Below are 57671 nucleotides of genomic sequence, written 5' to 3' on the forward strand. Positions count from 1 at the left end.
CTTATGAGGCTGGAGATACTCCTGGTGAAGCTTTCAACTTTATTACTTCAAAATTTTTAGATGGGATGCCCTGCGACCACTCTCTTATGATTGTAAAAAATGATGAAGATGAATTTGTTTTTGAAGTTGTAAGAGACCTTCACAGAGATATTTGGGCGAATTATGTAAATCCAGATTTGTATTGGGACCTAAGAGATGCTTTTATAGGTGGAAGTTTAGAGAATTCTGGATTAAAATATGAAAAGATAAATGAAACTTATGTAATTAGGAAGTGATTAAATGGATACTTTAAAATTTACGATTGAATACTTGGAAGATGAGCACGAAGAAATTTTAGCTTTTTGCAATAGAATGGAAGAAAAGTGTTTGGAAATTCTTAAGGGACAAGTAGATGTAGAATTTTTTAGGAAGGCTATAAGTTTTATAAGATTATATGCCGATGGACTTCACCACAAGAAGGAAGAGGATATTTTATTTAAGGCAATGCTTGATAATCTTGGACCTCTTGCAGAAAAAGTTGTGCGTGGTGGTATGCTTGTGGAACATCAAATGGCAAGGGGTTATGTAATGGAGCTAGAAAATAACTTGAATTTATTTGAAGAAACTTCAGATGATCTTGCTAAGTTACACATAATAACTAATGCCATGTCTTATGTTGAGCTACTTAGAAATCATGCAGAAAAGGAAAACAAAACAGTTTATCCCTTTGCAGATAAGAGTCTTCCAGAAGATGTGAAAGAAGAAGTTGCTAGGGAAATGGAAGATAGAGTTAAGGAAGAAGAAAAAAATCTTGAAGACAAAAAGAATTTAATGAAGTCTTTGGGAATTTGATTTAAAATTGTTCTCAGTTTTTATAAATTCACTTTCATCTATTAGTATAAAGATTACAAATTGATTACAAAGGCTTCATAAGCAAGACTTTTACTAGACTTTTTGATAATATAATTCTTCGAGGTGAAAGAATGAAAAGAATACTTATATTGATGATAATTTTAATTGCAGCACCTCTTGGTGTTTTTGCATCTAAAGAAGCAGCCATGCCTTTAAATGTAAGTGCAATTAAGGAAAGTGATGTTTATAATTTTGAAATTAAAAATGCCAAGGCTAAAGACGAAATAGAAATTGAAGTTAAGAGCGAGGGAAATGAATCTAAGGGATTATTTAAGAAGAATATTATCACTAAGGACGATAAAAATTTCGTTTCTATTAGGCAAAAGGAATTAGATTCAGCTGTTGGACCTTCAAGTGGTTATGCCTTTAGACTTAGATTTGCCAATAAGGACAAGTCTTCAGGATTTTCCAATGAACTTCACCTAGGCAAGGCTCCTGTTTTTAGAAATTACAGCAACTGGGCCTATAAAGATTTATTGAAGGCAGAAGAGTTAAAACTTTTTTCTAAAGAAGTTGCAACTGATACAAGAGCAAAAATTACTAGGGAAGAATTTGCAGAAATTGCAGTTAAGGCCTACAAGATAAAATACAAGAGATCTTCTCAAGGATCTGTTAAGCACTTCAAGGACACAGACAACCAATATGTTAACATGGCTTACGACCTTGGAATTATGAGTGGAAAGGGAGAAGGAACTTTTGCTCCAAAGGCTCATATGACTAGGGAAGACTATGCAGTTGTTATTGCAAATATTTTTGGGCTAAATAACAGCAAAAATGTTAGTATGAAGGATAGGAAGAAGATTGCAAATTATGCAAGAGAATCTGTTAACAAGGCACTTAATGCAAAGTATTTGACTTTGGATGAAAAGAAAAACTTTAATCCAAAGAAGGAAATGAATAGGGAAGAAGTTATTTCTTCTATAGTACGTCATATTTAATGAAAAGTTTACAAAAAATTTATTTAAATTATAAAATTAAATAATTTATGATATAATACTTCCAGGTGAGATAATGAAAAAAGTAATTTTTGACATTAGTCCACTTGGAAGTTTTCAATTTTCTTGTGAGACTTACATAATTTATTATAGGGAAAAATATGGAAAAGATATTTTTTTCTACACTAGAAAAGATGGAAAGTATATTAAGGTAGAGGATAGGGAAGAACTTAAGAATTTAAATAATAGGGTCATTGTTCACAGAGACTTGGGACCTGTTGTTGAAATGATTCCTCACGACTTAGACACAAGAGTCTTGCCCCTAGACGAAGAGCAAGAAGAAGATGAAATTTTAATTGGTATTGTAGAGAGATTGGGAGAGAGAGCAAGCTGGAAAAATTCTAATATCCAGGTTGTTGAAGTTTAAAATTAATAGGCAAATAAAAAAGAGATTCAATTGCGAATCTCTTATTTTTTTACAAATTTTATTTTTTTATGTCTGCTGGGAAGTCCACAAGAATTTTTTCAATTCTGTTTTTTGTCTTTTTGACAATAGTAAATTTAAGATCGCCAATTGTTATGACTTCATTGAGTTTAGGGAACCTGTCAATATTTTCGATTATATAACCACCAAGGGAATCAAACTCTTGGCACTCAAGTTCTGTTCCAAAGATTTGATTTATCTCGTCAATATTTATTGCAGCTTCAATAATATATTTGTTTGGACCAACTTGTAGGATTTCTTCATCTTCTTCTTTGTCGTACTCGTCAGAAATTTGTCCAACGATTTTCTCGAAGATGTCTTCAAAGGTAATCATACCTTCGGTTCCACCATACTCGTCTGTAACTATGGCAACGGATAATTTTTTTTGTCTCATTTCAGAAAAGAGGGTTCCTGTTGGTTTGTACTCAAAAGTGAAGAAGGCTTTCTTGAAAAACTCTTTGTTTTCTGAAAGTGACTTAGTCCTATCCATGTGGAAAATGTCCTTAACATTTAAGATGCCAACAATATTGTCGAGATTATCTTCATAGACTGGCATTCTTGAATAAGAATATTCAGAAATTTTTTCTATTATTTCATCAAAGCTTTCCTCGATGTCTATGGCAATTATGTCAGTCCTTGGTGTCATAATGTCCTTGGCGTAGTTGTCCTTAAAGTCAATTACATTTTGGATCATCCTTGACTCATTTTTATTTATAATTCCTTCTTCCATACCAAGGTCCATGGCATCAATTAGGTCTTCTTCTGTTATTATTGGTGCCTTGTAGTCCTTGTCCTTGATCACAATTTTTATTATAGATTGGGACAAGAAGTTTATGAACATTGAAAAAGGTCTCAAAATTGTAATTAAAAAATTTAAAAATTTTGCATACTTTGGAACAATTTTTTTGTAGTTATTTTTGCCCAAGTTCCTTGGCAAACTTTCTCCAAAAATTATTATTATAATCGTAGAGAGTATTATTCCTATGACAAGTCCAAGTATATCGAAATAATCGTAGAAGAATAGAGAGGTAAAGATAATTGAAAGTGAATTAGAAAAATAATCCAAAATTAAAGTTGTGGAATAAATATTTTCTTTCTTCACAAGTTTTTTTATCACTGAGATATTTTTTACTTCTAAGTCTTCAAGCCTAGATAATTTTACAGACCCAAGAGCCAAGTAGGCATTCTCGATTAGGGTAAATAAATAGGAAAAATATATTGCCACAAGGGCTAAGATTAGGTATATGTAATAAGTCATAAAATTCAACTCCATTTTGTTTTTTATACCCAAATAAATTTAATCTAAAAAAGCTGCCCTCAGGCAGCCTTTTGATTATTCAACAGTTACTGATTTTGCTAAGTTTCTAGGTTTGTCTACGTCATTGCCAAGTAATACTGAAGTGTAATAAGCAATTAGTTGTTCAGGTATTACTGCAAGAAGTGGTGTCAAGAGATCAATAGTTTTTGGAATTTCTATCATTTCATCTGAAGAATCTTTTACAAATTCATTTCCTTCTTCTGATATTGAAATAACTTTTGCTCCTCTTGCAATAAGCTCTTGGTTATTTGAAACAGTTTTATCAAGAATCTTGCTATAAAGTGCAACCGAGATAACAGGTGTGCCTTCTTCTATAAGGGCAATTGAGCCGTGTTTAAGTTCTCCAGAAGGGAAGGCTTCTGTGTGAATGTAAGAAATTTCTTTTAACTTTAAGGCTCCTTCTTTTGCTGTTATATAGTCAAGAGATCTACCAGTGTAGAAAATTGATTTAGCATTTTTAATTGAGTCTGCAATTTCTTTAAATTCTTCCTTGTGCTTTAAGATTTCTTCAATTTGTGATGGAAGTTTTTCCATATTTTCAATTATATTTTTAACTTCATCTTGAGAAATTTTATTTAACTTAAGAGCAATGTCCATAGCCAAGAAGTAAAGTGAAATAACCTGTGTTGTGTAGGCCTTTGTTGAGGCAACAGAAATTTCTGGTCCTGCATAACAATAGATAACCTTGTCTGCTTCTCTAGAGATAGAAGAGCCAACAACATTTGTAACAGCAAGAGTCTTTGCTCCGATTTTTTTAGCTTCTCTAAGAGCTGCTAGGGTATCTGCTGTTTCTCCAGATTGAGATACAAAGATTACAAGAGACCTGTCGTCTAAGAACATATTCTTGTATCTAAATTCAGATGCAATTTCTGATATCACTGGTATGCCACAAAGATTTTCTATTGCATACTTGCCAGCTTCTCCTGCGTGGAAGGCAGTGCCACAAGCAGTTACATATATTTTGTCAATATTCTCTAGTTCTTCAAGAGATAAGCTTCCTTCTGCTGGTAGATTAATCTTGTAGTCCTTGTGTTTAATTGAAATAACTTCTTTTAGGATGGAAGGTTGCTCATGAATTTCCTTAATAAGGAAGTGGTCATAACCTTCCTTTGATGCATCTGATGCAGAAATCTCAACTTCAGTAATTTCTCTTTCTACTTTCTTATGGTCCTTGTCATAAATTGTGTAAGAGTCTTCTCTCATGTCAACTACATCGCCATCTTCAAGATAAATAATCTTATTAGTGTGTTCAATAACAGATGTAATATCACTTGCTACAAAGTATCCATCATCACAGATAGCAAAGAGAAGAGGTGAAGAGTTCCTAACAGCTATTAGTCTATTAGGTTCATTCTCATCAATGATTCCAAGACTGTAGGCTCCCTTTAAGATGTCAGTTGATTTAAAGACAGCTTCCAAGATGTCGCCATCATATTCTTCTGATATCAAGTTAGGAATAACTTCTGTATCTGTTTGTGAAAGGAAAGTGTGTCCCTTTTCTACTAACATATTTCTAAGTTCTAAGTAGTTTTCTACGATTCCGTTGTGAACAACAGAAACTTTTTTGTCAGAACTTAGGTGAGGGTGAGCGTTAATTTCATTTGGCTCTCCGTGAGTTGCCCATCTTGTGTGACCAATACAAACATTAGAAGGGTACTTATCAATGTCAAAGGATTCTTCAAGAGCCTTTATACGACCCTTTTTCTTAAATGTTACTAATTTATCATCTTTTATAAAAGAAAGTCCTGCAGAGTCATAACCCCTGTATTCTAATTTTTTGAGACCTTCTAGTACTAATTTCGTTGCATTATTTTTTCCAATATATCCAACTATTCCGCACATATTTCTACCTCCAATTTGTTAGAGACTCACTACATTTATTTTGTTATAAAATTACTTTTATTTTTTGTAAAATGTTTAGGCTGTGAAACCTTTGAGGCATCCGCCGATTTTCGATAACCTCATACCTCGTCAGCCACTAGGGCTCAGGCGCTTCATAAATTTTTGTCTCTTTCTGTAAATTTTACCATAAGGTATATTTAAAGTAAACTTAATAAGCTTGCAAGCTCTCTTGTACCTATGAATTAGTAAAGTTATGTTAAAATAAATTTGGAGGTTCTTATGAAAATTTTTTGTAAAGAATATGAAGTTATGAATTTTTTATCAAGTGATGGAGACCTAAAGCTCAATCATCTTGTAAGTTACTTAATAGAAGCGTCAAACTATCAGTCAATAAATCTTGGACTTAGCAATGAAAAGTTATTAGACATGGGTTACACATGGATGATTTATAAGTGGAAAATAAAAATTAATAGGTACCCAAGAAGTCATGAGAAAATAAAAATTAAAACTTGGGCAAGTGGATTTAAAAACATAAATGCCTTTCGTGAGTTTGAAGTTTACTGCCAAGGCGAAAAAATTATTGAAGCTTCAGCTATATTTTTGTTAATTGATGTTGAGAAGAGAAAAGCAATAAAAATTCCTGAGGATCTTGCAGAAATTTATGGAAACAATGGAAATAGAATTTTCAAAAGCATTGAAAGGGTTAATGAGCCAAGTGAGCTTGAGATAGCAAATAGATTTTCTTATAAAATTTTAAGACGTGACTTAGATTTTAATAATCACGTCAACAATTCCGTTTATCTTGAACTTATTTATGAAGCTGTAACTGATGAGTACACTCATGTAAAGTTTAAAGACATCAATGTCAACTATATTAATGAATTGAAGTTAGGCGATGAGATTGTAATTGATTTTTATAGGGAAGAGGATGAGTTTTATTTCTTCTTCAAGAGCAAAGATCAAAGTCAAATTTATGCAAGGATTTGTGGCGTCTCTGAGACCCCAATAAGTTGAAAAAATATTTTTCAAATGTTAACATATTCATAGAAAAGATAATAAATTAGAAAGAAAATTACGGAGGTAATAATGGATAAAGATAAAGTTTTAGCAGAAGTAAATGGTAAAAAAATCACAGGAGTGGACTACAATTTATTTATTGATTCACTTAACCCACAATTAAAACAATATTTTGGTGGAGAAGAATTAAATAAGGACGTAGTAAATGAATTAGTTTACCAAGCTCTTTTATACGAAGATGCAATGGAAAAGGGCATGGACAAGGAAGATGAATTCATCCAAGTTGTTGAAAAGACAAAGGAAAGTATGCTAAAGACATATGCACTTGGAAAGCTTCTTGCTACTGCTGAAGTTAAAGATGAAGACATCAAAAAGTTCTATGAAGAAAACAAAGATGCCTTTAAGCAAGGAGAATCTGCTGATGCTTCTCACATCTTAGTTGAAGAAGAAGACAAGGCGAGAGAAATCTATGAAAAAATTAAAAATGGCGGAGACTTTGAAGAACTTGCAAAGGAATATTCAACTTGCCCATCAAAGGAAAAGGGTGGAAATCTTGGAAGTTTCACTAAGGGACAAATGGTAAAAGAATTTGAAGATGCAGTTTTTGAAAACGAAGTTGGAACTATTACTGAACCAGTTAAAACTCAATTTGGTTACCACATTATAAAAATCAACCAAAAGAATGATGCAAGGGAACTTTCTTTTGACGAAGTTAAAGATAGAATTGTGGAACAAGTTAGAAGACAAAAGGAACAAGAAATTTACAACAAAAAAATCACAGAATTAAAAGACAAATACGAAGTGAAAATGAACATCTAGGTGGATTATGAAACTTGAGCTTTTTAATTACATCGATGATGTAATGGATCTTTTTGATTACCATAAAATTGAACTTGCGGGAGTTAATAAAGAGCTTAAAAAGTATTTTACAGATTTATTTTTAGATGATGATAGACTTACAAATATCACTACAAGAATAAAAACTCAGGAATCCTTACGAGAAAAACTCATCAGGAGAAATTTTTTCATGAGGTTTCCTGATCCTGTTAGTGGATTTAAGTACATTCAAGATTTAGTTGGAATTAGAGTTGAATGCCGTTTCATCAAGGACGAAGAAGACCTTTATAAAAAAATTATCAAGGACTTCACAATAAAGTCCGACAGGGGTTATTATAGGTCTAATAAAAATAGAAAGATTAGACTTAAGCTAGATGACCCCCAACCTCAAACTCTTGCAAATGGTTTCACAATGTTTAAACTTGATGGTGAATATGATACTGGGTCTTTTATCTATTGTTTTGAGCTTCAGATAAAGTCCTTTGTAAATGTATTTTGGGGAGAAATTGACCACAAGCTACTTTACAAAAATTACAACTACATTGTTACCGAAGGCTTCTTTAGGGAAATTATGAATTCCATTAATGACAACCTAAAGATGATTGACAAGCAGCTTATGATACTTTACAACCATGTAAAGAAGCAGGATGCTTCAGAGACAATTTCTGCAGAGTTACAATTAAAGAAACTTTTGTCAAAGATCCTTCACGATGTATTCACTACGAAAATTCATGAAGAGCTAGGAATATATTTAAACATAAAAATTATAACAGACATAGTTGTAGATTTTCTATTTATGAAGTCTTCTAGAAATAAGGACTTAAGTTATGGAGAAAATTTCATAAATTTAATTAACAAGGTGAATTCTGTTTCTGGAAATGAAATGGACTTTGAAGAGTACATTGTTTTTAAAAACACGCCAAAATATTATGACAACTTTTCTAAGGGACTAATAGAAGTTTTTAGCAAGGTATTAAACAGTGACCTAGATTGGAATATTTTCTTTAAAATCTTACAGAGATTGTTACAAGAATCTTATAGCGACATATTGACTGAGTTTATTATTTTTGTGAGATATGAGTATACTTGTAGCTTAAGAAAACTCTGTGAAGATAAGGAACTTTCAAAAGAGAAGTCGCAAGAATTTGAAAAGGAAGTTTTATCTCTTGTTTTAGATGAGTTTAAAAAGACGCCTTCTCTTGAATTTTTAATGGATAAATCTCTTAATAAGTTTAGAAATGTGCTTTGCGAAATAGAAAAGTCTGATACCAAATCAAGGGACAGAATGCTTAAAATATTTAAAGACAATTATACTTTTTAATATGTAATTATTAACACTTCTTATGTATAATAGACCTAGGAGGTTTAAATGAAAAATAAAGATACCTTATTAGAGAACAGAACATTTTATTATTTTGATAAATTGACAAAAATTCCAAGATGTTCCTTTGAAGAAGAAAAAATAAGAGACTACTTAATTTCTTTTGCAAAAGATCACGACTTGGAATACAGAACTGATACAATTGGAAACGTTGTAATAGTTAAAGAAGCAACAGAAGGCTATGAAGATGTAGACAGTATTATCTTACAAGGTCACATGGACATGGTTTGTGAGAAGACTCCAGAATGTACAATTGACTTTTCTAAAGATCCAATAAAGTATGAGATTGATGGAGACTTAATTATTGCACGTGAAACAACACTTGGTGCAGACAATGGCATTGCTGTGGCAATGACACTTGCTCTATTAGAATCTGATGAATACAAACATCCTAAGATTGAAGCCCTCTTCACTGTTAATGAAGAAAGTGGAATGACAGGTGCTGGAAATCTTGAAAAAGGAATGGTTACATCTAAGAGACTACTAAACATTGACTCTGAAACTGAAGGGGTTGGATGTATCTCTTGTGCAGGTGCAGAAAGAGACCTTTTAAAACTTAAAAAGGAATTTAAAGATTTAGATGGGGACAAGGCTATTTATGAAGTTATAGTTAATGGATTAAAGGGTGGTCACTCCGGACAAGAAATTCAAGTTGGTCTTGGCAACGCAGTTAAAATTTTAGGAAGAAGTCTTTATAGCTTATTCCAAAAGGTTGACGGAGACTTAATTGAAATCGAAGGTGGAGCAAAGCCAAATGCTATTCCTAGATATGCAAGAGCTCTCGTAGCAGTAAAAGATGAAAACATAAAGAAAGTTCAAGATGTAATTGTGGAATTAAATTCAGAATTTGTTACTGAGCTTGGAAAAGTTGATCCAGATGTAAGACTTAACTTTGAAAAGTCAAAGGAAACTTGCGACAAGGCCTTTACAGATGATTTAAAGAATAGGATAGTTGATCTTCTTAACCTACTACCTAATGGTGTTATTGCAATGAGCAAGAACATAGAAGGACTAGTAGAAACTTCTGTAAATGTTGGAGTAATTGAAAATCATGAAGATGAAGTTCACATTATTTCAAATATAAGATCTTCTGTATCATCTGCTAAGGAATACATTGGAAGTGTAAACAAAATTGCTGCAAAAAATCTTGGAGCAGAAGTAGAAATTATAACAAAATACCCTGCATGGGAATATAAAGAAGTTTCACCTCTTAGAGAAGTGGCTAAGGAAGCTTACAAGGAAGTAAGTGGAAAAGAATTTAAACTTGAAGCAATTCACGCTGGCCTAGAATGTGGTATTTTTGTTGAAACAATTGGAGATATAGATATGCTTTCTATTGGTCCAAATATGAAGGGAGTACACGCACCTGGCGAACACCTTTCTATTTCATCAACTGAAAGAGTATTTGATTTCTTAATAAAAATATTAGAAAAATTAAAATAAATTTGGAGGAAATATGAATAACGAAGAAAAAAACCTACACCAACACGACGAAGATTGTGGATGCGACTGTGGCTGCGGACACGACCACGAACACGACCATGAAGACGGCTACCAAACTATCACTCTTACACTAGAAGATGACAGTGAAATGGTATGTATAGTTCTTGGCATTTTTGAATGTGAAGATCAAGAATATATTGCCCTACTTCCTGAAGATGAAGAAGATGGGGAAGATGTATTTATTTACAAGTACAAGGAAATCAACGAAGAAGAAGTAGAACTTGATACTATTGAATCTGAAGAAGAATTTGAAAAAGTTTCAAAGACTTTCGAAGAAATTTTTGACGACGAAGACGAAGAATAATTTTCTATATGGCTTATAGAAAATACTCAGACTTTTTAAGAGACAAGTTTGGCGAAAAAGTTTATAAGCTTCCAGTCAAACTTGACTTAACTTGTCCCAATAGGGATGGAACTTGTGGAAGAGGTGGATGTATTTTTTGTGGTGAAGAAGGTGGCTCTTTCGAAAACAGTGAAGGATCTGTAAGAGAGCAACTTTTAAAAAATATGGACCACATAAAAAAGAAATACAAGGCTAAAAAATTTATAGCCTATTTTCAAAATTTTACAAACACCTACATGCCCTTTGAAGATTTTAAGAGGGTAATTGAGGAGTCCCTTATTGAAGATGTAGTAGGACTTAGTATATCAACTAGACCTGATTACCTTCCCAAAAGACACCTAGACTACTTAGAAGAATTAAACAAGAAATACTTCGTAACTCTTGAGATTGGTCTTCAAACTGCAAATTATCACAGCTTGAAGAAATTAAATAGGGGCCACGGTCTCGCTGAATTTATCGATGCAGCTATTAAGCTAAAAAAAAGGAATTTAAATATTTGTACCCATATGATTGTTGGTCTCCCTTGGGATGACGACTTAGACATTGTAGAAGGTGCAAAGATATTAAATGCCCTTAGCATCGATGAAGTTAAGCTTCACGCTCTTTATATCTTAAAAGGCACAGCCCTAGGCAAGATGTATGAAAGGGGCGAGATAGAACCTATTTCTTTAGAGGACTACAAGAAAAAAGTTATACTCTTTTTAAGAAATCTTAAAGATGATATAATAGTTGAAAGAATAATTGGAAGAGCACCTTATGAAGATTCTCTCTTCTGCAATTGGAATACTTCCTGGTGGAAAATTAGAGATGACATTGTTAATGAGATGCAAGAAAATGGATACACCCAAGGTGATCTAGTGAAAGGAGAATTACTATGATAAAGTATATTTTAGGAAGCAAAGGCTCTGGAAAAACAAGATGGTTAATCGACAACGCTAATGAAGATATGAAACAAGGCGATGGAAATATTGCTTTTGTAGAAGTTGATGACGATCATATTTTTAGTCTTGATTATAATGTAAGACTTATTAATGCTACTGAATACAGATTGAACTCAATTGACAGTTTTTACGGTTTTATCTGTGGACTTCTTGCAATGGATTATGACCTACACAAGATTTATGTTGATGGAATTTATAAAGTTCTTAAACTTAACGTTGAAGACCTAGAACACCTTTACAACAAGGTTGCTAAAATTCCTGATGCTGCAAACAAAGAAATTTTTATTAACGTTGATTACTTAAAGGAAGACATGCCTGAATCATTAAAGGATAAATGTCTAGAAGTTACTAGCAAATAAGGTGTTATAAGTGGATAGAAAAACAATGGTTAGAATTATTGCGATCCTTCTCGTTTTAGCAATGGTAATCCCAATATTTCTAAGTGTGATTAATGGTGTTGCGTGGATTTAAAGAAAAAAAGAGGAGTATTTGAAGATTTTTTTGAACACAGGTCCTTTCTCATAAGCCAGTACACAAATGGCGAACTCACCAAGAGGGAATTTTTGCAAAAGAATTTTGATTATTTTGCCTTGAGAAATGCAAGACCCTATATAAAGGTTGACTCCTATGAAAAGGGGATGTACAACTACCAATACTATAATGTTATGGCAAAGTATTATAAATCTCTTTCAAAGGACGTAAGAAATACAAAAAAACATTCAAAGTACTACAACTATTATCTGAATTTAACAAATAAATACTACGAGCTTAAGGACAAGGCTGTCTTAAATATTTTAAAAATTCAAGACTTTAGAAATATGAAGGCTTATTATATAAAGTGCCAATCAAAGGCTTTGAGAAATGAGCTTTATGAAATAGTTCTAGAGGACAAGAAAGAGGCAATCTTTCATTCAAAGGCTGACTGGCTTTTGAAAGTCCTTCAAGAAGAAAAAATTTTTGACGACGGGATTAAGACTTCCATCATAGATCACTATATCAATGAAAAATATTATTAAATAGAAAGACTGAAACAGAAAATTCTGAATCAGTCTTTTTTTATTTGCATATTTATTTTTATAAAGTTTTTATTAAGAAGTAGTAAGTTATTTTAAATATCTCACAGCCCTTAAGGGTTGATAACCCCATGAATAAACCTTTGACTCAGACTCATTTACAAGTCCATCTGCTAGAGTTGCGTGAACTATAATTTTTCTTCCACCATTGACTCCTAGATAAATTGCAGCATGATTGTAGCCATAAGTCCACTTTGGATTTTTGTAGAACAATACATCGCCAGGATATAAAGTTTCATTTCTATTTACATAAATGCCTCCAAATTCTTCTGCACGAGTGTATTGGGCCTTAACCATTTGGTAACCCTTGTCGGCGTACATATTACAATGATTATCAACTCCGCTTAATAAAAAATTATAGAGTCATTTTTTACATAATGAATTGCAAATAAAATTTACAAAGACCTAAGGTGTTTTGTTAGCTATATTTATTTTTAAAGTTTTTTAGTTAATTATAGTTTTTACGGTTTAACTAGCCTATAAGTATTGATTTTTTCATAGATCCAATTAAAAGAGGACTGTGGGATAAAGCTCCCTCAGTCCTTTTTGATATTTAAAAGATCTTGGATTATGTTTTTTAAAGCATCTAAATCCTTAGAATTTTTAATAAAGTAGGTCATATCATTAAATTTAAAAATACCAGAATAAAAAACATTTTTGCCTCTTGATTCTTTAATTATAGAGATATTTATCGAATTTATATCATAGTTTTCGATAATTTCGCTTCCGCCCATTAATTCTACTGAATATGGTGCTTCATTTGGATTGTTTTTCCACGATATTTCTAAAATTAAACTTCTATCATTTCCCAAATTTCTAACACCAAAATAATAAGGATTTATATCTTCTTTAAATAAATATATTTTAGAAAAATAATCATCATTAAAATAAATAGTGTCGTAATCAGATTGATTAAAAAAACTGGAATGAAGAAAATTTAATCTTAAATCTTTTTCTAGTTCATCTAAAGAATTATAAGTTTTTGATACCTTTTCCGTAAGATTTTTTGATGTTACAAAATCAACAGATTGAATATATGTAGATATAGGTTTAGTTTTATAAAACTCATCTAAATTCACAGTCATATTGTCAGATTTTCTTGTTTGAGAGTTACAAGATGTTAGTATTATCATTGAGAAAATAAAAATTAAAAACTTTTTCATATTTTACCTCCATAAATTGAACGCTTTACTTTTAGATGATATTATTGTACAATAATTATGTACAGAAGTAAAGTAATAAAAGGAGGTAAAAATGTTTAAAAAAATTAAAATATTAGCTGTTTTGCTTTTTGCAATTACATTAATTTGTCCAATAAGTGCATTTGCAGAAGAAGAAGAAGAAAATTCTAATTATATTAAAGACATAAGTTACTATTCCGCATCACAAAAATTAGAGAATTTAATAAAAGAAGATAGAGTTGAAAAAATTGATTACTATAATCCTGAAACGGGAGAATATTTTGCTTGGTTGAAAACAGATTATACTACGAGAAGTTTTAAACCAGCGAAAAATTTTAGTTTTCATATTAGAAATTATGTAAGTTCAGACAAATTCTGGATTGGATCAGCTTCAATAAGAGTTTATTCACAAGCTCGACTTGTAGATGTATATGGAAATGAAATATCTGGAGTTAGTTTTCCATATGAGGTTAAAATAAGTTCTAAATTATGGGATATTGAAAAGTTTCAATTTGAAACAAACGGTGGACAAACTGAATATGGAAGAGTAAAAGGAAACAGGTATTATACAGTTTCTATTTCTACAGGTGATAATCCAGATTATTATGGAAATGGACCATATCTTGATGGAAGTGGGACTGTTTATCATGATATCTAAATACTTAACTATTCATAAGAATATCTAATTGTAATTTACTTTTGTACATAATGTTTTTGAATTAAAATATAGCTCACATTAAACATAAAATTATTTAATGTGAGCTATATTTATTTTGCTTCTCTTCTTATTTCGATTAAGAAGGATTCCATGATTCTTGTTAAGTCTTCTTCTCTGCATTGGATATCTAGGGTGTACATGTTGCCTGTCCCTGTGAAAGTTAAGTGGTCTTTTAATTTTCCAAAAATCTTCTTGAGGTCAAAGTTTAGATTTTGTGACCTAAGTATTAAAATTTTTGATTTGGATCCATTTTTAAGTCCGTAAATTTGTATGAAGTCATCTTCTTTTAGGATATAATTTGAAATTTCACGAAGTTCTTTTAAGTTTATATCTTGAAGGACCTTATAGATATAATTTAGGCCAGAAAATTCAGTGGAAAAGTTTTTAAAGCTATCTACTGCTTGGTAGAAGAGGGAAGTCCTCTCTTCATCTTCTTTCTCATTAAGTTTTATAGAAGATGCATTTTTTTCTTTTGAATTTTTATTATTTGACTCTTCTTCCTTCAATGACTCTTTCCCAGAGTTTTCATCTTTATTAGCATTTGAAAATTTATTTAGGTCCTTAAAGGATTCAAGTTTATATTTATCGTGGAAGAATTTTGCATCGTACTTTTCTTCCTTTTTAACTTCAGTGTTTATTTTATCTTTATCCCTAAATTCTTTTTTATTAGTTTCTATGGATTCTTTATCATCATTTGAAGTTTTGAATTTATTTAGGTCCTTAAAGGATTCAAGTTTATATTTTCCGTGGAAAAAGTCTGCATCGTAGATTTCTTCTTTTTTAACTTGATTATTTATTTCTTCTTTATCACTAATCTCTTTTTTATTAGTTTCTATGGATTCTTTATCATCATTTGAAGTTTTGAATTTATTTAAATCCTTAAAGGATTCAAGTTTATATTTTTCGTGGAAGAAGTCTGCATCGTATTTTTCTTTTTGTTTGAAGTCTTCTATTTCTTTAGGCGTTTCTTTTTTTTCTTCAAGCAAGTCTTTTTCTTCTAAGTTTTTATTTGCGACTTTGCTTGCAGAACTTTCACTATCACCTAAATCATCCTTAACTCCATCAATGTTTTTATAATCAATAGTTTCTGCTACTTTAATAGGGTTAACAGCCTTGTCTTCTTTTAGGACTTTATCAAAATCTCCAACTTTTTCGTATTCTGCATTTTTTTGAGGATTTCTTGATGAAGTAATCTTAGATTTTAACTTTTTTACATCAGAAAAGACTGAGTTAATGCTATCGCTATTTAGATACATCTTCATGTTGTCTAAGATGTTTAAAGAGTTACGGGCTAACTTATAGGCATTTTCTCCTGATGTGACCCTAAGCCTGATTATTGAATTTAGCTTCTCGACAGAAGAAATAAAAATCATTCCAATTTCACCAGTTCTAGATAGGGCTGGACCTTCATAAGGGATGTCAGCAAGTCTTTCAATAGAAATGTGGTCGCCAAAACTTTCAATGGCAAGGTTGGAAAAGACTGCGTAGTTTGCAAGAGACTCAATATTTTTTGCAGTCATAAACTTAAAATCTTTTGCAGACACGTCAATATAGGATGAAGAGTTCTCGACCTTGTAGCCAATAATATCTATGTTTGTGTTGGACTTTAAAAAATGTCTCACTATGGCGTTGCCAAGATTTTCTTGCATGAGAAGGAGTCTGTTTTTCCATCCAATTTCAATTTCTACATTCTTTGTGCCTTCATCAATTTTAAAATAGGACTTGTTGGCTGACAAAAACTTAGGCTCTTCTCCATTTATTTTAATTTGGTCAGCTGAAACTCTTTCACTACCTAAAAAATAGGGAGGATTTTCAAGCTTCCCATAAGTAATTCCGTCGCGATTTATTTTATCAATTATTTCTAATTTGTACTTTGTCTTGTAAGGGTTTTTGTAAACTGAATTCATAATTACCTCCTCTAATATATTAACATATTTCATGGTCCATGACCTCAAAAAGATATATAATGAAGAGGGGTGCCTATGTACTTATTCGCAGGAGTAATCTTCGGAATTATACTTTCAATTTACATAAAATCCTATCTTCTTGTGGGAATAATTTTACTTATTACTACCTCTTATATTTTATCTCTTAAAGATAGATATAAATTTTTATACTTACCTCTTGTAATCCTCTTTGTTTTTATAAATTTTAACTTCAGGGATTACAGCTTAAAGGCCTTTGATGGTCAAGTGGTGGGCAAGGCTGTCTTATCTAATGAAAATAAATCCATTATTAAGACAGAGTCTCTTAATCGAAAAAAATTTAAGACTAGGGTCTTAGTTTATGAAAAACTAGAAAGGGGAGGAAGGTATAAAGTTCAGGGGAAATTTTATCCACCTCTTCCTGCCATGAACAAGGGGACCTTTGACTATGAGAAGAACAATAAGTCTCAGGGGATTTATCTTCTTGGAAAGATAAATAGTTGTGAAAAAATTTCCGACCCCAGGGGTCTTTACAAATTTTCAAACTTATTCATTGATAGGGCAAAATATTTTTTTAATAAATATTTAAACGAAAGAAATGCTGGCTTAATGGGATCACTTATCTTAGCTGATAAATCTTTAGTTGACTCTATGGAAAGAGACAGGTTTAACTCTCTTGGCATGAGTCACATCCTAGCGGTGTCTGGACTTCACATTGGAGTTCTAGCTCTCTTTTTAGAATTTATAATCAAAAAGCTGAGCAAGAATAAAAAGTTTACGGACTTTAGCTTGTTTGTTATTTTATCTTTTTACATAATGGCAATTGGATTTCCAATTTCAGGTCTGCGTGCCTTCTTGTTTTACATCTTGTACAAGGGCAACACTTACTTAGAAGAGGACATAGACAATAAGGATATCTTTTTCTTAAGTCTATCAATAATACTTTTAATAAATCCCATGGCAATTTATTCCATCTCACTTTTACTTTCCTATGGGGCAATTTTTGGCTTGATTTTTGTCTATCCAAACCTCATTGAAAGAGTTTCAAGTAGGAGCCTAATTAGCAAGTCATTTGTTGGGACCTTGTCAGTAATAATTTCAGGTTTCCCATTAATAAATTATTATTTTTCAGGTTTTTCCATTTTAGTTTTTCTTGCAAACTTAATAATAGTTCCAATTTATTCTCTTATCATATCCTTAGGTTTTCTCATGGGCCTTGGAATTTTCCCATGTTTGCTTGGAAGATTTCTAAACCTGTTAATGAATGCTACTTATGGACTTGAAAGTCTCCTGCTTTCTAAGGGGTCAATATTTTTAACATTAAAAGCCTTTAAGTTCGAATATATTTTTATCTACTACATCTTGCTTCTTGTAATTTTAAATAGGAGAAAGCTAGATGAAATCATTAGGCCTAACTTAAAAATAATAGAAATTTATGGGGTACTTGTATTTTTATTAATGGGCTTTGGAATATACAGAGACCTTATGACCTTTGAGATAAGTCAGCTCTATATAGACCAGGGAGACTGTGCTTTAATTTCTTATAAGGGAAGGAATTATCTCATTGATACTGGTGGGGCAAGGTTTGAAAATAAAATTGCAGAAAAATATTTATTTCCAAGTCTAAAGCTAAGGGGTGTTTCTACAATAGATGGAATTTTTATTTCTCATTTTGATGAGGATCACTTTGGCAACTTAAATAAAATATTAGAAAACTACAAGGTAAAAAATATTTTTATAAATCATCTTCCAGAAGACCCAAGTATCTTAGAAGAAGGAGAAAAATATTCAAAAATTATCAAGCTCTCTAAGGGAGATAGGATAAAACTTTTTAAGGACACAAGAATGGAAGTTTTGCTAGACAATGAAAAGAAGGAAGAAGAAAATGACAAGTCCATGGTCTTGCTCTTAGATCACAAGAGTTTTAAGACTCTTTTCACAGGAGATATATCAGCAGATATTGAGAGGGAAATTAATTCAAAGGTTGATTTGTTAAAAGTTGCTCATCATGGATCTAGGACTTCAACATGTGACGAATTTTTAGAAAAGACAAGACCAAAGCTTGCAGTGATTTCAGCAGGTTATGAAAATTCTTATGGTCATCCTCACAAAGAGAGTCTGGAGAATTTGGAAAAACATGGTATCATATACTATGTTACTTCAAGAGACGGAGAAGTTGATTTTAAAATCTTGGGAAATCAGCTTAGGATTGATGTGAAAAATAAGAATCAAGACTATAAATTTGAAATAATTTTAATTATTTTAAACACAAGCTTATTATATATTGTGGCGAGGAAAAATTATGAACTACAAAAAAATTTACAGAGACAGTGACCACTCTGGAGCCTACTTATTTTTTGGACCAGAAAAATATTTAATGGAAAATGCAGTGGGCTACTTAATAAATAAATATGTAAAGGGGACTGAAGCCTTTAACTACACCAAGTTCAAGGGAAGCGAAGTTAAGCCAGAGGATCTTATCTCAGCTTGCGAGACTTATCCGGTAATGAATGACAAGAAAGTCGTTCTTGTTCGGGATGTAGTTGACTTCTTAGGGGAAAATGACTTAAAAGATTCCTTCTATGAATTTTTAGACAACTTATCTGACTTTGTAGTTTTAATTTTTTGGGATACTGCAAACATCAAAAAAACTACAAAATTTTACAAGGCCTTTAAGAAAAAGGATAGGGACATGGACTTTGCAAAGTTAAACCCTGTGGACCTAAACAACTTTATAAAAGGCTACTTCATTAGGAAGGGAAAGGAAATAAGTCAAAGTGAAGTTTCACTTTTTATAGGAGAGAGTGGTTACAATTCAAAGAATGAAGATGTAAGCCTCCTAGACCTAAAGACAGAAATGGATAAGATTGCCTCTCATGCCAAAAATAAAAAAATTTCACGAGAAGATATATCTAACACAATAACTGAAAACATAGATACAAATATCTTTAAGTTTTTAGATGCCATGATGGGGAGGAAGAGAGAAGAATCATTAAAGGAACTTCACAATCTCTATAAGTTAGGAGAGCCATCTCTTAAGATTTTTACCATGATAATTAGGCAGGTTAAAAATTTATTATCCTATAAGATTTTATCTACAAAAAACATAAGTCAAAATGATATTATGAACAAGATGGAAGTAAAAAATTTCGAATTTAAAAAAATAAGAGGCTTTGAGAGAAACTTTTCAAAAGAATTTTTAATTAATTTTTATGAAGAATTAATAAAGACTGACGAACTTTTTAAAACTTCCTCCATTGATGAAAAATTAATTATGGAAACTTTAATTGTAAAATATTGCAATAAGAATTAGAATTTGCAAGACTTGTTGAAAATCTCTTGCAATGATTTATAATTCGTGGTAAAATAGCAAAAGTGTTAAATATTGGAGGTGAAATAATGGCAAATATTAAATCAGCTATCAAGAGAATTGATGTTGCTAGAAGAAATTCTGAACAAAACAAACCAATTAGAACTGAAATGAAAAATGCAGTTAAAAATTTTAGAGCAGCTCTTAATGAAGATAGAATTGACGATGCTAAAGAACTTCTTATTGTTGCAGATAAAAAGTTAAAGAAGGCTGCAAATAAAAATATAATCCACAAAAATCAAGCTTCCAGAAAGCTAAGTCGACTAGCTAAGGAACTTAACAGCAAGATCGCTGGTTAAGAGAAATTTTCCCGGGAAAGTTTCTCTTTTTTATTTAAAAGTGGTAAATAAATTCTAATAAAATAAAAAAGTGAATAAAAAAGAGAATGTGAAGAGAGGTAGATAATTTTATCTACCTCTTTTTGTGTGCAAATTTATTTAAAGAAATCTAATTCAACTTGGTTGGAAAGGTCACGTCCCTTTTCTGTAAGCCTTAAATTATTATCTTCTAATAAAATTAAATTTGATTTTAAATTTTTTTCTATTTCTTTATCATAAATTTTTAAAAAGTCTTCATTAAATTTTTTATCGAACTCATCTAAGTCAAAGCCATAGTTGAGCCTTAGGCCCATCATCACAAACTCATTCATTCTGTTAGTTTTACTTAAGTTTTCTGAGAAGCCTATAGGTTTTTCATTCTTATCCAGGGCTTCGTAATAATCATGGAAATTATAAAAATTTGTGTATCTCAAATTTCCAATATTTGATGAAGCAGAAAGTCCAAAGGAAATATAATCTCTTAGCTTCCAATAAGCCATGTTGTGACTACACTCATGGCCTTCTTTGGCAAAGTTAGAAATTTCATATTGCTTGAGACCAATTTTTTTTAGCTCATTAACTACATAGTGATACATCTTCCTGTCCTCATCTTCAGTGGGAAAGGATAGAGGAGACTTCTCATGATCTCTAAAAAGTTTAGTCCCTTCTTCTAAAATAAGTGAGTAATAAGAAATATGTGGAAGATTTAATTCTCTTACTTCCTTTATTGACTCTTCGATGTCAGAAAACTTTTGGCCAGGTAGGGCAAGCATTAAATCTAGATTTATATTTTCAAAACCAGCTGACCTGGCATTTTCTATAGCCCTATAAATATCATCTTTTTTGTGAATTCTTCCAATTCTTTTTAAAATCTCTTCGTTAAATGATTGGGCGCCTATAGAAATCCTATTTATCCCATAAGAAAAGTATTCCTCAGCTTTTTCTCTAGTTAGAGAGTTTGGGTTGGACTCTATACTTATTTCTCTGTTATCGGAAAAATTATAGGCAGATAAGTCATCCATAATTTCTTTTATAAATCTTGAGTCAACTGAAGAGGGTGTTCCACCTCCAATAAAAACAGTGTCAATTATCTTATCTTTTAAAAAGTCTTCGTTTAATTTAATTTCTTTTCTCAAATATTTAAAATATTTTTCTACTTTAGGTTCACTTAAAAGAGAAGAGCAGAAGTCACAATAGTGACATCTACTCTCACAAAAGGGTATATGAATATAAATTGAAATTTTATTTGTCTTCATCATATTTTAAAACAGATAAGAAGGCATCTTGTGGTATGTCTACGCTACCCACAGTACGCATTCTCTTCTTTCCTTCTTTTTGCTTTTCAAGAAGTTTTCTCTTTCTCGAAATATCTCCACCATAACATTTTGCAAGTACGTCCTTTCTAAGGGCACGAATTGTTTCTCTTGCAATGATTTTATTTCCAATTGCAGCTTGGATTGGAACTGCAAATTGGTGTCTTGGGATTACGTCCTTTAATTTTTCACAAACATTTCTTGCACGAGTGTAGGCAGAAGATTCATGAACAATTAGTGAGAAGGCGTCTACAAGTTCTTCATTAATAAGGATATCTAACTTAACAAGATCAGATTTTTCATATCCAATTAATTCATAATCATAAGATGCGTAGCCACGAGTTTTTGATTTTAATGCATCAAAGAAGTCATAAATAACTTCGTTAAGTGGCATGTGGTAGGTAATAAGGGCTCTAGTTTCTTCTAGGTATTCCATATTCTTAAAGACACCACGTCTGTTTTGACAAAGTTCCATAACTTGACCAACGTAATCTGTTGGAGTCATAATCTCTGCCTTGACAATAGGTTCTTCCATGTATTCTATCTCTGTTGGGTCAGGAAGGTTTGATGGATTTTGAATTGAAATCATCTCACCATTTTTTTTCATTACATTGTATATAACTGATGGAGCAGTAGTGACAATATTTAAGTCAAACTCTCTCTCAAGTCTTTCTTGAATTATTTCCATGTGAAGAAGACCTAAGAAGCCACATCTAAAACCAAAGCCAAGAGCAACAGAAGTTTCAGCCTCAAAGTCAAGGGCAGCATCATTTACTTGGAGCTTTTCAAGAGCTTCACGAACGTTGTTGTACTCTTCGCCTTCGCCAGGATAGACACCACAGAAAACCATAGGCACAACTTTTTTATAGCCAGGCATTGGCTCTTGCGTCCTATTGTTCTTAAGAGTTATTGTGTCCCCAACTCTTGCGTCTTTAACATTTTTAATAGAAGCAGTTATGTAGCCAACTTCACCAGCACTTAAAGAGTCAAGAGGTATGTGGCCATTAGAAGTAACACCAACTTCAACAACCTCAAAGGACTTGCCCGTTGCCATCATAGTTATTTCGTCGCCAGGTTTAACTGACCCATCGACAACTCTAACGTCACAGATTACTCCCTTATAAGAATCGTAGAAGGAGTCAAAGATTAAAGCCTTAAGAGGAGCATTATGGTCTCCACTTGGTGCAGGTACCTTATCGATAATTGCGTGAAGGACATCGTCAATGCCAATGCCTTCCTTTGCAGAGATAAGTGGAATTCCGTCAGTATCAATGCCAATAATATCTTCAATTTCTTCTTTAATTTCATCAGGTCTAGCACTTGGTAGGTCAATCTTATTTATTACTGGTACAAGTTCAAGATCTTGGTCAACTGCAAGATAAACATTAGCAAGTGTTTGAGCTTCAACGCCTTGGGCAGCATCAACAACAACTATGGCACCCTCGCATGCTGCAAGAGAACGGGAAACCTCATAGTTAAAGTCTACGTGGCCTGGGGTGTCAATAAGGTTTAAAATATATTCTTGTCCGTCTCTGTCGTCTTTATAGATTAACCTTACTGCCTTTAATTTAATTGTAATTCCTCTCTCACGCTCTAGGTCCATGGAGTCAAGAACTTGTTGTTCCATTTCTCTCTTTGTGAGCATGCCTGTTGATTCGATTAGTCTGTCGGCAAGAGTAGATTTTCCGTGATCAATGTGTGCTATTATTGAAAAATTTCTAATATTTTTCTGATTTCTCAAATTTTTACCTCCGATTTCATGGGGATTATATATTTTAAATTTTTCCTCTATTACTTAGAGGTAAAATCCTATAAACTGCTGCTGATTTTATTCTTTTCTTTTCAATTGGTCCAAAGTATCTGGAGTCAATACTCATGCCAGGAAGTCTGTTGTCTCCCATAACAAAGTACTCATCATCTTTTAACGTAAAACTTTCAACATCAGACTCTGTATAATCTGTTGAAGTATAAGTTTCTTCCAAAACTTTTCCATTTAATATAACTTTTCCATCTTTAAATTCTATTGTGTCGCCAGGCTTTCCAATTAATCTCTTAATATAATTCCTGTTGTCATTAGGTGCATCTATTACCACGATTTCTCCACGAGGCAGGTCAGTGTATCTCTTGTAAGAAAGACAGAGCAATTTATCTCTTTCGTTTAAAGTTGGATGCATGGACTCGCCATTAACTACAGCTATATTAAAAATAAAAGTTCTCACAAAAAGTGCAATTAGAACTGCAGCTACAATTGTAAGAATAAAAGATAGGGTTTCGTTTTTTTTCAATGTGATCATCTCCAATTTCTAATTTTATCATAAATAAGGAAAAGATTGGATAACTATTTATCTTATACAGCATATGTATGTTGGAATAAATTAAAATTACTTAGGTTAAAATTAATTGATTTTTAAATAGAAAGTTGAATTAAATTTTTTTAAATTACAAGTTTATGAAAAAAATTTTTTATAACTTAGTGAAGAAAGATAACTTTAGACACAGAGACTATGAATAATTTAAATTATAACATGTCTCTATGTATCAAGATGATCAAATCAAATTATAGACTTTTAAAACTTCTTATAATTTTATGAGTTAGAGAAAAAAATTATGAGGAAGAGAAGGGCTTAATAAAAAAATTTAAAGTTCTTATCTCTTATGACTTAATAAACTTTTGAAAATAATTTTTAAAACTCTGTAGAAGAAAATAAAAAATAAAGCAAAACAAATTAAGTGTAAGAACTTATAAAACTTTTGTTAATTTAAGATCAGTTAAAAATTAATATCACATAAATTTCCTAAATAAAATAATTAAATAAAAGAAAGTCAAAAAAAGTCAAAATTATTTTTAAATTTCCTTGACAAAGTATAAGGTGTGAAGTATTATATAAATAGATTAGCACTCAGGGTTAATGAGTGCTAACAAAGGAGGAGTTATGGATACTAGAAAAATTAATATTTTAAATGCCATAATTGAGGCGTATATAGATATGCCAACTCCAGTTGGTTCGCGAACACTTTCCAAGGATTACGACCTTGGAGTTAGTTCAGCGACTATAAGAAATGAAATGGCAGATCTTGAAGATCTAGGTTTTTTGAATAAGCCACATCAGTCAGCAGGAAGAATTCCATCAGACAAGGCTTACCGCTTCTATGTTGATGAACTTTTTAAAAACTTTAATAGTTTTCACGATATAGATGCCTCAAGAAAAATCATGGAGAGACTTTTATTGACTTCTAGAAATCACGAAGATTTTTATAAAAATGCAGTCAATCTCCTAGCCAATTTAAGTTCTTGTACGGCTTATCTCATAACACCACAGAAGGCCGATACAAAAATCAAAAGACTTACTCTAGTAAAGCTTGATGACTTTACAGCCCTGTTAGTTCTCATTGGGGACAAGGGAGTTATTGAGAAGTATTTTTTAGAAATAGAAAATATTTCTGATGAAGATTTTCATCTAATAGAGAAGGTCTTAAATGAAAAAATGTCGGGAATAGATTTTAATGAAATTGAGTCACTTAAGATTTCACTTTCAGAGGACATGATAAGACATGGAAAATTTATTTCTGATCTTGTAAAAATTGCTAGTCAATTTAATAAAAAGGTGTCTTCCATTGACATTTATTATGACGGTCTTACAAATATTTTAAACTTTGATGAATATAAGGACCTAGACAAGGCTAGAGATTTTATGAGCTTAGTAGAAGATCGGGACAGCTTATTTCAAATCCTAAAAAATGACACTTTCACCAGTGATGTTGAAGTTATTATTGGATCAGAAAATAGCGCGAGTCTCATGAAGGAAAATACTATTATAAGAGCTCCCTTCGCTAAGGAACATGGAATCTATGGAAGTATTGGAATCATTGGACCAGTTAGAATTGATTACATGAAATTGGTCAAAGTTGTTAAGATTTTTAGCGACGCAGTGAAAAGTGGATTGAAAGAAATGTGAGGGAGTACATGACGAATGAAGATATAAAAAAAGATGATTTACAAAATGATGAAAATATAGATATGAAAGATGAAAATCTTGATATTAATGATGAAGCTGAAGTAGATGCTTCTGATGATGAAAAGTATCAAGATTTAATGGATAAATTTATGAGACTTCAAGCAGACTTCTCCAACTATAAGAGAAGGACTGAGGCACAAAAGTCTGAGTATGTTGAGCTTGGAGTTAAGAAAATTGCAAATGACTTACTTCCTGTCATAGATAACTTTGAGAGAGCTTTGGACTCTATAAAGGACAAGGACTCAACCTATGAAGGAATATTAATGATAAAAAATCAACTTACTGACGTACTTGCTAAAGACGGCATAGTTGAAATGGACGCATTGGGAAAAGAATTTGATCCAATGTATCATCATGCAGTACTCACTGAAGATTCTGATGAATACGACAGTGGTTATGTTATAGAAGTATTGCAAAAGGGTTATTTAATTAATGACAAAACACTAAGACCTGCAATGGTCAAAGTTTCACAATAAGAATTTTAGGAGGAAATATATATGGGAAAAATAATTGGTATTGACTTAGGAACAACTAACTCTGCAGTAGCAGTAATGGAAGGTGGAGAATCTGTAATAATTCCTAACATTGAAGGTAACAGAACTACTCCTTCAGTAGTAGCTTTTACAAAAGATGGGGAAAGATTAGTAGGTGAAACTGCTAAGAGACAAGCAATCACAAACCCTGATAGAACAATCTCTTCTATTAAGAGACATATGGGTTCAGATTTTACTGTAAAGATTGATGACAAAACTTATACTCCACAAGATATTTCAGCTATGATTTTACAAAAATTAAAGGCTGATGCTGAATCTTATCTTGGCGAAAAAATTACAGAAGCTGTTATCACAGTTCCAGCATACTTTACAGATGCTCAAAGACAAGCAACTAAGGATGCAGGAAGAATTGCAGGACTTGATGTAAAGAGAATTGTAAACGAACCAACTGCAGCAGCACTTGCTTATGGAGAAGACAAGGACAAGGACGCACAAACTGTTATGGTTTATGACCTTGGTGGTGGTACATTTGACGTATCTATCCTTGAACTTTCTGATGGTGTATTTGAAGTACACGCAACTCGTGGTAACAACAAACTTGGTGGAGATGACTTCGACAATAGACTAATTGATTATATTGCTGAAGAATTCAAAAAAGAAAATGGAATTGATCTTAAGGCTGACAACATGAGTCTACAAAGACTAAAAGAAGCAGCTGAAAAGGCTAAGAAGGAACTTTCTTCTACTATGTCAACAAATGTCAACCTTCCATTTATCACAGCTTCACAAGCTGGTCCACTTCACTTAAACATGGACATCACTCGTGCTAAGTTCGACGAACTTACAGCAGACCTTGTTAAGATGACTGAAGGACCTGTTAAGGATGCTTTAAAGGATGCAGGACTTTCTGCAAATGAAATAGACAAAGTTCTTTTAGTTGGTGGTTCTACTAGAATTCCAGCTGTTCAAGAATGTATTAAGAAGTTAACTGGAAAAAATCCTCAAAAGGATATTAACCCAGACGAATGTGTAGCTCTTGGTGCAGCTATCCAAGGTGGAGTTCTTTCTGGAGATGTTAAGGACTTACTTCTTCTTGACGTAACACCACTTTCTCTAGGAATTGAAACAATGGGTAACATTACAACAAGACTTATTGAAAGAAATACAACTATCCCAACTAAGAAGTCACAAATATTTACAACTGCAGCAGACAATCAAACTTCTGTAGAAATTCACGTACTTCAAGGTGAAAGACAAATGGCAAAAGACAACGTAACTCTTGGTAGATTTACACTTGATGGTATTGCACCAGCAAGAAGAGGCGTGCCACAAATTGAAGTAACATTTGATATTGATGCAAATGGTATTGTAAATGTAAGTGCTAAGGACATGGGTACTGGTAAAGAACAACACATCACAATTACATCTTCAACTAACTTAAACGAAGAAGAAATCGAAAAGAAAGTTAAGGAAGCAGAAATGTATGCTCAAGAAGATGCTAAGAAGAAAGACTTAATTGAAGCTAGAAACAACGCTGACTCAATGATTTACCAATCTGAAAGCACACTTAAGGATGTTGAAGGAAAGATTTCTGATGCAGATAAGACTAAGATTGAAGAAGCAATCAAGGGACTTAAAGATGTAAAAGATGGTGAAGATCTTGAAGCTATTAAGTCTAAGACTGAAGAATTAACTCAAGCTTTCTACGCAATTTCAGAAGAAATTTATAAACAACAAGCTGGTCAAGGTCAAGCTGATGGATCACAAGCTCACGCTGATGACGATGTAGTTGACGCTGACTATGAAGTTGTAGATGAAGATGAAGAATAATAATTAAATAAAAATGTTGCAGTTTCGGCTGCAACTTTTTTTATGTAGAAAATTATATTTTATTTTATAAATTAATTTTTTACACTCAAATATCTTTTAAAATTTGATTTTAGCTTTATTTTTTCTAGTTTTTATATTAGAATATAGAACTATTGAGGTGGAAGATGAGAAATTTTTATGAAATTCTTGAAGTTGAAAAAAATGTAACTAAAGAAGAGTTAAAGAGATCTTATAAGAAGCTTGCTAAAAAGTATCACCCGGACCTAAATCCAGGAGATGAAGTTGCTGAGGCAAAGTTTAAAGAAATATCCTATGCCTATGAAGTTCTAGCAGATGATGAAAAAAGACAAATCTACGATGTCTATGGTGAAGAAGGACTTAAGGGCAACATGGGTGGATCTGGAGGAAGTGGCTTTGGAGGTTTCTCGGATATCTTTGATGACATATTTGATATTTTTGGCGGCTCAAGATCCAATAGATATGAATACGCAAACAGAAAAGACATGCCAAAGAAGGGACCTGATGCCAGAGTAGACGTAACTCTTGATTTCTTTGAAGCAATATTTGGAGTGGAAAAAGAAATTTCTGTTAAGGTTAGGGAAGAGTGTTCCCATTGCAATGGCAGCAAGATGGAACCAGGAAGTGAAAAGCATACTTGTGAAACTTGTCATGGTTCAGGTCAAGTTACTTCAGAACAAAACACACCTTTTGGAAGGTTTGTGAGGACTTCAGCTTGTGAAGACTGTAATGGAACAGGCGAAGTTATAGAAGAGCCATGTAAAGAATGTGGTGGAAGAGGAAGTAAGGTAAGAACTAAGAAGTTAAAAGTCAACATCCCTAAGGGAGTTGACACTGGAAACATAATTTCACTTAGGAATCAAGGTTCTGTTGGTGAAAATGGTGGCGAAAATGGAGACATCTTCGTCTATATTAGGGTTAGATCAGACGCAGTTTTCAAGAGAGAAGGCAATGACATCTACCTAAATATTCCAATTTCTTATTCAGATGCAGTCCTTGGAGCAAAGATTAAAGTACCAACTCTTGAGAAAATTGTTGACTATGATATTCCTAAAGGGACTACAGGCGGAACAGTTTTTAGACTAAAGGGAGAAGGAGTTCCTTATGTCAATAGAGATAAACAAAGAGGAGACCTCTTCTTTAAAGTTGATATTATTATTCCAAAAAAGGTTAGCGACGAACAAAGAAAACTTCTTGAAGACTTAAGAGAAACTGAGCCAGAAGTTGCAGAAAATAAAAAATCATTTTTAGATAAGTTAAAGAAATTATTTGATTAATGCGGATCATTGATTCGCATTTTTTAAATTGTATAAAGAAATTATCTATAATATAATGAAACAAGGTGATTAGATGAAATACATTGAAATGACAATAAATACTTCAAAGGATAAAAAAGATATCATTGAAGGAATTCTATTTGATTATGGAATTTATACGACAGAAGAAATTTCTAGCGATATAGTGGATGAGCTAGACCAAGATGAAAAGGACTGGGACTTTATTGATTACCCTCTTTTAAACTCAAAGGAAGGTGTCTTTGCTCTTAGGGTTTATCCAGAAAATATGGAAGATGCAAATAATTTAAAGGCTGAGCTAAATGAAAAAAATCTTGGACAATGTCTTTTAGAAGAAAAGGACGACGAAGACTGGGCGAATAATTGGAAAAAATATTACAAGCCACTAGAAATTGGTGAAAAGCTTGCTATTGTTCCTGAGTGGGAAGCTTATGACAATGACAAGAGAATAGTAATTAAAATAAATCCTGGAATGGCTTTTGGAACAGGAACTCATGAATCAACTTATATGTGCCTTGAACTTTTAGAGAGATATGTAAAGAAAGATGACGAGATCTTTGATATAGGTTGCGGTTCAGGGATTCTTGCCATAGCTGCTTTAAAACTTGGAGCAAAGAGAGCCCTTGCTGTTGATATTGATGACAAGTGTATTGATGCTTCACATGAAAATGCAGGTCTTAATAATCTTGAAGACAAGATGGACATCAAAAAGGGAAATCTACTTGATGTTGTAAAGGGAAGAGCCGACTTAATTGTTTCCAACATAATTGCAGAGATAATTGTTGATGAAATTAAAAATCTTAAGAACCACATGGATAAGGGTGGAATTTTTATAACTTCTGGAATTATAAAAGAGAGAAGGCAAATGGTTATTGATGCTTTAAAAGAAAATGGATTCGAAATTATTGACGAGTTAGAAAAAAATAATTGGGTTGCCATTGTAGGAAGATTAAATGTATAGATTTTTTGAAGATAGAGAGTTTCAAGGCAATACTAATTTAAAAGAAGAAACTCTTCACCACTTAAAAAATGTAATAAGGATAAAGGACGGGGAAGCCTTTCAAGTTGTTTTTGAGGATGGTATTTTTTCCTTTGCTTATGAAGGTGAAAAAATAAAAAATCTTGGGGAAGTACTAGAATCTAATGAATCTAAGGTTAGACTCTCCCTATTTTTTGGAATCCTAAAAAACAATAAGTCTGAAGATGTCTTAAGACATGCTACAGAAATTGGAGTTAGCGATTTTTACCCTGTCATAATGGACAGGTCTATCTCAGATATTTCCAAGAAAAAAGAAAAGAAATTAGAAAGATTTCAAAAAATTGTGGAATCAGCTGCAAAGCAATCAAAACGAGATATCATACCTATGGTTCATGACATAATAAAGACAGATGATATTTTAAATTTTTCTGGCGATTTAGTTTTATGTTATGAAGATGAAAACAAGACACAATTGGGCGAGGTAACAAAGGCTCTTAGCAAAAACATAGGACTTGTTATTGGACCTGAGGGAGGTATATCAGAAAGAGAACTTGAATTATTAAGTGAAGCTAAAAAAGTAGGGCTTGGAAGGAGAATTCTCCGAGCAGAGACTGCAGCTATAACAGCTTCTTTTTATATAATACACGCAAAGGAGTGTGAGTAATGGAAAAAACTTTTTCAATTTTAACTCTTGGCTGCAAGGTTAACCAATACGAATCAGAAGCCATGAGCGAACTCTTTGAAAGTAGGGGATACAGACAAGTTGAAAATGATGACTTTAGTGATGTTTATATAGTTAATACTTGCACAGTTACAAATTTATCAGATAGAAAATCAAGACAATTTATTAGAAAATCTAAGAAGAATAATCCAAACTCTGTTGTTGCAGTTGTGGGTTGTTATTCACAAGTTTCTCCCGAAGAAGTAAAAAGCATTGAGGGAGTTGATGTTGTCGTTGGAACAACAGAAAGAAATAGAATTGTAGATTTAATAGAAGAGTCCAAGAAAAACAATGAAAAGATAAATATTGTTAAGGAATTAAAAAATGTTCGTGAATTTGCCAACACGACAAATTTTGATAGTAACAATAGGACACGTGCCTACATGAAGGTACAAGATGGGTGCAACAGATTTTGTACCTATTGCATCATTCCTTTTGCAAGGGGACCTATTAGGTCTAGGACAATTGAAGACTCAGTTAGAGAAGCAAGGACACTTGCCGATAGGGGATTCAAGGAAATTGTATTAACAGGAATTCACATTGGTTCCTTTGGAATGGACCTTGGAGATATGAGATTAATTGATCTAATAGAAGCCATTGCAGAAGTTGATGGAATTGAGAGAATAAGACTTTCATCTGTTGAGCCAATTATAATAACAGATGACTTTATGGAAAGGGCAGTTAAGACTGGAAAGTTATGTGACCACTTCCATCTTTCTCTTCAAAGTGGATCAAACAATATCCTCAAAGCCATGAATAGACGATACACTCGTGAAGATTACATTGAAAAGGCAAATATTATTAGAAAGTATATGCCTCACGCAGGACTTACAACAGATATAATTGTTGGCTTCCCTGGAGAAAGCCAAGAGGACTTTGAAGATTCAATGAAGATTGTAAAAGAAGTTGGCTTCTCAAGGATTCACGTATTCAAATACTCTAAGAGAAAAAATACAAAGGCAGCTGTCATGAAAAATCAAATTGACGGAAATGTTAAGAAGGAAAGATCTGAAAAATTAATTGCTCTTGGTGAAGAATATCAAGAGATTTTTGAGAGAGAAAACATGAAGACGACACAGTCGGTTTTATTTGAAGAAGAACATGATGGAGTATATTATGGTTACACAACTAACTACATCAGGGTCAAGGCTAAGTCTAATGAAGACCTTACAAATAAAATAAAAAAAGTAAAAATCTTAGATACAGGCGAAATTGCAAATTGTGAAGTTCTTGGTGATTAAATGTTAAAGATAAGAGCTCATCACCTCTTGTGCACAGAAAACTTTGTAGGCGAGGGATATAGTGATGACTTTTCAAAAAATATGACAAGAGTTTTAAAGGAACTAAAAGAGAACCCAGAGGTTAAACTACTAGCTGATCTTGATGATATTTGTGGCCCTTGTCCAGAAAACCTTGGACATAATTGCAAGAATGACGACTTAGTTAAGTCTTACGACAAAAGAGTTTTAGAGTTTTTAAATCTATCTCAAGATGAAATTTATTCATGGGAGGACATAAAAAAGCTTGCCTGTGATATAATATTTTCAAAGAATAGGCGAGAAGAAATTTGTGGAGAATGTCAGTGGAATGAACTCTGCAAAGATGTTGAAGCCAAAAGGAGGTAAGGATGGACTGTTTATTTTGTAAAATAATCAAGGGAGAAATTCCTTCAACAAAACTTTATGAAGATGAACTTGTGTATGCTTTTAGAGACATAGACCCACAAGCTCCAACTCATTTTTTAATCGTTCCAAAGGAACACATATCATCAGCAGATGATCTAGATGAAAACCACAAAGAACTTATAGGTCACATCTTCTTAGTTGCAAAGAAACTTTGTGCTGATGAAGGTCTCACTAAGGGTTACAGGATCGTAAACAATTGCAAAGAAGACGGAGGTCAAACTGTAGATCACCTTCACTTCCATGTACTTGGAGGAAGAAGTTTAAATTGGCCACCAGGTTGATAAAAATTTTTACTAAAGCCGGGATTAATCTCCTGGCTTTTTTTATTTTATCTATTGACTTAAGACAAGGAAATTTGATTTATTAAAAATGTAACACTTTTAAACTTTTAGTTATATCAATAATTGAAAATATTTAATATAATTAATTTAAGAATACATTATGGGAAAATAGACTCTAAAGAAGGAAGATGATTTATGAAATTAGGATTTGTTGATGTTGGTGGAGGAACACGTGGGATTTATGGGGCAGGAGTTTTTGATCATTTAATGGAAGAGGGCATAAGCGGTGACTACTTTATTGGAGTGTCTGCTGGAGCTGCTAATGGTGCATCATTTCTTGCCAAGCAACCAAGAAGGAATTTTGTTTTTTATAATAATTATGCATTTAGAAAAGAATACATGAGCCTACATAATTATTTTAAAACAGGTTCTTATATTAATTTAGATTATATTTATTCGGACTTAAGTGCATCAAATGGAGAAAATCCACTTGACTATAAAACTATGATGGAAAATCCAATGGAATTTGAAATAGTTGCAACAGATGCAAGGACAGGTAAAGCAAAATACTTTAGCAAGAAAGACCTTGTCATTGACCAGTACGACCCTATAAAAGCATCATGTTGTGTTCCAGTTCTGTGTCAGCCTTACGTCATAAATAAGGTTCCCTATTTTGATGGAGGTCTGTCAGACCCAATACCTTTTAAAAGAGCCTTTGAAGCAGGTTGTGATAAGGTGATTCTTATACTTACAAGACCTAAGGATTACTTTAGGGAAAAGAGAAGAGACAAAAAGTTTGTTAGAATACTGAGGAGAAACTACCCAAGACTTTCAAAAACTTTTGCAAAAAGATATGAAGTTTACAACCAAAGTCTCAGGGAAGCCATTGAACTTGAAAAAGAAAACAAAATAATAATTGTTGCACCAAGTGACATAGGAAATTTAAAAACTCTTAGTCAAGACCATGAGCAGTTAGAGAATTTATATGAAATGGGGAGAAGGGACGCAAAAAAAGTCTTAAGCTTGGAAAATATAAATAAGAGTTGATGAAATGAAAATCATAAAAGAAAAATTAAAAAAATTTGAAGATGAAGAAAATATAGACTTAAGTGAAAATGAAAAAAACGTAAAAAATAGATTCAGAAAGATTCAGATTGTTGCCCTGATTTCTTTTTTGTCCATAATTATACTTTTGATTTTTAATCGAAGCGGAAATATGTCCATTGATTCTATAGTAGAAAGTGCTAGTGGAAATCCTATAAAATCTATAATTTCTCTTTTGAGCCTTTTTGCAGTAAAGAGTCTTACAATAATAGTCCCAATAGGGTCTCTTTATCTTGCAAGTGGAATTATCTTTGAACCACTAAAGGCAGTATTAATAAATTATCTTGGTCTATCAATTACACTTACAATACCTTTTATATTGGGAAGATGGTCTGGGACAGAGGAGATGGATTATTTAAGGAAAAAATATCCAAAGCTTAAACAGCTAATAGAAATGCAAAAGAAAAATGAATTTCTAGCAAGCTTTCTAATAAGACTTATTGGATGGTTTCCCTGCGATATTCTTAGCTTCTACTTTGGTGCCTGTAAGACTAACTACATAAAGTATATAACTTCATCACTATTAGGAGCATCAATTGGAGTTATTATTAGTACCATTTTGGGAGATGTAATTTTAAATCCACTTTCTTGGCAATTTATGGGCTTAATACTAATAAAGATTTTAATTTCTGCTTCTGTTATAGGTATAACTTATAGGGTGAATAAAGATAAGTAAAATAAAAATAATGAGCCTAAAAATCTTACTGATGAAGGCATATAACTTTAACTAAAACTGAAAACTTTTCATAGGAATAATTAAAGATCAAAATAGAAAAATATTATTGAAGTTTTGGGATTTATAGAGTATAATAAACCTAAATTGGCCGCGAGGCCATACTCTTTTCTACGAGAGGAGGTTAAAAAATGTCCGAAATCAGGGTTGGTGAAAATGAATCTTTAGACAATGCTCTAAAAAGATTCAAAAGACAATGTGCCACTAGTGGAGTTCTCAAAGAAGTAAGAAAAAGAGAACATTACGAAAAACCAAGTGTTAGAAGGAAGAAAAAATCCGAAGAGGCACGCAGAAAAAAACACAGATATTAAAGAGGGTGTTCTTATGTCTCTAAAAGAGAGACTCATGGCAGACCTAAAGGATGCTATGAAAAATAAAGATAAACTTCGAAAAGATGTTATCACCATGGTTCGTGCAGCTATAAAACAAAAAGAAGTAGATGAACGAGTTGAGCTTGATGACAGTGATATTGAAAATATCATTGGCAAACAGCTAAAAGAAAAAAAATCGTCAATTGAGGAATTTAAAAAGGGTAATAGAGAAGACTTGGTTGAACATACAAACCAAGAAATTGAAATATTACTTGATTACTTACCTGAGCAATTATCAGATGAAGAATTAAAAGGAATCATACAAAAAGTAATTGACGAAAATGAAATAACATCAATGAAGGATATTGGAAAATTAATGAAAAATGTCATGCCATTAATTAAGGGCAAGGCAGATGGTAAGCAAGTTAATGCTATTGCCAAAGAATTATTAAATTAAAACTCGGGGAATTTCCCTGGGTTTTTTTTTACAATTTTTTTGATTTTCAAAGTTAAACTTTAAAATATTAGAAATTTAATTTTTATATTTTACTAGTAAGGAGACATTTATGAGTGATAGAGATTATTTAAGAAAACATAAGGAAGAACTTCCTGTCATTGCTATATGCTATGATTTTGATAAGACCCTGACACCTAATGAGATGCAGGCTCAAGGATATATTCAATCTTTAGGTTATGAAGTAGAAGAATTCTGGAATAAATCAAATGGGATGGCAGCAGACAATGATATGGATGAGAACTTGTCTTATATGTATATGATGGTAAACGAGTTTAAAGATCATCATAAGTTAGATAGAAAAACTTTGGAGGCTTATGGAGCTGAAGTTCAATTGTTTTCAGGAGTTAATGATTGGTTTAAACGTATAAGAGATTATGGGTTAAAGAGAGGAGTTCTTGTAGAGCATTATATAATATCCTCTGGAATTAAAGAGATGATTGAAGGGACAGAAATTGCAAAAAATGGTGAGTTTGAAAAAATTTATGCAAGCTCCTTTTACTTTGATGACAAGGGTATAGCGAGATGGCCAGCTCAAGTAGTTAACTACACAAACAAAACTCAGTTTCTTTTTAGAATTCAGAAGGGAACTTTAGATATTAACGATCCAGGTATAAATGATTATTTTCCACCTGATGAGATTAGGGTTCCCTTTAGAAATATAATTTATATTGGAGATAGCGACACTGATATTCCATGCATGAAGTTAGTAAACACTTATGGTGGATTTTCTGTAGGAGTTTATAATCCCGACCACTCTAAAGAGAAAGTTTATAGGATGATTAAGGACAACAGAATAAAATATTTTGCACCTGCCGACTATAGAGAAAACAAAGAATTAGATCTAATAATAAAAAATATTATAGAGAGAACAGTTTTTAATGAAAAGCTAGAGTCAACCCATTATTCTTGTCTCAAGGAAGCTTCTGAATTTTAATAAATATTAATAATTTAAATTCCTAATCTTTTGTATAATTTAGATTATTGATAAAAATTTTGGGGTAAAATGTTAATAAGTGCAAAGGAGGTTAAATTGAAAAAACAAAAAAATTTATTTTATAGTCTTCCACTTTTAATGCTTTTAATAAACTTTGTCTATGCACAAGGTGAAGGCATAAGATCTTTAGAAAGTATATTTTCTAATGATTACATTTTTGCTATTTTACTTATTGTGGCAATTGTAACAGCAGTTTTTGAAGTTTTGACACCAGGTTTTGGTATATCTGGAATTCTTTCAATAGCCTGCTTTATTGCCTTTTTTTGGGGATCTATAAAAATGGGGAATACAAACATTTTTGAAATCTCCTTATTTGTTATAGGCTTGCTCTTATTAGGCTTTGAAATAATGATACCAGGATTTGGAGTTGCTGGGGTCAGTGGGATTATTGCAGTTTCTGCAGGCTTAGTCTTGTCAATGAGCGACATTTATTTTGCTCTGTTTTCCCTTGCCCTTGCTCTAGTTATTGCATTAATTCTTGGATATGTGCTAGTTAAAAGAGGAATTAATTCTGAAGCAATTAATAGGCTTAGACTTTTTAAAGAAAGTTCTAGCGATAAGGGCTATGTAAGTGTTAAGGCTGAAGAGGTTTCGATGGGCGATATATTAATTACAAAAACTCCCCTTAGACCAACAGGTTATGCTATATTGGGAGATAGGAAGATAGAAGTAGTTTCAAATACTGGATTTATTGGAAAAGATGAATCAGTAGTTGTTGTTAGAATTAGTGGCGCAAGAATTTACGTCGAAAAAAATTAGGAGGAATTATGTCATATTATCCAATTGGAAGTATCTTAATAATTGCAGTAATCATCATCGTGGTTTCCATGTTCTTGTCCTTCGTACCCGTTGGACTTTGGGTAACTGCATTTTTCTCTGGTGTTAAAATCAAAATATCAGAGCTTATTGGAATGAAACTTAGAAGAGTTAAGCCATCAAGAATTGTTAGACCTGCTATAAAGGCAACTAAGGCTGGACTTAATCTTGAAATATCTAGTCTTGAAGCCCACTACCTTGCAGGTGGTAATGTCAACACTCTTGTAGATGCACTTATAGCTGCACAAAGGGCAAACATACCTCTTCAATTTGAAAGGGCAGCTGCTATTGACCTTGCAGGTAGAGATGTTCTTGAAGCAGTTCAAGTTTCTGTAAATCCAAAGGTAATTGAAACACCAAATATCTCTGCTGTTGCTCAAGATGGTATTGAAGTTATAGTTAAGGCAAAGGTAACTGTTAGGGCCAACATAGAAAGACTTGTTGGTGGTGCAGGTGAACAAACTATTATTGCAAGAGTTGGAGAAGGTATTGTAACAACAGTGGGTTCATCAAAGAGTTATAAGTCAGTTCTAGAAAACCCTGATTCAATTTCAAGAGTTGTATTAGACAAGGGACTTGACTCAGGTACAGCTTACGAAATTTTATCTATTGATATAGCAGATGTTGACGTTGCAAGAAATATTGGGGCAAGATTGCAAACTGATCAAGCCGAAGCTGATAAGAGAATATCTGAAGCTAAGGCATCAGAAAGACGTGCTATGGCCCTTGCTCGTGAACAAGAAATGAAGGCTGAAGTAGAAGCCATGAGGGCAAAGGTAGTAGAAGCAGAGTCTCAAGTACCAATTGCAATGGCAGAAGCTTTAAAAAGTGGAAATCTTGGAGTCTTTGATTATTATAAAATGCAAAATATAAACTCTGATACTGATATGAGAAAGTCAATTTCAAAAATACCTGAAAAGAACCACAAAAAGGACAATAAATAATGGGATCTATTTTTAGTTTAGTAATTGCTATTATTTCTCTCATGCCGGCCATAATATTCATTGTGATTTTCAAAGTTCTCTTAACTGTTCTTAATAGAGGAAAAAAGAAAATAACAGAGGATTTTTATGAAGATGATAGAAATAATCCAAATTCTAAAAATATTCATGGTAACATGAAATCAGATTCAGAAAGTTTAATTGATGAAATCAAAAAAATAATCAAAGAAGAAAAAGAAAAAGAGAAAGAAAAAGATAAGAAGGAAACTTTAGGAAAAAGTATTAAAGAAATCTTTAAAGAAGAAAAGGATAAATCTGAAGATAAGATTAGAGAAAAAAGTGATAAAAAACTTGTCAATAAAGACCCTATTTATGCCCAAAGAGAACTTAAGAGGAAACTTATAGAAAAGAAATCTTTAGCGGATAAAGATTTAAAAAATTCAAAATCTGAAGATAAGAAGGAAGTTTTAGAAGGTTCTCTTAATCTAGAGAAAATTCCTGACAAGATTTTTGAAAGTGAATTCATAAAAGAATGCGAATCAGACAGGGTTATTTATGAAGATGAAGAGGGCGAAAACTTTATTGATAATTTCCTAAACTTTAATGAAGAAGATTTACCTAAAATTCAAATTTATAAAGAGATTTTTGATAAACCTTTAAGTCTTAGATAAATCAAGGCTTGCTTTCCATAATCTATGGAAAAGTAGGCCTTTTTGTGGTATCATTAAAGTCACGTTTAAGGGGGTATATTTTTTGACAAAAATGGAAAAATCCATTGAAATTAATGATATAAATTTGATGTCAATTTTATTTGGAAAGCTAGATGAAAATATTGCTCTTATAGAAAAAGAACTAGGGCTTATTATTAAATCCAAGGCAGACAAGATTTTTATAAGCGGAGAAGAAGACGCAGTTGAAGACGGGGCAGTTCTTTTAACAAACTTAGTTGAAACTGCTAGACAACAAAATTCTTTAAGTCTATCAGATGTAAGATACGCGATTTCACTTATTAAAAATAATGAAAAGAGGCCAGTGGCAGAGCTCTTAAAGGATACCTTGGTTTATACATCCATGGGTAAGCCCATTCGAGCTAAGACTCTTGGTCAAAAGAGATATATCGACAACATAAACAATAATGACATTGTTTTTGGGATTGGACCAGCAGGTACTGGTAAAACATATCTTGCTATGGCAGCAGCAGTTCGTGCCTTTAAAGCAAAAGAAGTTAACAGAATTATTTTGACAAGACCTGCAGTAGAGGCAGGAGAAAACTTGGGTTTCCTTCCTGGAGATTTACAAAATAAAGTAGATCCTTATTTAAGACCCCTTTACGATGCATTGTTTGAAATACTTGGACATGACACATATAACAATTTATTTGAAAAGGGACTTATTGAGGTTGCACCACTTGCTTATATGAGGGGTAGAACTCTTGACTCAGCCTTTGTTATCTTAGATGAGGCACAAAACACCACTAATGAACAAATGAAGATGTTTTTGACAAGACTTGGATATGGTTCTAAGGCTATTGTCACTGGTGATGTTACACAAATAGACCTACCAAGAGGTAAGCAATCTGGTCTAAAGACAGTGTTGAAGATTCTTGATGGAGTAAAGGGAATTGGAATAACTTATCTAAATAAAAATGATATTGTTCGTCACGCCCTTGTTCAAAGAATAATTGATGCATACGAAAAATATGAAAAGACAAATGATAAGGCCAAAAAAGTAATTGAGGCCAAGAAGTCAAAGAACTGGAGTAAATAATGGAAGTTTACTACGATGACAGGCAAGATGATATAGAAATAACTGATGAAATAAAATCATTAGTTGAAAAATCAATTGCTTCTGTTTTAAAAGTTGAAGGTCTTGATGATGAAGTTGAAGTATCTGTTTCCTTTGTTGGAGATGAAGAAATAAAGAACTTAAATAGGGACTATAGGGGAGTAGATAAGTCCACTGATGTTTTATCTTTTCCCATGGATGATGAATTTATTATAGACAAGAGGATTCTTGGAGATGTTATAATAAATACAAGAAGAGTAATGGAACAAGCAGAAGAGCTTGGTCATTCTCATGAGAGGGAACTTTCTTATTTAACAGTACACAGCATTCTCCATCTCTTAGGATACGATCACATGGAAGATGAAGACAAGAGAGAAATGAGAGAAAGAGAAAAGTTATCCATGAAGGAACTTGAAATTTATAGGTGATTTTATGAAAAAAGGACGCTTTATTTCATCATTTAATTACGCAGTCCAGGGTATTATTTCTGTTTTGAAAACAGAGAGAAACATGAAGTTTCATTATCTTGCTGCTCTTGGAATTATAATCTTGTCACTTTTCTTCGATATATCATCTACAGAATTTCTCTTAATGTTATTTGCCATTACGCTGGTTGTATTTGCAGAAATGATTAACACTGCAATAGAAAGGACTGTTGATTTAGTAGTACAGGAATACAACCCTATTGCAAAGTATATAAAGGACGTATCAGCGGGAGCAGTTTTAATTACAGCATTAAATGCAGTTGTCGTTGCTTACTTAGTATTTTATGACAAGTTTGCTTCTTTTGGGGATTTGCTTCTATTTAAAATAAAGAATATGCCAAATCACTTGGCCTTTGTATCCTTGCTTATCATTATTATAGCAACAGTTGGTGCCAAGCTTTTGATGGCTAAGAGAAGTGGAGGTACATATTTCCAAGGAGGCGGCCTAAGTGGTCACTCGGCAATTTCTTTTTGTGCTGCCACAATTATAACTATGATAGCAGAAAATTCTCTTGTGACACTTTGCTCCTTTGGGCTGGCTTTTCTCGTTGCAGAAAGTAGGGTAGAAGGTAAAATTCACAAGGTTTCCGAAGTTATAGTTGGAGCAATCCTTGGGATTTGTGTAGCAATATTTGTTTTTAAGGTAGTTGGTTAAATGGAATATAAAAAATTAATTGAACTTGCTATTGATGCAAGAGATAATATGACATATACGCCTTACTCACACTTTAACGTGGGTTGTGCAGTTGAGATGGAAGATGGGTCAGTTTATACTGGTGGAAATATTGAAATAGCTTCTTACTCTCCAACTAACTGCGCAGAGAGGACCGCAATATTTAAAGCAGTATCTGAAGGTAAGAGAGAGATTAAAAAGATAGTTGTAGTTGGGGATAGTGATTACACTTTCCCTTGTGGAGTATGTAGACAAGTTATTCGTGAATTTTCAAAAAATCCTGAAATAATAATAGCGAACTCTACTGAAGACTATAAAATATTTGGGATGGAGGAAATTTTACCTCATTCCTTTGGTCCAGAAGACCTGGATGGAGATGAAAATGACAGAAAATAATTTTAAATCGGGATATGTATCAGTTATAGGGAGGCCCAATGTTGGTAAGTCTACCTTACTAAATGCAATAATTGGAGAGAAAATTTCAGCTATTTCTTCAAAGCCTCAAACAACAAGACAAAATATTACCTTTATCCATACAGATGAAGATGCTCAAATAATATTTTTAGATACACCTGGAATACAAAAACCAAAAAATAAGTTGGGAGAATTCATGCTAACTGAATCTAAAGAGGGCATAGAAGATTCAGATGTTATTACCTATATAGTGGATACTTCAAAAAAAATTGGTAGGGCTGAAAGATCAATTATAGATATCTTAAAAGAATATAAAGGTAAACTACCTATTATACTTTTAATAAATAAGGTTGATACAATAAGAAAAGATGAACTCTTAGAAATTATTTCAATGTATGCAGAAGAAGAGATTTTTGATGATATAATCCCTATATCTGCGATGAAAAATGATGGTGTAGATATTTATCTAGAAATACTTAAAAAGTTTTTGAAGCCAGGACCAATGTACTATCCAGAAGATATGATTACTGACAAAAATGAGAGATTTATTGTTGCAGAAATCATAAGAGAAAAGGGACTTATGTATTTAAATGAAGAAGTTCCACATGGCCTTGCCATCTCAATTGAAAAATTCAAAAAAAGAGCAGACAAAAATATGTATGATATTGATGCAAATATCTACGTTGAAAGAGATACTCACAAGGGAATTCTTATTGGGAAAAATGGTTCCATGCTAAAGAGAATTGGGACTGAAGCAAGAGAAGAAGCCGAAAGACTTCTAGATGCCAAGGTAAATCTTCAAATTTGGGTTAAGGTTGAGAAAAACTGGAGAGATAGAGACAATTTGGTAAAAAGATTTGGTTACGACAAATAATTACACTCTAGGCATAGTCCTAAATGAAATGGGATTTGGTGAATCATCTAAAATAATTAGGGTTTTTACCAAGGAATATGGGAAGATTTCCATTATGGTAAAGGGAGCAATGAGTCCTAAATCTAGAAATTTAAGTGTTTCACAAGTTTTTGGTCTAAATGAATATCTTCTAAAAAAGGGGCAAAGTTTTTTCTATATAAGTGATTCAAAAATTTTAGAATCGAACTTTAAAATTAGAGAAAATTACGATAACTTAGTTTACGCATCCTTATTACTAGAGATTATAGACAAATCATCTATAAGTGGTGAGGCTAACAAAAAAGCCTTTGATCTTTTGAGAAAAACCTTAAATTTTTTTAATTTTACTAAAGACCCTATAGGTCTTGCTCTTGCCTTTGAATTAAAATATCTTAGTTTTATAGGTTACAGACCAAAACTTAATATTAAAGAAAAATCTTATTTCTCTATTAGAGAAGGCATAATCGATTTTCAAGATCCTTATTCTTTTTCATTGACAAGGAGAGATTTACTTTTCTTAAATGCAATTCTTTATGGAAAGCTTGAAGAATTAGAAAATATAGAAGATATTGAAAAAAGCAGAAAAAAATATCTGCATAATATTATAATAAAATATATAAAATACAATTTAGATATAAGCAGTTTTAAGTCTGACAAGCTGTTTAATTAAGGAGGAAAAAATGTATTTCCAAGATTTAATAATGACATTGGAAAATTATTGGAAGGAAAAGGGAGCAATAATTATGCAACCTTACGACATTGAAAAAGGTGCGGGAACTATGAATCCTAATACATTCTTAAGGTCTCTTGGACCAGAAGAATGGAAGGTAGTTTACGTTGAACCTTCAAGGAGACCTGCAGATGGTAGATATGGTGAAAATCCAAATAGACTTTATCAACATCACCAATTGCAAGTTATTTTAAAACCATCTCCAGAAGATGTCCAACAACTTTATCTTGATTCTCTTTTTGCAATTGGAATCGACCCAAAAAAACACGATATTAGATTTGTTGAAGACAACTGGGAGTCTCCTACACTTGGTGCATGGGGTCTTGGTTGGGAAGTTTGGCTTGATGGAATGGAAGTAACACAATTTACTTATTTCCAACAAGTAGGTGGAGTAAACCTTGACCTTGAAAGTGCAGAGCTTACTTATGGACTTGAAAGAATTGCTATGTATCTTCAAAATGTTGAGTCAGTTTATGATATTAAGTACAATGAAAACATAACATACGGAGAAGTATTTAAGAAAAATGAATATGAGCACTCAAAGTATGCCTTTGAAACAGCTGATATTGATATGCTAAGAAAACTTTTTGATATGTATGAAGCTGAAGCTCAAAGAACTATTGAAGAAGATATTGTTATAGATGCCTATGACTACACTCTTAAGTGTTCTCATGCCTTTAACTTACTAGATGCTAGAGGAGCTCTTTCTGTTTCTGAAAGAACAAGTTACATTCAAAGAGTAAGGAATCTTGCCAGAATTGTAGCAAAAACTCATTTAAAACACAGAGAAGAAATGAATTATCCCCTTATAAATAGAGGTGAAATAGATGAATAATTATTTACTTGAAATTGGAGTTGAAGAGTTACCATCAAGATTTGTCAACATGGCAATAGAACAACTCAGAGAAAAATCACAAAAATTATTAGTAGAAAATGAACTTGGATTTAAAGATGTTAAAGTTTATGCAACTCCAAGAAGACTTAGTCTTATTATCGAAGGACTAGATGAAAAACAAAAAGATATAACTAAGGAAGTAAAAGGTCCTGCCCTTAAGATTGCCTATGATGATGAAAAAAATCCTACAAAACCTCTATTAGGCTTTATGAATTCTCAAAAAATCACAGAAGAAGATATTGTCATTAAAGAAGTAAAGGGTACTGACTATGTGTTTGCTCACATTTCTTCAATAGGAAGAGACTCTGCAGAAATTATAAAGGAAATAATCCCTGGTCTTATTAAAGACATTAATTTCCCAAAAAACATGCGTTGGGGTGGAAAAAACATCAGATTTGCCAGACCAATTAGATGGGTTGTTTCACTTTTAAATGACAAAGTTGTTGAATTTGATTTTGAAGGAATTCAAGTTAGTAACATAACAAAGGGCCACAGATTTTTAGGTTCATCTGAAATAAAAATTGATAAGGTAGAAAATTATGAAAAATTACTAGAAGATAACTATGTAATTTTAGACCAAAATAAGAGACGTGAAATTATTAAATACGAATCCACAAAGATTGCTAAATCATTAGGTGGCGAAATTCACGAAAATGAAGATCTTTTAGAAGAACTTACTTACATCGTTGAGTATCCTACTCCAATAAAGGGCTCAATTAAAGAAAAATACCTAAGTCTTCCAAAGGAAGTTGTAACAACAACTATGATTGACCACTTGAGATTTACTCCAATCTACTCTCAAGATGGGGGACTTTTACCATACTTTATTACTGTAAGAAATGGTACAAGAGATTACGAAGATATAGTTATTGCAGGAAATGAAAAAGTTCTTGGTGCAAGACTAGAAGATGCTAAATTTTTCTACGATGATGATATTTCAAAACCACTTGAAGACTATGTTGAAAACTTAAATGGAGTTCTTTTCCATGATAAGCTTGGAACAATGCTTGATAAAGAAAAGAGAGATGGTGTAGTTGCAAATAAAATTGCAGAGTCTCTTTCCTTTGCAGATGAAGCTATTGATGCAATAAAAAGAGTAGCCCATCTTTCAAAAGCAGACTTAACTACAAAAATGGTAATTGAATTTACAGAACTTCAAGGTGTAATTGGTGAAATTTACGCTCTAAAATCTGGAGAAAAGGAAATTGTTGCAACTGCAATTAGAGAACAATATCTTCCAAAGTTTGCAGGAGATAAACTTCCAGAATCAAGTGTAGGTTCAATATTCTCTCTTGCTGATAAAATTGACACTATAGCTGGGCTTTTTGCAATTGGAGAAATTCCTACTGGATCAACAGATCCCTTTGCACTTAGAAGATCTGCAATTGGTGTAATCAACATTATTAGAAATAATTCTTGGAAATTTAATTTAGACGAAGCGGTAGAAGCAAGTTTATACGAATATATTAATGATCTTGGTCTAACATTTAACCACGAGGAAGTTATTGCCAATGTAAGAGATTTCTTCTTAGGAAGAATTAAGACAATGCTTCAAGATGAAGGAATAAGATATGATATTATTGATTCTGTTTTAATTCCTGAAAGTGAAATTCACAATATCTTTGATAAAGCTAAAGAATTAAATGAATGGTTTAAGGAAGATAGAAGCAAATTTGTTGATGCCTATAATAGAATTAATAACTTGACTAAGAATGTTGATTTACTTGAAGTAAAGGAAGACTTACTAGTTGAAGAAGCAGAAAAAGATTTATATATGAAATATTTAGAAATTGATGGAAGCTTTAAGGAAGCCCTAGCAGAAGAAAAATATATGGAAGCTATGGACTTGTTAAATGACCTTGTACCATCAATTGATAAATTCTTTGACAATGTTATGGTAATGGCTGAAGACGATAAGATAAGAGAAAATAGACTTGGACTAATCAATAGGATAGAGGAAAATATTCAAAAAATATTAAAAATCGAAAATATTGTAGAATAGGTCGGTGAGTAGATGAAATTCAGCGATAGGCAGACTGAAATAATTGAAATTGTAAAAGAAAAGGGACCTATTACTGGCGATGACATTGCAGAAATTCTTGGGCTATCAAGGGCTACAATAAGGTCAGACCTTTCAGTTCTCACTATGATTAATATTTTGGGAGCAAGACCAAAATTTGGATATTTCTACACAGGTAAATCCATTTTTTCTCAATTATCCCAAGATCTTAAAAGTTTAAGGTTAAAAGACTATATGTCCCTTCCTTTTTCTTGTGACCAAAAGACTTCTGTATATGATGTAGTCGTGGATCTTTTTATGGAAGATTTATCATCTATGTTTATAACAGAAGATGGTTATCTTGCAGGAATTGTATCTAGAAAAGATTTAATTAGATTTATGATAGGGGATGCGGATATAAAAAAGACTCCTGTCAGTGTAATTATGACAAGAATGCCCAATGTTTTTTATGTAAACATTGAAGATAGTATCTATAAGGCTGCCAATTTAATTGTGACAAAGGGTATTGACTCCCTTCCTGTTGTTAAAGTAAAAAATGAAAAGGATCTAGAAGTTGTAGGCAGATTTACAAAAACCAATGTTACAAGGCTTTTTGTAGATGTATGTGACCAAGAGATTGTATAGGAGGAGAAATGAATAAAGACGATAATCAACTCACTATTTTTGTAATTTCTGATTCTATTGGAGAAACTGGAGAATTAATTGCAAAATCATCTGCAAGACAATTTGAAAAAGAAAATTATGAAATTATTAGATATCCTTATCACAATAGTATTGAGCAAATAAAGCCAGTTCTTGAAAAGGCATCTGAAATAAAAAATAGTCTTATAGTCTATACGAATGTTGTTAAAGAAACTAGAGATTTTATTGAAGAAAAAACTCACGAGTTAAAGCTTCATACAGTTGATGTTATGGGTGAACCACTTCTTCAAATACAAGATATCCTTGGTTATGAACCACTTAGAGAACCTGGTCTCATAAGAAGACTTGATGAAAATTATTTCAAGAAAGTTGAATGTGTTGAGTTTGCAGTTAAGTACGACGATGGCAAGGATCCTCGTGGTGCAAAAAAAGCAGACATATGTTTAGTTGGAATTTCTAGAACATCGAAGACACCTTTATCAATGTATCTTGCAAATAAATTATACAAAGTTGCCAATATTCCTCTAGTACCAGAAGTTCCTGTTCCTAGGGAAGTATATGAAAAAGATGTAGACAAGATTATAGGGCTTACAGCAAATCCAGAAAAGATTATTTCTGTAAGAGAACAAAGATTGAAATCTCTTGGACTTACTTCTGGAGCAAAGTATGCAAATTACGATAGGATAAGAGAAGAGTTAAATTATTCAAAACAAGTTATGGAAGAACTTGGCTGTTTTGTTATTGACGTATCTGATAAAGCAATAGAAGAAACGGCAGAAATTATTATTAACCACATGGAATCCAGGAAGTGATTAGATGAAGCTTCGAGTTGAGAGAGAAAAACTTGAACATAAAATGTTTTTTGAATATGCCACTTTTGCAGATTCAAGCTTGGGGAGAAAAAAAGAAGAAGAAAAATGTAATCTTAGGACTGATTTTCAAAGAGACAGGGATAGGATAATCCACTCAAAGAGTTTTAGAAGACTAAAACATAAGACTCAGGTCTTTATTTCTCCTGAAGGAGATCATTTTAGGACGAGACTCACTCACACTCTAGAAGTTAGTCAAATAGGCAGGACGATAGCAAGAGCTCTAAGGCTAAATGAAGACCTAGTAGAAGCCATTGCGCTTGGCCATGATCTAGGGCATACTCCCTTTGGTCACTCTGGTGAGGCAGTTTTAAATGAATTAAAATCTACTGGTTTTATTCATGGAGAACAGTCCTTAAAAGTTGTAGATTTTTTGGAAAGATCTGATAAAAGAATTGGATTGAATTTAACAGAGGAAGTTCGTGATGGAATTCTAAATCACTCAGGTAGTGGGAAGGCAAAAACTCTTGAGGGTAAAATTATAAAATTTGCTGATAGGATTGCCTATATAAATCATGATATTGACGATGCTATAAGGGCAGGTATTATTTCTGAAGCTTCATTACCTAAGGAATTGACAAATGTTCTTGGCAATACCTCTTCACAAAGAATAAATAAAATGATTAATGCCCTAGTGGAAAACTCTTATGGAAAACCAATTGTTGAAATGGAAGAGGAAGTTTATCAAGCCACAATGGAGCTTAGACAATATATGTTTAAGAACGTTTATATGGACCCTGTGGTTAAAAGTGAAGAGATAAAAATTAAGAGGCTACTAACAGAGCTTTATAATTTTTATATGGAGGACTTAAGTAGAATTCCAGAAAATCACCTAAGTCTTTATGATGATAGAAATCACAGTGACGAAGATATTGTGTCAGATTATATTGCAGGTATGACTGATACTTATGCTAAAAAACAGCTAAAAAATATTTTTATACCGAAGGGATGGAGCATTTAATTGTATGTAATAAATGACAATGTTCTTGATGAGATTAGAGATAGGGCAGATATTGTTGATTTAATTGGAGAATATGTGGACCTCAAAAGGTCTGGATCCAATTATATGGGACTCTGCCCTTTTCATTCTGAGAAAACTCCTTCTTTTTCTGTTTCACCATCCAAATCAATTTTTAAATGTTTTGGATGTGGAGTAGGTGGAGATGTAATTACCTTTGTAATGAAAAGAGAAAATCTTAGCTTTCCAGAGGCTGTAGAATTTCTAGCAGATAAGTACAATGTTAGGCTAGAAGTTTATAAGGATGAAAATAAAGAAGCTCGCGAAAAAAGAAATAGATTGTATGAAATTAATAGGGAAGCCGGTCTTCATTTTTTAAAAAATTATGAAGCATCACAAAAAACGCAATTATATTTAAAAAATAGGATGCTAAGTGATAAGACTATAAGGTCATATGGAATTGGTTACTCAAAGGATTCATGGACAGATCTCTACGATCACTTGACAAAAATGGGTTACAGGGAAGATGAGCTTCTAGAACTCAATCTAATTTCAAAGAGTAAAAATGGTAATTATATAGATAGATTTCGCGACAGGGTTATGTTTCCAATTATAAATAGGAATAATAGAATAATAGGCTTTGGAGCAAGAGCTTTTGGAGATGCGAAACCAAAGTACTTAAACTCAAGAGAAACTCCAATATTTCATAAGGGAAGTAATGTTTTTAATATAAATATCATCTCAAGAGAATCCACTCGAGAAAGAATAATCTTGGTAGAAGGATATATGGATGTTATTTCTCTCTACAATAGTGGTATAAATTATAGTGTAGCAAGCCTTGGTACGTCACTTACTATAGACCAGGCTAATATTATAAAGAAAATGGCAAGGGATATTTACATTTGCTATGATAGCGATAGTGCAGGTATCAATGCGACTTCAAGAGCCATAGATATATTTTTACAAGCTTCTGTAAAACCAAAAATAATAGAACTCGAGGGAGGTCTTGACCCTGATGATTTTATTAAAAAGTATGGAGTAGAAGGCTTTGAGAATAAAATCAAATCTGCCATATCTTATATTGAATTTAAAATAAAAAAGCTTAAAGAGAATTTTAATTTAGAAGATAGTGAAGGTCTTAGCAATTTTACCATTGAATCGGCTAAAATTCTTTCAAGTATTAAGAATCCTATTGAAAGAGATATTTTTGTAAAAGACTTTTCGAGAAAATACAATATTTCCTATACAGCAATTGAAAATTATATTAATTATTTAAATAGAAATAAACTAAAGGAAACGAAAAGAGAAAAATTTAAGGTAAAGAAAAATACAAATGTTGTGAAATCTAACAAGGCTAGAGCACAAGAGGAATTATTATCTTATTCTTTACTGGACAATGATATTTACAAGTATATAAAAAATAAAATTGAGGTTTTTTATTTTACTAATGCAATGACAAGGGCAGTATTTGAAGAGATACCTAGGCTTTATGAAGAGGAGATGGAAGTAAGGGACTTTCTATCACTTCTAGAGTCCAACAGACTAATAGATAAAGAATTCGTGGGAAACATACTTAGTATTATTAATGACATTCATGTTAACGATAAGATAGTTGATGAATTAATAAACACTATAGAGGGAAATTATCTCCGAGATCGAAAAAACAAAATCCTCGAAAATATCGAAAAACTTCAAGGTGAAGAGAATAAAAATCTTCTTCTCGAGGCTTTAAAAGAATTACAAGAAATTAATTTAAAGCTAAACGAGTTGAAAGAGGAGGGCAATTATGAGTGAAAATTTAAAGAATAAGGAATCAATTGAGGAAATAAAGGACCAGCTTTTAAAGGATGGAAAAAAAGATGGTAAACTCACATATGAAGAAATAGGTGATGCCTTCGAAAAATATGAAATTGATTCTGATGATATAGATGAATTATACAAGGTCTTTGAAAAAGAAGGAATAAACTTAGTCGATAAAAAAGACTCAAAAGATGATGACGATGAAGTAGATGTTACTAAAGAGGATTTGTCAGTCCCTAAGGGTGTTACAGTAGACGACCCTGTAAGGATGTATCTTAAAGAGATTGGGAAAATTTCTCTTTTAACTGCTGAAGAAGAAGTTGAAATAGCAAAAAGAATGGAAGAAGGCGACGAACTGGCTAAGAAAGAGCTTGCTGAAGCCAATTTAAGACTTGTAGTATCTATTGCTAAGAGATATGTGGGTAGAGGCATGAGCTTCTTGGACCTAATTCAAGAAGGAAACCTAGGACTTATGAAGGCAGTAGATAAATTTGATTACACAAAGGGTTTTAAGTTTTCAACTTACGCTACTTGGTGGATAAGACAAGCTATTACAAGAGCTATAGCTGACCAAGCAAGGACTATTAGGATTCCAGTTCACATGGTAGAAACTATAAATAAACTTGTGCGAGTTCAAAGACAATTAGTACAAGACCTTGGACGTGATCCTCTTCCTGAAGAAATTGCAGCAGAAATGAATTTAGATGTTGAAAGAGTTCGTGAAATTCAAAAGATTGCTCAAGAACCAGTTTCACTTGAAACTCCAATCGGTGAAGAAGAAGATTCTCATTTGGGAGACTTTATACCAGATGATGAAATTCTTTCACCACAAGATGCTGCTACCTTTACACTTTTAAAGGAACAACTTAACACAGTTCTTGAAACTTTAACTGAGAGAGAAAAGAAGGTTCTAACACTTAGATTTGGACTTGATGATGGTAGGGCAAGAACACTTGAAGAAGTTGGTAAGGAATTCGACGTTACTCGTGAAAGAATTAGACAGATTGAGGCCAAGGCTCTTAGAAAGCTTCGTCATCCATCTAGGTCAAAGAAATTAAAGGATTATTTAGAATGATAAAATTATCAAAGAGGCTTAATAAAATTGCAGAACTTGTTGATTTTGGAGCTTCGGTAATTGATGTGGGCACAGACCATGGATATGTGCCCAATTTTTTATGCGAAAATAAAATCTCAAGTGACATTATTGCAACAGATATCTCAAAAAATTCTCTAGAAAAATCTATAGAGCTCACAAGAGAATTAGGGAACGAGAATGAAATTAGAAATATTTTAGCAAATGGAATTGTAAATGAAGATAGGGATAATATAATTATTGCAGGTCTTGGAGGAATTCAAATTGCAGAAATAATTGCTAATTCAATTAACATTGCAAAGTCTTCAAGAAAACTAATTTTGCAACCCATGCAAAAGACTAATATCTTGCGTCGTGAATTAAATAATATGGGTTTTGAAATTTTTGATGAGGAAATTATCTATGAAGATGATCGATACTTTGAAATAATTCTTGCTAAATTTTCAAATTACAAAAATAAGAGCTTAGAAGAAGAGGACTTTTATTTTTCAAAAAAATTAATTGAGAAAAAAGATGAGACTTATCTTGAATATCTAAAAGAGAAAAAAGAATATTTAACTACTATCATAAGAAGCTTTGATACAGATAGTCCAAGGTCAAAAAAGAGAAGTCAAGAATTGAATAGTTTACTAGATAAAGTGGAGGAGGCAATAAATGAAATATCCAATTGAAGAAATTAAAAGTTTTATGGAAGCTTGGGCAAAAAACGAATACCAACTTTCTTGGGATAACTCCGGTAGTCAAGTAGAATTTAAAGAAAACACTGACTCTGTAGTCCTTGCCATGGATGTAACTGATAAAGTTATATATAAGGCTTTAGAGATGGATGCAAAACTAATTATAAGCCACCACCCAATGTTTTTTTCTGGCTCAAAAAATATAATTGAAGGAACCTATCTTGGCGACAACATAATAAAACTTATAAAGAATAATATTTCCGTTTTTTCTTATCATACGTCAATGGACGTAGCAGAGGATGGAGTCAATGACACCCTATTCGAAAAATTAGATTTAAAGAATAAGTCTATATTAACCTATGAAGAAGAAAAGCCCATGGGACTTATTGGAGAATTTGAGAGAGAATTGACTCTTACAGATTTAGACAAGTTCTTAAGAGAGAAACTTCAAGTTGCTAAAATTAAATATTATGGAAGAGAAGATAGAAATATTAAAAAAGTTGCGATACTTGGAGGAAGTGGATCAGACTTTATTAGCCAAGCTAAAGAGGCAGGAGTAGATGCTTATATAACTTCTGATATAAAGTATCATGACGGACAAAGAGCCTATGAAGATGATTTAATCTTAGTTGATGTGGGACATTTTTATTCAGAGAGAATAATTCTTCCAAAGATTAAGAAGAAGCTTCAAGAAAATTTTAAGGACTTAGATTTTTATATTCAAGAGTCATCAAGCTTTGAGCTTGATATTTAAGCTTCTAAGTGGTAAGATTATCTAGTAAGTAAATTGGTCAACTGCACATATGTGAGGAAAGTCCGCGCTCCACAGAGCAGGGATGCTGGCTAACGGCCAGTGGGGGTGACCCCAAGGCTAGTGCAACAGAAATATACCGCCCTAGGGTAAGGTTGGAAAGGCGAGGTAAGAGCTCACCAGGTCATTAGTGATAATGATGCTATGTAAACCCCATTCGGAGCAAAACCAAATAGGAATAACAGATGTTGCTCGCATCTGCCGGTAGGTAGGTTGCTAGAAATTATAGGTAACTATAATTCAAGATTGATAGTTGACAAAACAGAACGCGGCTTATAGATTTGCTTACTACATACAAATAAATATTAATTCAAACAAAAGTTACAAAAAAGTTAAAATTATTTTAACAATTTTGTAACTTTTTGTTGTTTTTTTGTAATTACTTTGCTATACTTAAAAAGTAACCAAGATAGTACGAATATAATTATTATTAAAATACAGAGTATAGGAGTTGTTAGTATTGGTTTCCTTTAAAAATAAATTGCCACTAGGTCTATTTGCACTTTGTGCAGTTTCAATAGTGGGCATGAAAGATACAGGAGTATTTATTAACGAACATGTACAAAAGACATACAGTGGCAATGAAATAGACTTTTCTATTGGAGAAAAGGTCGAAGTTCTTGAAAGAAAGGGTAATGACTACTTTGTTCAAAAGGGCAAGGCTAAGGTTACTATTCCACAAGATAAATTATTACTTACAGAAGTTAATGTTCCAACATACAAGGTTGTAAAGGCTAGCCCAATTTTAGATGATAATGGTAAAATCATCAGAAGCTTATTCATAGATGAATATGCAATTGGAGTTTCAGCTGATAACGACAAAGTTAAGATTAAATGTAACGACGGAACTGTTGGTAATGTTGATGTAAAAGCACTTAAAAAGATTGCTGATAAAAGAAATAATGTAACTAATGTTGAAGTTAAAAACAAAACAGTAGCTACTAATGAAAATGGAAAAAAATTAAACTTAAATAAGAGACAAGTTGTAAATGTTGTTGACTTTGTAGAAGGCTTCTTCGTTATTGAAGACAATGGATCTAACTACAATGTACCAGCTAAGGATCTTAACATCGCTTCTGGCATTAAGGTAGAAAAAGTTGAAGATAACAAAGACGCAGCAATTGTATCTAATGACGAAAAAGAAATTCAAGAAGCTATAAAGAATAAAGACGCTATAAAAGTTAACTTTGAAACAAAGAAAGTTGCAGGACCAAATGCCTCAATAGCTGCAAAGGTAATTTCTTCTGCAGAGAATAAACTTGGATCTACATATGTATATGGAGATACTGGTAAAGCTGGATTTGACTGTTCAGGTCTTGTTTATTCAATCTATAATGACGAACTTGGCATTTCAATTCCAAGATCTTCTAGAACACAATCAACTTTTGGAAAACAAGTAGCTAAGTCTGACTTACAAGAAGGAGATTTAGTATTCTTTAATACAACAGGTAGTGGCGTTAGTCATGTTGGTATTTATGTTGGAGATGGAAAATTCATCCACGCTTCATCAGGACAAGGAAAGGTTATGACTTCTTCTTTATCTGAAGGATACTACCAAGACAGATATGTAAACGCAACACGTGTATTATAATTAAATTTTAAATTAAGAGCCTAAGGGCTCTTTTTTTTATAAATTTTTATAGAATATATTTTAATGATTTGAATTATCTAAAAACTTTTAATTAGTTAATTTTAAAAATTATTATTCAAGCTTAAAAATATTTATTTTTCCATGAATTAAAAAAGTAAAATTTTACTACTTTTATTGGAATTCAGTGGTAAAATTATAAGAGTAATAATTTTAAAAATAAATTTTATAAGGAGGAGAAATGAAAAAAAATAATTTTTTTAATTCTTTAGTTTTTAAACTAATATTAGGAATTATTATAGGAATTTTTGTTGGTAGAATTTCCAACGAAGGCGCGATTGTTGCAATTGATTCAGTTAAAAGAATTATAGGTGATTTAATAGGTTACATAGTACCCCTAATAATTTTGGGATTTATTACTCCGGCCATAGTATCCCTAAAAGAAAGTGCTGGTAAGATCTTAAGCGTTACGCTTGTAATTTGTTACTTGTCTACAGTTGGAGCAGCTACAATGTCCTTTTTGGCAGGAAAAGCAATTATACCAAAGCTTAATATAGCTTCAAATGTGGGTGGAGGTAACGCAATACCAGAATCCATATTTAAACTATCTATTGACCCTATTATGCCAGTAATGACAGCTCTTGTTACATCAATTTTATTTGGTATAGCGGTAATTGTTACAAACTCTGAAACATGGGAAAAGATGCTTATTGAATTAAATAAGATTGTCTTATCAATAGTAAACAATGTTGTTATAAAAATTCTTCCAGTTTATATTGCTACTACTTTTGCAGTTTTATCTTATGAAGGTGTAATTATTTCTGAATTACCAGTCTTCCTAAAGATTATATTAATTGTAATTGTGGGACACTTTATTTGGATGACTGTAATGTATTCTCTTGCAGGTTTAATTTCTAAAACTAATCCTAAAGAAGTATTCAAACACTATCTACCAGCCTACTTGACAGCTGTAGGAACTATGTCTTCTGCCGCAACACTTCCAGTTGCAATTGAATGTGCAAGAAAGTCTTCTACACTTGATCCAAAGATAAGGGACTTTGGGATTCCACTATGTTCCAATACTCATCTTTGTGGTTCTGTGCTGACAGAAGTATTCTTCGTAATGACAGTTTCACAAATTTTAACTGGTCAGCTTCCAGAGACTGCCAACATGATTGTTTTTATACTTTTGTTAGGAATCTTTGCCATAGCAGCTCCAGGAGTGCCTGGAGGAACAGTTGTAGCATCTCTAGGGCTAATTACATCAGTCTTAGGATTTAACGACACAGGAACAGCTCTTATGCTTTCAATTTTTGCATTGCAAGACAGTTTTGGTACTGCTTGCAACGTAACAACAGATGGGGCAGTTGTATTAATGGTAACAGGTATTTTTGATAAGGTGCCTGGAAGAAATAAAGAAAGTATTGCAAATAAATAAATTTTATAAGATTAAAAAATCGAGGCTTAATTAAGCCTCGATTTTTACGCGGATAAAATGATTAATTATTGATTCTTATTTTACGAAAGTTTTTATAAATGTAAGTACAATTGGTTGATAGATTATATCTACTAAAAAAGCACCAACAATTGGGACAATCATCATGGCCCTTCTACTTAAGCCGTACTCGTCATTTATTGCTGTCATATTTACAATAGCTGATGGAGTTGCACCTAGTCCGTGACCACAAAGTCCAGCACACATTACAGCCGCATCATAACTTTTACCAAGAACTCTAAATACTACAAAATATGCATAAATTAACATAAAAATAACTTGGCAGATTAGAACAATGAGAACTCCACCCATTAAGTCTTGTAGTTCCCAAAGTTTTAAGGTCATAAGTGCAAGAGCAAGGTATAAGTTAAGCATTACATCACCAATACCATCAACTAAGTTTCCATTAAACTTGTAGATATTGATTTTTTCATTTAAATTTCTTAATATAACTGCTACAAACATGGCGCCTACATAATCTGGGAAATCCATATTTATTAATGATCCGATAAATTTCGACACTAAAGTACCAAGAGCCATTGAAATAATAATTGCAGAGACATTCTTTATAATGTCTAAGTTTGTTAATTCTGTCTTTTCTTCAGTAAATAAAGCATCTAATTTTGTTGAATCAAAGTCATCGTTATTTGGTTTAAGTCCATTTTTAACAATTAATCTTCTCCCTAGAGGACCACCAATAACAACTCCAAAAATAAGACCAAATGTAGCTGCAGCGGCTCCAACAACAGGTGCTTGTTCGTAGCCCATCTTAGCAAAAGTTGATCCATAGCTCATAGCAGCTCCATGTCCACCAATCATTGAGATAGATGATGCAAGCATAGCGTATGCAGGCTCAAGTCCAACAACTTTTGCGACTCCAATACCAATTGAGTTTTGAATAAGTGAACACACTCCACATACTAACCAATAAACTATAAGTAAAATTCCTCCAGATTTTAAAATCTTAAGGTTTGCTCCAAGACCAACAGTGGTAAAGAATGCTAGCATAAAAGTGGACTGAAAAACATTTTCATAAGTAAAATTAAAACTATTTGTTTTATAACCTAAAAAAGTTATAAACATAAACAAAAATCCACCTACTACAGGAGCAGGAATACAATATTTTCTTAAAAATGATGATCTATTTTTAAGACCGTATCCTACTAACAATACAATAACAGCAAGGGCAAGTGTTAATATTGAGTCTAAATTTATAGTTAAGACTCCATTGTCTCTAATAAATTCCATTTTTCCTCCTTATTATCATTTTATCCTAATAAAATTTTATCATTTTTAAAATTTCATTACAATAAATTATTATCAGTATAAAATATAGATATATAAAGAATTGAAAAATTTAAAATATTTAAAAAATTATAATAATTTATATAATTATAACTTCTAAAAATATATTAAAATATATTTAATTGATAAGAGATATCAAATATATTTTAGGAGGAAGTAAAAATGAAAAAAGTAAATGTAATATACTGGTCAGGAACAGGTAACACAGAAAGAATGGCAGAAGCCCTAGTTAGGGGAGCTGAAGGCGAAGGCGCTGAAGTTAAATTAATTCAAGTTGGATCTGCTACTGAAGATGATGTAAAAGATGTTGATAGGCTAGCATTTGGTTGTCCAGCAATGGGAGCTGAAGAATTAGAAGAAACTGAAATGAGACCTTTTATGGATAAGGTAAATCCTCTTCTTTCTGGCAAAAACG

Annotated in this window: 60 protein-coding genes and 1 other RNA gene (2 of these 61 only partly in view); 52 read left to right on the forward strand and 9 right to left on the reverse strand. The window is 32.3% G+C overall.

From position 1 onward, the window contains the following. From ACWPVO_RS03660 to ACWPVO_RS03675, 4 genes are all read left to right on the forward strand, one after another. A protein-coding gene (locus ACWPVO_RS03660) for a hypothetical protein (RefSeq protein WP_412621487.1) crosses the window boundary here: on the forward strand, positions 1-275 show its 3' portion. It extends 307 nt beyond the left edge of the window; the window shows 275 of its 582 coding nt (coding positions 308-582); the start codon falls outside the window, past its left edge; its stop codon occupies positions 273-275. A 4-nt stretch (positions 276-279) separates the two neighbouring features. Beyond that, on the forward strand, positions 280-831 hold the full coding sequence (locus tag ACWPVO_RS03665; RefSeq protein WP_060800353.1) for a hemerythrin domain-containing protein: 552 nt from the start codon (positions 280-282) through the stop codon (positions 829-831). A 131-nt stretch (positions 832-962) separates the two neighbouring features. Continuing rightward, a complete protein-coding gene (locus ACWPVO_RS03670; protein WP_454206608.1) occupies positions 963-1829 on the forward strand; it encodes an S-layer homology domain-containing protein in 867 nt (288 codons plus the stop codon). Positions 1830-1902: 73 nt separating this feature from the next. Next, positions 1903-2253: a hypothetical protein gene (locus ACWPVO_RS03675; RefSeq protein WP_195444079.1), complete on the forward strand. Its 351-nt coding sequence runs from the start codon at positions 1903-1905 to the stop codon at positions 2251-2253. A gap of 58 nt (positions 2254-2311) precedes the next feature. Here ACWPVO_RS03675 and ACWPVO_RS03680 read toward each other — a convergent pair whose 3' ends face one another. Further along, entirely contained in the window at positions 2312-3568 is a 1257-nt protein-coding gene (locus ACWPVO_RS03680) for a hemolysin family protein (RefSeq protein WP_454206610.1), read from the reverse strand. Between the two features lie 75 nt (positions 3569-3643). After that, positions 3644-5470 carry a glutamine--fructose-6-phosphate transaminase (isomerizing) gene (glmS, locus tag ACWPVO_RS03685; protein ID WP_270675132.1) on the reverse strand — a complete coding sequence of 609 codons (1827 nt, stop codon included), beginning with the start codon at positions 5468-5470 and terminating at the stop codon, positions 3644-3646. 279 nt (positions 5471-5749) lie between these two features. Here glmS and ACWPVO_RS03690 point away from each other — a divergent pair, with 279 nt between their 5' ends. From ACWPVO_RS03690 to ACWPVO_RS03725, 8 genes are all read left to right on the forward strand, one after another. Continuing rightward, on the forward strand, positions 5750-6484 hold the full coding sequence (locus ACWPVO_RS03690) for an acyl-[acyl-carrier-protein] thioesterase (protein ID WP_454206613.1): 735 nt from the start codon (positions 5750-5752) through the stop codon (positions 6482-6484). Positions 6485-6556: 72 nt separating this feature from the next. Beyond that, positions 6557-7306 carry a peptidylprolyl isomerase gene (locus tag ACWPVO_RS03695; RefSeq protein ID WP_454206615.1) on the forward strand — a complete coding sequence of 250 codons (750 nt, stop codon included), beginning with the start codon at positions 6557-6559 and terminating at the stop codon, positions 7304-7306. 7 nt (positions 7307-7313) lie between these two features. Next, entirely contained in the window at positions 7314-8645 is a 1332-nt protein-coding gene (locus tag ACWPVO_RS03700) for a GTP pyrophosphokinase (RefSeq protein WP_285044109.1), read from the forward strand. Between the two features lie 48 nt (positions 8646-8693). Next, on the forward strand, positions 8694-10148 hold the full coding sequence (locus ACWPVO_RS03705; protein WP_454206617.1) for an aminoacyl-histidine dipeptidase: 1455 nt from the start codon (positions 8694-8696) through the stop codon (positions 10146-10148). A gap of 13 nt (positions 10149-10161) precedes the next feature. After that, positions 10162-10512: a DUF1292 domain-containing protein gene (locus ACWPVO_RS03710; protein WP_270675456.1), complete on the forward strand. Its 351-nt coding sequence runs from the start codon at positions 10162-10164 to the stop codon at positions 10510-10512. Positions 10513-10520: 8 nt separating this feature from the next. After that, a complete protein-coding gene (locus ACWPVO_RS03715) occupies positions 10521-11429 on the forward strand; it encodes a TIGR01212 family radical SAM protein (protein ID WP_282924937.1) in 909 nt (302 codons plus the stop codon). Next, a complete protein-coding gene (locus ACWPVO_RS03720) occupies positions 11426-11851 on the forward strand; it encodes a hypothetical protein (RefSeq protein ID WP_005957675.1) in 426 nt (141 codons plus the stop codon). The genes ACWPVO_RS03715 and ACWPVO_RS03720 overlap by 4 nt, the downstream gene beginning before the upstream one ends. A gap of 102 nt (positions 11852-11953) precedes the next feature. Further along, entirely contained in the window at positions 11954-12508 is a 555-nt protein-coding gene (locus ACWPVO_RS03725; RefSeq protein WP_250342161.1) for a DUF6648 family protein, read from the forward strand. Between the two features lie 87 nt (positions 12509-12595). Here ACWPVO_RS03725 and ACWPVO_RS03730 read toward each other — a convergent pair whose 3' ends face one another. After that, positions 12596-12886 carry a C40 family peptidase gene (locus tag ACWPVO_RS03730; RefSeq protein WP_148465895.1) on the reverse strand — a complete coding sequence of 97 codons (291 nt, stop codon included), beginning with the start codon at positions 12884-12886 and terminating at the stop codon, positions 12596-12598. A gap of 215 nt (positions 12887-13101) precedes the next feature. Further along, on the reverse strand, positions 13102-13728 hold the full coding sequence (locus ACWPVO_RS03735) for a hypothetical protein (RefSeq protein ID WP_148465897.1): 627 nt from the start codon (positions 13726-13728) through the stop codon (positions 13102-13104). 91 nt (positions 13729-13819) lie between these two features. On the opposite strand from ACWPVO_RS03735, the gene ACWPVO_RS03740 reads away from it, so the two are divergent. Then, entirely contained in the window at positions 13820-14404 is a 585-nt protein-coding gene (locus ACWPVO_RS03740; RefSeq protein WP_148465898.1) for a hypothetical protein, read from the forward strand. Between the two features lie 110 nt (positions 14405-14514). Here the strand turns inward: ACWPVO_RS03740 and ACWPVO_RS03745 are convergent, their stop codons facing one another. Beyond that, entirely contained in the window at positions 14515-16371 is a 1857-nt protein-coding gene (locus tag ACWPVO_RS03745) for an alanyl-tRNS synthetase (protein ID WP_454206621.1), read from the reverse strand. A gap of 75 nt (positions 16372-16446) precedes the next feature. Between ACWPVO_RS03745 and ACWPVO_RS03750 the strand changes: the two genes are divergently transcribed. The 3 genes from ACWPVO_RS03750 (at position 16447) to rpsT (ending at position 20058) form a co-directional block, all read left to right on the forward strand. Beyond that, positions 16447-18723: a DNA internalization-related competence protein ComEC/Rec2 gene (locus ACWPVO_RS03750; RefSeq protein ID WP_454206623.1), complete on the forward strand. Its 2277-nt coding sequence runs from the start codon at positions 16447-16449 to the stop codon at positions 18721-18723. Then, entirely contained in the window at positions 18692-19702 is a 1011-nt protein-coding gene (gene holA, locus ACWPVO_RS03755) for a DNA polymerase III subunit delta (protein ID WP_454206625.1), read from the forward strand. Before ACWPVO_RS03750 ends, holA begins: the two co-directional genes overlap by 32 nt. Before the next feature lie 86 nt (positions 19703-19788). Continuing rightward, positions 19789-20058 carry a 30S ribosomal protein S20 gene (gene rpsT / locus ACWPVO_RS03760; RefSeq protein WP_005957552.1) on the forward strand — a complete coding sequence of 90 codons (270 nt, stop codon included), beginning with the start codon at positions 19789-19791 and terminating at the stop codon, positions 20056-20058. 134 nt (positions 20059-20192) lie between these two features. On the opposite strand, the gene hemW is transcribed toward rpsT, so the two are convergent. The 3 genes from hemW to lepB are packed head-to-tail and all read right to left on the reverse strand — an operon-like array spanning position 20193 to position 23683. Next, on the reverse strand, positions 20193-21332 hold the full coding sequence (hemW, locus tag ACWPVO_RS03765; protein WP_454207181.1) for a radical SAM family heme chaperone HemW: 1140 nt from the start codon (positions 21330-21332) through the stop codon (positions 20193-20195). Continuing rightward, positions 21319-23130: a translation elongation factor 4 gene (lepA, locus tag ACWPVO_RS03770; protein WP_412446512.1), complete on the reverse strand. Its 1812-nt coding sequence runs from the start codon at positions 23128-23130 to the stop codon at positions 21319-21321. The genes hemW and lepA overlap by 14 nt, the downstream gene beginning before the upstream one ends. Positions 23131-23164: 34 nt before the next feature. Next, entirely contained in the window at positions 23165-23683 is a 519-nt protein-coding gene (lepB, locus tag ACWPVO_RS03775; protein ID WP_454206628.1) for a signal peptidase I, read from the reverse strand. 639 nt (positions 23684-24322) lie between these two features. Between lepB and hrcA the strand changes: the two genes are divergently transcribed. From hrcA to ACWPVO_RS03950, 35 genes are all read left to right on the forward strand, one after another. Next, on the forward strand, positions 24323-25345 hold the full coding sequence (gene hrcA, locus ACWPVO_RS03780; protein ID WP_270674381.1) for a heat-inducible transcriptional repressor HrcA: 1023 nt from the start codon (positions 24323-24325) through the stop codon (positions 25343-25345). 8 nt (positions 25346-25353) lie between these two features. Then, positions 25354-25881, forward strand: a complete 528-nt coding sequence (gene grpE / locus ACWPVO_RS03785) for a nucleotide exchange factor GrpE (protein WP_454206630.1) — start codon at positions 25354-25356, stop codon at positions 25879-25881. Between the two features lie 21 nt (positions 25882-25902). Next, on the forward strand, positions 25903-27729 hold the full coding sequence (gene dnaK, locus ACWPVO_RS03790; RefSeq protein WP_454206632.1) for a molecular chaperone DnaK: 1827 nt from the start codon (positions 25903-25905) through the stop codon (positions 27727-27729). 164 nt (positions 27730-27893) lie between these two features. Further along, the gene (gene dnaJ, locus ACWPVO_RS03795; protein ID WP_454206634.1) at positions 27894-29024 is read left to right on the forward strand and encodes a molecular chaperone DnaJ; all 1131 of its coding nucleotides are present in this window, start codon (positions 27894-27896) and stop codon (positions 29022-29024) included. A gap of 73 nt (positions 29025-29097) precedes the next feature. Continuing rightward, entirely contained in the window at positions 29098-30003 is a 906-nt protein-coding gene (prmA, locus tag ACWPVO_RS03800) for a 50S ribosomal protein L11 methyltransferase (protein WP_454206636.1), read from the forward strand. Further along, on the forward strand, positions 29996-30685 hold the full coding sequence (locus ACWPVO_RS03805; RefSeq protein WP_454206638.1) for an RsmE family RNA methyltransferase: 690 nt from the start codon (positions 29996-29998) through the stop codon (positions 30683-30685). The genes prmA and ACWPVO_RS03805 overlap by 8 nt, the downstream gene beginning before the upstream one ends. Continuing rightward, positions 30685-31983: a tRNA (N(6)-L-threonylcarbamoyladenosine(37)-C(2))-methylthiotransferase MtaB gene (mtaB, locus tag ACWPVO_RS03810; protein ID WP_454206640.1), complete on the forward strand. Its 1299-nt coding sequence runs from the start codon at positions 30685-30687 to the stop codon at positions 31981-31983. The genes ACWPVO_RS03805 and mtaB overlap by 1 nt, the downstream gene beginning before the upstream one ends. Further along, complete coding sequence (locus tag ACWPVO_RS03815; protein ID WP_454206642.1) at positions 31984-32367, forward strand: DUF1284 domain-containing protein; 384 nt, start codon at positions 31984-31986, stop codon at positions 32365-32367. It abuts the gene before it with no gap. 2 nt (positions 32368-32369) lie between these two features. After that, positions 32370-32708, forward strand: coding sequence for a histidine triad nucleotide-binding protein (locus ACWPVO_RS03820; RefSeq protein WP_454206644.1), 339 nt, complete (start codon positions 32370-32372; stop codon positions 32706-32708). A 195-nt stretch (positions 32709-32903) separates the two neighbouring features. Next, a complete protein-coding gene (locus tag ACWPVO_RS03825; RefSeq protein ID WP_454206646.1) occupies positions 32904-33755 on the forward strand; it encodes a patatin-like phospholipase family protein in 852 nt (283 codons plus the stop codon). Between the two features lie 4 nt (positions 33756-33759). Further along, positions 33760-34488: a TVP38/TMEM64 family protein gene (locus tag ACWPVO_RS03830; protein ID WP_454206648.1), complete on the forward strand. Its 729-nt coding sequence runs from the start codon at positions 33760-33762 to the stop codon at positions 34486-34488. Positions 34489-34676: 188 nt separating this feature from the next. Continuing rightward, positions 34677-34856 carry a 30S ribosomal protein S21 gene (gene rpsU, locus ACWPVO_RS03835; protein ID WP_005957648.1) on the forward strand — a complete coding sequence of 60 codons (180 nt, stop codon included), beginning with the start codon at positions 34677-34679 and terminating at the stop codon, positions 34854-34856. Between the two features lie 13 nt (positions 34857-34869). Further along, positions 34870-35313, forward strand: coding sequence for a GatB/YqeY domain-containing protein (locus ACWPVO_RS03840; protein WP_005957634.1), 444 nt, complete (start codon positions 34870-34872; stop codon positions 35311-35313). 109 nt (positions 35314-35422) lie between these two features. Beyond that, positions 35423-36307 (forward strand): HAD family hydrolase, encoded by an 885-nt coding sequence (locus ACWPVO_RS03845; protein WP_005957669.1) that lies wholly within the window; start codon positions 35423-35425, stop codon positions 36305-36307. Between the two features lie 96 nt (positions 36308-36403). Next, positions 36404-37126, forward strand: coding sequence for an NfeD family protein (locus ACWPVO_RS03850; protein WP_454206650.1), 723 nt, complete (start codon positions 36404-36406; stop codon positions 37124-37126). Positions 37127-37134: 8 nt separating this feature from the next. Further along, positions 37135-38127: a flotillin-like protein FloA gene (gene floA / locus ACWPVO_RS03855; protein ID WP_187360299.1), complete on the forward strand. Its 993-nt coding sequence runs from the start codon at positions 37135-37137 to the stop codon at positions 38125-38127. Beyond that, positions 38127-38795 carry a hypothetical protein gene (locus tag ACWPVO_RS03860; protein ID WP_454206653.1) on the forward strand — a complete coding sequence of 223 codons (669 nt, stop codon included), beginning with the start codon at positions 38127-38129 and terminating at the stop codon, positions 38793-38795. The genes floA and ACWPVO_RS03860 overlap by 1 nt, the downstream gene beginning before the upstream one ends. Before the next feature lie 82 nt (positions 38796-38877). After that, a complete protein-coding gene (locus tag ACWPVO_RS03865; protein WP_156417321.1) occupies positions 38878-39891 on the forward strand; it encodes a PhoH family protein in 1014 nt (337 codons plus the stop codon). Then, positions 39891-40337, forward strand: a complete 447-nt coding sequence (ybeY, locus tag ACWPVO_RS03870) for an rRNA maturation RNase YbeY (protein WP_195444141.1) — start codon at positions 39891-39893, stop codon at positions 40335-40337. Before ACWPVO_RS03865 ends, ybeY begins: the two co-directional genes overlap by 1 nt. 4 nt (positions 40338-40341) lie before the next feature. Further along, positions 40342-41049, forward strand: a complete 708-nt coding sequence (locus tag ACWPVO_RS03875; protein ID WP_454206656.1) for a diacylglycerol kinase — start codon at positions 40342-40344, stop codon at positions 41047-41049. Continuing rightward, a complete protein-coding gene (locus ACWPVO_RS03880) occupies positions 41050-41463 on the forward strand; it encodes a cytidine deaminase (RefSeq protein WP_454206658.1) in 414 nt (137 codons plus the stop codon). Continuing rightward, positions 41450-42355: a GTPase Era gene (gene era / locus ACWPVO_RS03885; protein ID WP_270674428.1), complete on the forward strand. Its 906-nt coding sequence runs from the start codon at positions 41450-41452 to the stop codon at positions 42353-42355. Before ACWPVO_RS03880 ends, era begins: the two co-directional genes overlap by 14 nt. Beyond that, positions 42339-43043, forward strand: coding sequence for a DNA repair protein RecO (gene recO, locus ACWPVO_RS03890; protein WP_454206660.1), 705 nt, complete (start codon positions 42339-42341; stop codon positions 43041-43043). Before era ends, recO begins: the two co-directional genes overlap by 17 nt. A gap of 10 nt (positions 43044-43053) precedes the next feature. Then, positions 43054-43938, forward strand: coding sequence for a glycine--tRNA ligase subunit alpha (locus ACWPVO_RS03895; protein WP_060800317.1), 885 nt, complete (start codon positions 43054-43056; stop codon positions 43936-43938). Beyond that, positions 43931-46000 (forward strand): glycine--tRNA ligase subunit beta, encoded by a 2070-nt coding sequence (gene glyS / locus ACWPVO_RS03900; RefSeq protein ID WP_454206663.1) that lies wholly within the window; start codon positions 43931-43933, stop codon positions 45998-46000. Before ACWPVO_RS03895 ends, glyS begins: the two co-directional genes overlap by 8 nt. A 12-nt stretch (positions 46001-46012) precedes the next feature. Beyond that, positions 46013-46642, forward strand: a complete 630-nt coding sequence (locus ACWPVO_RS03905; protein WP_454206665.1) for a CBS domain-containing protein — start codon at positions 46013-46015, stop codon at positions 46640-46642. 8 nt (positions 46643-46650) lie between these two features. Continuing rightward, positions 46651-47472: a pyruvate, water dikinase regulatory protein gene (locus ACWPVO_RS03910; protein ID WP_005957583.1), complete on the forward strand. Its 822-nt coding sequence runs from the start codon at positions 46651-46653 to the stop codon at positions 47470-47472. 4 nt (positions 47473-47476) lie between these two features. Beyond that, positions 47477-48490: a deoxyguanosinetriphosphate triphosphohydrolase gene (locus ACWPVO_RS03915; protein WP_454206667.1), complete on the forward strand. Its 1014-nt coding sequence runs from the start codon at positions 47477-47479 to the stop codon at positions 48488-48490. After that, positions 48491-50281 (forward strand): DNA primase, encoded by a 1791-nt coding sequence (gene dnaG, locus ACWPVO_RS03920; protein WP_454206669.1) that lies wholly within the window; start codon positions 48491-48493, stop codon positions 50279-50281. It abuts the gene before it with no gap. Continuing rightward, positions 50274-51362, forward strand: a complete 1089-nt coding sequence (gene rpoD, locus ACWPVO_RS03925; RefSeq protein ID WP_060800312.1) for an RNA polymerase sigma factor RpoD — start codon at positions 50274-50276, stop codon at positions 51360-51362. Before dnaG ends, rpoD begins: the two co-directional genes overlap by 8 nt. Continuing rightward, positions 51359-52051 carry a tRNA (adenine(22)-N(1))-methyltransferase gene (locus ACWPVO_RS03930; protein WP_412594241.1) on the forward strand — a complete coding sequence of 231 codons (693 nt, stop codon included), beginning with the start codon at positions 51359-51361 and terminating at the stop codon, positions 52049-52051. Before rpoD ends, ACWPVO_RS03930 begins: the two co-directional genes overlap by 4 nt. Continuing rightward, positions 52035-52811: a Nif3-like dinuclear metal center hexameric protein gene (locus ACWPVO_RS03935; RefSeq protein ID WP_454206671.1), complete on the forward strand. Its 777-nt coding sequence runs from the start codon at positions 52035-52037 to the stop codon at positions 52809-52811. The genes ACWPVO_RS03930 and ACWPVO_RS03935 overlap by 17 nt, the downstream gene beginning before the upstream one ends. Before the next feature lie 25 nt (positions 52812-52836). After that, positions 52837-53160: RNase P RNA component class A (gene rnpB / locus ACWPVO_RS03940), an RNA gene on the forward strand. A gap of 168 nt (positions 53161-53328) precedes the next feature. Beyond that, positions 53329-54459: a C40 family peptidase gene (locus ACWPVO_RS03945; protein ID WP_148465944.1), complete on the forward strand. Its 1131-nt coding sequence runs from the start codon at positions 53329-53331 to the stop codon at positions 54457-54459. A 238-nt stretch (positions 54460-54697) separates the two neighbouring features. Further along, positions 54698-55894 carry a dicarboxylate/amino acid:cation symporter gene (locus ACWPVO_RS03950; RefSeq protein WP_060800308.1) on the forward strand — a complete coding sequence of 399 codons (1197 nt, stop codon included), beginning with the start codon at positions 54698-54700 and terminating at the stop codon, positions 55892-55894. 75 nt (positions 55895-55969) lie between these two features. Here the strand turns inward: ACWPVO_RS03950 and gltS are convergent, their stop codons facing one another. Further along, positions 55970-57199: a sodium/glutamate symporter gene (gltS, locus tag ACWPVO_RS03955; RefSeq protein ID WP_454206674.1), complete on the reverse strand. Its 1230-nt coding sequence runs from the start codon at positions 57197-57199 to the stop codon at positions 55970-55972. A gap of 219 nt (positions 57200-57418) precedes the next feature. Here gltS and ACWPVO_RS03960 point away from each other — a divergent pair, with 219 nt between their 5' ends. Next, positions 57419-57671: the 5' portion of a flavodoxin gene (locus ACWPVO_RS03960; RefSeq protein ID WP_454206676.1), read on the forward strand. The gene runs 176 nt beyond the window's last position; the window shows 253 of its 429 coding nt (coding positions 1-253); its start codon is at positions 57419-57421; its stop codon lies beyond the right edge, outside the window.

It is taken from the genome of Peptoniphilus sp. Marseille-Q6390, assembly GCF_965119475.1.

Bases quoted from the DNA above. Each gene is read 5' to 3' on its own strand.
- ACWPVO_RS03820 (WP_454206644.1), top strand. From the start codon at position 32,370: ATGGACTGTTTATTTTGTAAAATAATCAAGGGAGAAATTCCTTCAACA.
- dnaJ (WP_454206634.1), top strand. From the start codon at position 27,894: ATGAGAAATTTTTATGAAATTCTTGAAGTTGAAAAAAATGTAACTAAA.
- dnaK (WP_454206632.1), top strand. From the start codon at position 25,903: ATGGGAAAAATAATTGGTATTGACTTAGGAACAACTAACTCTGCAGTA.
- ACWPVO_RS03695 (WP_454206615.1), top strand. From the start codon at position 6,557: ATGGATAAAGATAAAGTTTTAGCAGAAGTAAATGGTAAAAAAATCACA.
- floA (WP_187360299.1), top strand. From the start codon at position 37,135: ATGTCATATTATCCAATTGGAAGTATCTTAATAATTGCAGTAATCATC.
- ACWPVO_RS03715 (WP_282924937.1), top strand. From the start codon at position 10,521: ATGGCTTATAGAAAATACTCAGACTTTTTAAGAGACAAGTTTGGCGAA.
- ACWPVO_RS03740 (WP_148465898.1), top strand. From the start codon at position 13,820: ATGTTTAAAAAAATTAAAATATTAGCTGTTTTGCTTTTTGCAATTACA.
- ACWPVO_RS03875 (WP_454206656.1), top strand. From the start codon at position 40,342: ATGAAAAAAGGACGCTTTATTTCATCATTTAATTACGCAGTCCAGGGT.
- ACWPVO_RS03840 (WP_005957634.1), top strand. From the start codon at position 34,870: ATGTCTCTAAAAGAGAGACTCATGGCAGACCTAAAGGATGCTATGAAA.
- ACWPVO_RS03910 (WP_005957583.1), top strand. From the start codon at position 46,651: ATGAATAAAGACGATAATCAACTCACTATTTTTGTAATTTCTGATTCT.
- ACWPVO_RS03915 (WP_454206667.1), top strand. From the start codon at position 47,477: ATGAAGCTTCGAGTTGAGAGAGAAAAACTTGAACATAAAATGTTTTTT.
- ACWPVO_RS03845 (WP_005957669.1), top strand. From the start codon at position 35,423: ATGAGTGATAGAGATTATTTAAGAAAACATAAGGAAGAACTTCCTGTC.
- rpsT (WP_005957552.1), top strand. From the start codon at position 19,789: ATGGCAAATATTAAATCAGCTATCAAGAGAATTGATGTTGCTAGAAGA.
- hemW (WP_454207181.1), bottom strand. From the start codon at position 21,332: ATGAAGACAAATAAAATTTCAATTTATATTCATATACCCTTTTGTGAG.
- ACWPVO_RS03905 (WP_454206665.1), top strand. From the start codon at position 46,013: ATGAAATTCAGCGATAGGCAGACTGAAATAATTGAAATTGTAAAAGAA.
- ACWPVO_RS03750 (WP_454206623.1), top strand. From the start codon at position 16,447: ATGTACTTATTCGCAGGAGTAATCTTCGGAATTATACTTTCAATTTAC.
- era (WP_270674428.1), top strand. From the start codon at position 41,450: ATGACAGAAAATAATTTTAAATCGGGATATGTATCAGTTATAGGGAGG.
- ACWPVO_RS03745 (WP_454206621.1), bottom strand. From the start codon at position 16,371: ATGAATTCAGTTTACAAAAACCCTTACAAGACAAAGTACAAATTAGAA.
- ACWPVO_RS03730 (WP_148465895.1), bottom strand. From the start codon at position 12,886: ATGTACGCCGACAAGGGTTACCAAATGGTTAAGGCCCAATACACTCGT.
- prmA (WP_454206636.1), top strand. From the start codon at position 29,098: ATGAAATACATTGAAATGACAATAAATACTTCAAAGGATAAAAAAGAT.
- ACWPVO_RS03935 (WP_454206671.1), top strand. From the start codon at position 52,035: ATGAAATATCCAATTGAAGAAATTAAAAGTTTTATGGAAGCTTGGGCA.
- ACWPVO_RS03950 (WP_060800308.1), top strand. From the start codon at position 54,698: ATGAAAAAAAATAATTTTTTTAATTCTTTAGTTTTTAAACTAATATTA.
- ACWPVO_RS03665 (WP_060800353.1), top strand. From the start codon at position 280: ATGGATACTTTAAAATTTACGATTGAATACTTGGAAGATGAGCACGAA.
- ACWPVO_RS03670 (WP_454206608.1), top strand. From the start codon at position 963: ATGAAAAGAATACTTATATTGATGATAATTTTAATTGCAGCACCTCTT.
- ACWPVO_RS03860 (WP_454206653.1), top strand. From the start codon at position 38,127: ATGGGATCTATTTTTAGTTTAGTAATTGCTATTATTTCTCTCATGCCG.
- ACWPVO_RS03710 (WP_270675456.1), top strand. From the start codon at position 10,162: ATGAATAACGAAGAAAAAAACCTACACCAACACGACGAAGATTGTGGA.
- rpoD (WP_060800312.1), top strand. From the start codon at position 50,274: ATGAGTGAAAATTTAAAGAATAAGGAATCAATTGAGGAAATAAAGGAC.
- ACWPVO_RS03930 (WP_412594241.1), top strand. From the start codon at position 51,359: ATGATAAAATTATCAAAGAGGCTTAATAAAATTGCAGAACTTGTTGAT.
- ybeY (WP_195444141.1), top strand. From the start codon at position 39,891: ATGGAAGTTTACTACGATGACAGGCAAGATGATATAGAAATAACTGAT.
- lepB (WP_454206628.1), bottom strand. From the start codon at position 23,683: ATGATCACATTGAAAAAAAACGAAACCCTATCTTTTATTCTTACAATT.
- grpE (WP_454206630.1), top strand. From the start codon at position 25,354: ATGACGAATGAAGATATAAAAAAAGATGATTTACAAAATGATGAAAAT.
- mtaB (WP_454206640.1), top strand. From the start codon at position 30,685: ATGGAAAAAACTTTTTCAATTTTAACTCTTGGCTGCAAGGTTAACCAA.
- hrcA (WP_270674381.1), top strand. From the start codon at position 24,323: ATGGATACTAGAAAAATTAATATTTTAAATGCCATAATTGAGGCGTAT.
- ACWPVO_RS03895 (WP_060800317.1), top strand. From the start codon at position 43,054: ATGTATTTCCAAGATTTAATAATGACATTGGAAAATTATTGGAAGGAA.
- gltS (WP_454206674.1), bottom strand. From the start codon at position 57,199: ATGGAATTTATTAGAGACAATGGAGTCTTAACTATAAATTTAGACTCA.
- ACWPVO_RS03720 (WP_005957675.1), top strand. From the start codon at position 11,426: ATGATAAAGTATATTTTAGGAAGCAAAGGCTCTGGAAAAACAAGATGG.
- ACWPVO_RS03825 (WP_454206646.1), top strand. From the start codon at position 32,904: ATGAAATTAGGATTTGTTGATGTTGGTGGAGGAACACGTGGGATTTAT.
- ACWPVO_RS03880 (WP_454206658.1), top strand. From the start codon at position 41,050: ATGGAATATAAAAAATTAATTGAACTTGCTATTGATGCAAGAGATAAT.
- glyS (WP_454206663.1), top strand. From the start codon at position 43,931: ATGAATAATTATTTACTTGAAATTGGAGTTGAAGAGTTACCATCAAGA.
- ACWPVO_RS03815 (WP_454206642.1), top strand. From the start codon at position 31,984: ATGTTAAAGATAAGAGCTCATCACCTCTTGTGCACAGAAAACTTTGTA.
- holA (WP_454206625.1), top strand. From the start codon at position 18,692: ATGAACTACAAAAAAATTTACAGAGACAGTGACCACTCTGGAGCCTAC.
- rpsU (WP_005957648.1), top strand. From the start codon at position 34,677: ATGTCCGAAATCAGGGTTGGTGAAAATGAATCTTTAGACAATGCTCTA.
- glmS (WP_270675132.1), bottom strand. From the start codon at position 5,470: ATGTGCGGAATAGTTGGATATATTGGAAAAAATAATGCAACGAAATTA.
- ACWPVO_RS03675 (WP_195444079.1), top strand. From the start codon at position 1,903: ATGAAAAAAGTAATTTTTGACATTAGTCCACTTGGAAGTTTTCAATTT.
- ACWPVO_RS03705 (WP_454206617.1), top strand. From the start codon at position 8,694: ATGAAAAATAAAGATACCTTATTAGAGAACAGAACATTTTATTATTTT.
- ACWPVO_RS03700 (WP_285044109.1), top strand. From the start codon at position 7,314: ATGAAACTTGAGCTTTTTAATTACATCGATGATGTAATGGATCTTTTT.
- ACWPVO_RS03805 (WP_454206638.1), top strand. From the start codon at position 29,996: ATGTATAGATTTTTTGAAGATAGAGAGTTTCAAGGCAATACTAATTTA.
- ACWPVO_RS03680 (WP_454206610.1), bottom strand. From the start codon at position 3,568: ATGACTTATTACATATACCTAATCTTAGCCCTTGTGGCAATATATTTT.
- ACWPVO_RS03690 (WP_454206613.1), top strand. From the start codon at position 5,750: ATGAAAATTTTTTGTAAAGAATATGAAGTTATGAATTTTTTATCAAGT.
- ACWPVO_RS03735 (WP_148465897.1), bottom strand. From the start codon at position 13,728: ATGAAAAAGTTTTTAATTTTTATTTTCTCAATGATAATACTAACATCT.
- ACWPVO_RS03830 (WP_454206648.1), top strand. From the start codon at position 33,760: ATGAAAATCATAAAAGAAAAATTAAAAAAATTTGAAGATGAAGAAAAT.